Genomic DNA, 57,515 nt, shown 5'->3' with positions numbered 1-57,515 from the left:
ATCGTATCTTTGCGTCGAAATACATTCATACCGATCCAAACAATCCAGGTCAATTTGTCTGGGATTTCATTCGTGAAGCCTATCGTTCTGTGGCAAATTTGACGATCGTATCTTTATCGGATTACTTGGTCAAAGGTAAAGAAGCGCGAATCAATACCCCAGGTACATCGCAAGGCAATTGGCAATGGCGTTTGGTTCCCCATTTCTTATCGGATGAATTGGCCTATAGTATTCGCGATTTAACTGAAACCTATGGACGATTACAATAAGTGTTGGTTTTCCAACGCTTATTTTTTTATGGCCATGATAGGATACAACCATTGGAGGACAAAACAATGTACGCGATTGATTTAATGATGAATGAACATATACAAATACGAGACATGTTGGAAGTCATGCGGGCCATGGCCAAACAACTAAAAGAAGGTAAAGATGTACCTATCGAAGATTTTGAGACAACGGTGGATTTTGCCCGTAACTATGGCGATAAACACCATCATATGAAAGAAGAAGATATTTTATTTCCCGAATTGATGGATCAAGTATGGATGACGATGGATATCATTCAAGGGGTCATGTTACCAGAACATCAAGAAGGAAGAGATCATATTTCTCGTTTGGCCGATGCCTTAGAACAATGCAAAGAACAAGTCAGTGAAGAAGCGGTTTCTCAAGCTATTTTTGAAATAGATGCATATACGATGTTGTTGAAGGAACATACCGAAAAAGAAGATCAGGTGTTATACCAGATTGCTTTGATGCATCTACCCAAAGAATCCAAAGAAAAAGTGGATCATTTATGCAAGGTCAAAGAAGAAAAAGAACCTGTTGATAACTATCTACAAATGTTAGAATCGTTGAAGGCAAAATACCTTTAATAAATATTGAAATTATTATATATGATTGTAGCTTTATGTTTTTTGGGCGAAAGCGTATAATAAAAATATGAAAAGGAGACTTACGGTATGAAAAAAGTATTATTACCTATTGATGGTACACGGCGTAGTCTACAAACAGTTGATTGGCTAAAAGACAACTACAAACCCGATGAAGTGGAAATTACCATGTTTATGGTCACCGATTCCGTAGGTGAAATGGAGTTGAAAGCCAAATATACATCCGCGCAAGAATATATGATGTCTGTCATGAAACATAGTTCTGATGATGAACTGGTGGATCTAGGCTACAAAGTGGATTATGAAACGGCATATGGAAATCCGGGAGAAGAAATCGTAAAATATGCCAAAAAAGAAAAATTTGATGCGATCATTATGACCAAATCAACAAAAGATGGTTGGTTTAGTACCATTGGTTCGGTTACGACCTATTGTGTCAAATATGCCGATACCGTTGTCATGATCATTCCTGAAAAGCATTCATAATAAAAAAGGAGCTGCGGCTCCTTTTTTATTGGTAGAGATAGTTTACGTTTTCGATTAGATCTTTCATTTGTTGGACAACTTCATCTGGTTTAATGATTTTGACTTGATCACCCAAAGCAATGATCCAACCAAAAAATTGTTGACTGATTGCCACATAGACCGTGGTTTGAATATGATCTGGATCCACAATTTCAATATCGATATCTTTGCCAAATCGATCAATCAAAATACCAACCATTTCATTTTTGGCACGAATGGTCACATGACATTCTTTGCCACCAAACATTCCGAATAAACTCTTGGTGTAGTTTGGCAAACGGAATTTTTTGAATTGGTCTTTCCCTTGGCGACTCTGTTGCATGATTTCAATATATTCCATCTTATCGACTCGATAGTGCTTGATTTTTTGATCTGGGGCATCAAAGCCAACGAGATAATAATTTTCATCATCCCACATCAAAGCCCATGGACTAACATGGTATTTTTCTTCTTTCTTTTTTTTCATTTCCTTATGAATCGTCCATTGGTAGTAATAAAAAGCAATCTGTTTGTCGGCATTGATGGCTTCATGGATCTGATCCACATTATAATAAATCTTCTCATTCATGGTCTTGATTCGACCGGCAATGATGACTTGTCGATTCAATTTTTTCGCTTCGGCATGGCTGGCCAACGATTCTAGCTTTCCAATCAATTCTTTGGATTTTTTATCCGTAATGAATTTAGCCGATTGAACCGAATCCACTAATAATTTTAATTCCGCCAGTTCAAACAAACGATTTCCTACACTGTAGGTCCATTGTTTTCCGGTGCGATTCATCGTAATGTCCAAGCCATAGTCTTGTAGTTCTTGAAAATCTTGATACAACGTTTTGCGATTGGCATTGACACCATAAGCAGCCAATTTTTCAATGATTTGATTCATGGTCAACTGATGGGTATCGTCGGTTTCTTCATTGAAGATTTTCATCAAATACAACATCTTTAATTTTTGATGTTCACCCTTCCGAATATTTGCCATAAAAAGCCTCCATTACTAACAGTATAACGTAAATGTGGTATGATAGTGGAACAAGAAGAGGGAATATTTATGATTTGGATTATTTGGGGAATTGTCATGTTGGTGTTGTTTTTGCGTGCTCGCATCAACAATCAGAAGATACATGCACTCTTTTTTAAAGTGGCAACTTCGCTGGGCTTTTTTGGATGGGCCTGCTGGCTAGCTTTTAAACAACCTTCGGACACGGCCATTATGATTTTGATTGCTTTATTCTTTGGTGTATTTGGCGATATGTGGTTAGGTATGAAATGGACCTACCCTAAACAGGATCATCCCTATACATTTGCTGGCTTTATCTTTTTTGCCCTGGAACATTTCTTTTTGATTTGTTTCTTATTGTCTCGATATGGCCATCCGATGCTTCTATTGGTGATTTTATTGGTAGCCATGGGCATCAGTTATGCGATCGTGGGTATGGAAAAACAGATGCATCTGAAATATGGCATCTTTAAAGGAATTTCTATGATCTATGGCACGGTCTTGTTTGCGGTTCCTTTGTTTAGTTTGACCTTGATGGTCGGCTATCAAAGTGATCGGGTATTGACTCTATTATTGTTGGGAACGATTTGTTTTGTGTTAAGTGATCTGATCTTAAGTCGCACGTATTTTGGCGATAAGAATCGTCCCATTGATATCATTGTGAATCATGTTCTTTATTATTTGGCACAGTTTTTGATCGCAGCGATCCTGCTTTGATCAGCTGTGCCTTTTCTTGTCGCGATAATTGTTTGATCGCATATTCACGTGCCATGGCTTCGGATTTTGTCGCATAGGTTTCATAGTAGACCAACTGCACAGGTCGACGACTTTTGGTGTATTTGGCCCCTTTTCCCGCATTGTGGGCTTCGATGCGTTTTTTTAGATCATTGGTTCATCCGGTATAATACGTGGCATCCGCACACTGAACGATATATACATAATTATTCATATTTTCTATGATATACTATTTCCATGAGATGGATTTGTCTTTTGATTGGATATTTTTGTGGCTCTTTTTTAACAGCGGATGTGGTCAGTTATCATTATACGGGACATTCGGCAGCTACTTTAGGAACTTCTCACAATCCAGGGATGGCCAATGTCATGCGAACTTTGGGATTCAAACCCGGCATCCTGGTTCTCTTTGGTGATCTATGTAAATGTGCTATTGCGATGGCCATTGCCCATGCGCTATTTCCAACACACGATGCGATATTGTATGCCGGTTTGGGTACGATTCTTGGTCATGATTTTCCTTTTTGGCGTCATTTTCATGGTGGCAAAGGCGTGGCTTGTACCTGTGCCTTGTTGGTGATGTATCAACCTCTATGGGGATGTATCGCCTTAGTAGTTGGTGGTTTGATCGTAGTGTTGACCAAAAAATTATGGTTAGGAGGTATTGTGATGCCTCTACTTTGTATCATTCCTTGGATGATGCAAAGTCTAGAAGCCGGATTGGTTGGTATCCTTGTGAGTGGCTTGAGCTTGTATTCCTTTCGAAAAGACATCGGAAAGAGGTAAAACATGTCAAAAGAAAGAACCTATGTGATGTTGAAACCCGATGCGCTTCAACGTGGCTTAGCCGGTGAAATCATTCGTCGTATCGAAGCCAAAGGCTATCGTTTGGTACAAGCCAAAACGATTGTGTTGGATGAACCAATTTTACGAGAACACTATGCCCATATTGCCGATAAACCGTTTTTCCCAGAAACCGTAGAGTATATGACATCTGGCCCTGTTTTGGCAATGATCTGGGAAGGTGAAAATGCGATTGCGGGGATTCGTCAATTGATGGGAGCCACCAAATTTGCTGATGCCAAAGCCGGTACCATTCGTGGTGATTTTGCTTCATCGACCACATTTAATTTGATTCATGGATCGGATAGTCCAGAAGCAGCAGAAATTGAAATCAAACGCTTTTTTGAATAGACTTTGTTGGAAAAACAACGAAGTCTATTTTTGCATTCTCTATAATAAGAATCAGGAGGTGGAACATGAAACTCTATGATGAAAACATTCCTGTTCCAGGATGTACGATATCCAATCAAGAAATAGAAAATATCACCCATTTTTCTTTAGCGAAACATACATCGATTTCAAAAGAGAAATATCCCTGTGATGTGCTTTATATCGTCGATACTGGCCAAGTAAAAATGAATGAACATACGCTACAAGCCAATGATTGCTTGTTTGTGAAAGCCAATACCCTATGTGGCCAAGAAGCCATTACAGATACAGTCTATACCGAAATATTGATCAAGGAGGATACAAAAATGAATGAAGTATTAAAAAATATAGATGTGTTTCAATTGAAAGATTTGATTCCCTATCAAAAGGGAAAGATCGTCAATATGGATCTCTTATCCAATGATAAGATGAAATTTGTGATCATGGCCTTTGATGATGGCTGTGCCTTAGCGGAACATGCTGCACCAGGGAATGCTTTGATTTTTGCACTGGATGGACAAGCCACTATTACCTATGAAGGAAAAGACTATGCGATTCAAGCTGGTGAAAACTTCCGCTTTGAAAAAAATGGCAAACACGCTGTACGTGCCAATGGCCCATTTAAAATGGCCTTGTTGCTGGAATTGGAGGGATAGTAGATGATCAATGTTCGAAAAGTAGCCATGATTGGTTGTGGCTTTGTTGGTTCTGCTTCTTGTTTTGCCCTGATGCAAAGTGGCTTGTTTTCGGAAATGGTTTTGATCGATGCCAATCGCGAAAAAGCCGAAGGCGAAGCCTTAGATATCAGTCATGGTTTGCCATTTGCTTCTCCAATGCAAATCTATGCTGGTGATTATGATGATATAATCGATGCTGCCATCATTATCATTTCGGCAGGAGCTGGTCAAAAACCCGGTGAAACACGCTTAGACTTAGTGAAGAAGAATGTCGGTATTTTCCAATCCATTCTTCCTGAAATTGCCAAACGCAATGTGCAAGGTATCTTGTTGGTTGTTGCCAATCCAGTGGATATTTTAACGTATGTGGCACAAAAAATGAGTGGCTTACCCGAAAATCGCGTATTTGGATCGGGTACGGTGTTGGATACAGCACGTCTACAATATATGTTGGGACAACATCTAGCCGTGGATCCACGTAATGTCGATGCGATGATTATCGGCGAACATGGCGATAGTGAAATTGCGGCATGGAGCTGTGTGCGCGTATCCGGTGTCCCATTGAATGATTTTTGTGAAATGCGTGGCCATTTCCAACATGAACAAGCCATGCATGAAATTGCCGAGAATGTAAAAAACAGTGCATATGAAATCATTGAAAAGAAAAAAGCGACATATTATGGTATTGCGATGAGTGTCAAACGCATTTGTGAAGCCATCATTCGCGATGAAAAATCCGTTTTGCCCGTATCCAGTGCGATGCATGGTGAATATGGTTTAAACGATGTTACCTTAAGCATGCCTGCCATTGTGGGTAAGGATGGTATCGAAACTTTGGTACCGATGGAATTGGATGAAAAGGAACAAACTGAACTGCAACATTCTTCCGTTGTATTGAAAGATGTGATCAAACAAGCCTACCAAGCATGATATACTATAGGTATGGTAAGAAAACATATTTGGTTTACAGGACAAGTACAAGGTGTTGGTTTTCGTTGGACCGCACGACAATTAGCCCAACAGATGCATTTGACCGGATGGTGTCGCAATGATATGGATGGACGAGTGGAAATGGAAATTCAAGGAGATAGTACTACCATTTCTCGTTATTTGAATGAATTAGGTTCTTTTGGTTCCATTCGTGTTGATCATATGGATATCCATTCGATCCCTGTTGTCGCCAATGAACCAGATTTTGAAGTGAAATTTTGGTGGTAACATGAAGTATCTCTTATTTGATTTGGATGGCACCCTTTCAGAGTCTGCACCGGGCATTACCCAGTCAGTGCAATATGCTTTATCGACCATTGGCATTGAAGAACCAGATCTAAAGACTTTGGAACATTTTGTGGGACCACCCTTGAATACGGAATTCAAAAAGACGTATGGTGTGGATGATCAAACGGCTATTGATTTGGTCCAAGCCTATCGAACGTTTTATAACGAAACTGGTATATTCGCTTGTTCGATGTATGCAGGTATTGAATCATTGATTCCACAGTTGCATAAACAAGGGAAGAAATTGGGCATTTGTTCCAGCAAGCCCAAGGTATATGTCGAACAAATTCTTGCGAATTTTGGGATTTTCGATTGTTTTTCATTGATCAATGCACCCGATTTGCAGGATGAACTCCAAAAGAAAAACCAATCCGATAAAGCAACTTTGATTCAACAGGCTTTAGATCATTGGCAAGTCGATCCGAATCAAGTAGCCATGGTTGGTGATCGATACATGGATATTTGTGGTGCTAAAGCCAATGGCGTATTGGCAATTGGCGTTACCTATGGTTATGGGAGTTATGAAGAATTAAAAGATGCCGATATCCTTGTGAATTCGGTCTCTCAATTAGCGCAAGTTCTGTTATAATATGGCTATGAAACAAGTTGATTTTGCCCAAGGATCCATTACGAAAAATATCTTTCAAACGGCCATGCCTATGTTGGTGGCTCAAATTTTGAATCTACTATACAATATCGTCGACCGAATCTATATTGGCCGCATTCCCAACATTGGAACGCTGGCTTTAGGTTCGGTCGGCCTTTGTTTTCCCATCATCACCATCATTATGGCATTTGCGAATCTGTATTCCAGTGGTGGTGCCCCTTTATTTGCGATTGATCGAGGAAAACAAGATACGAACCATGCTCAAAAAATCATGAATACATCGTTTGTGATGTTGGTGTATACAGGCATTCTGTTGACAGTGATTTTGTTTATTTTTGCTCGACCCATCTTAATTGCTTTTGGTGCATCCAAACAAACCCTTATCTATAGCTTACCGTATATGCGCATTTATTTGATTGGCACCATTGCTTCGATGATCTCGACCGGCATGAATGCATTTATCAATGCCGAAGGCTATCCCAAAGCGGGTATGATGACCGTTTTGATCGGGGCGGTTGCCAATATCATTCTAGATCCACTCTTTATCTTTGTGTTTGGCCTCAATGTGGAAGGAGCGGCCATTGCCACGGTTATCTCACAAATCTTATCCGCTCTGTTTGTGGTACGTTTCTTAACGCGCTCCAACATTGAAATTACGTTGCATTGGATCCAACCATCGGCTTTTTATCGTGCCAAAGATATCCTTTCTTTAGGTCTGGCTGGTTTTATCATGCAGCTAACCAATGGATTGGTACAAATTGCGTGCAATCATATGCTCAGTCTAACTGGTGGAGATTTATATGTATCAGTCATGACAATCGTATCCAGTGTACGACAGATGTTGGAAATTCCCATCTGGGCCATTACGGATGGTTCCAGCCCAATCTTATCGTTTAATTATGGAGCTAAAGCCTATTCCCGAGTGAAACAAGCCTTTTGGGTCATGCTTGGCTTGACCATTGTCTATGCTGGTTTGATTTGGTTGTTGATTGAAAAGATTCCGCTATTTTTTATTTCCATCTTTTCCAATGATCCTGTTTTACAAGCCCCGTCCCGACAAGCTTTACACCTATATTTTTTTGCGTTTATCTTTATGGTCTTTCAATATACCGGACAGACCATGTTTAAATCTTTGAATCGGAAAGGATTTGCGATTTTCTTTTCCTTATTACGAAAAGTCATCATCGTTATTCCTTTGACGATATTGTTGCCGCATTGGTTAGGAGCCAATGGTGTCTTTATTGCCGAACCCATATCCAATGTAGTAGGTGGATTGGCTTGTTTTATCACGATGTTTTGTACATTGTGGAAAGAATTAACGTATGATGATACACATAGAGGAGAATCAAAATGACAAGTTATCGTATAGAACATGATTCGATGGGTGAAATGAAAGTGCCACAAGATGCCTTGTGGGGTGCGCAGACCCAACGAAGTAAACAGAATTTTAAGATTGGTCAAGAAAAGATGCCACAAGGCATTATTGAAGCGTTTGCGATCTTGAAAAAAGGAGCAGCACTCACCAATAAAAAATTGGGTAAATTGGATAGTACGAAGTGTCAATTGATCCAAACCGTTTGTGATGAAATTTTAGCCGGAAAATGGAATGATCAATTTCCATTGGTGGTCTGGCAAACGGGAAGCGGTACCCAATCCAATATGAATGTGAATGAAGTCATTGCCAATCGTGGCAATCAGATTGCCAATGAAAAACTTTTACATCCCAATGATACGATCAATATGTCGCAATCATCCAATGATACCTTTCCAACAGCTTTGCATATTGCGGCGGTTCGTGCCATTACCTATCAGTTGTTTCCTGCCATGGATCATATGATCCAAGTGTTGGATCGATTGGAAAAAGAAAATCGCAATATGATCAAAAGTGGACGTACCCATCTACAAGATGCGGTTCCAGTTGGTTTTGATCAAGAAATCAGTGGTTGGAAAACGATGATCATCCAATCTAAGGCATATATTCAATCCACTTTGCCGTATCTTTCGCAATTGGCTTTGGGCGGAACGGCTGTTGGTACGGGATTGAATGCACCAAAGGAATTTGGGGAAGAAGTGGCCAAAATCATCAGTCAATTAACGGGTCTTTCCTTTACTTCGGAGCCCAATAAATTTCATGCCTTATCGAGTAAAGATGCGATTGCCTTTAGCCATGGGGCTTTGAAAGCGTTGGCAGCCGATTTGATGAAGATTGCCAATGATGTACGTTGGATGGCTTCTGGTCCTCGATTGGGTTTAGGTGAAATCACCATCCCTGCCAATGAACCAGGCTCTTCCATCATGCCAGGAAAAGTCAATCCAACCCAATGTGAAGCCGTGACCATGGTGGCGGTACAGGTGATGGGCAATGATACGACCATTGGTGTAGCGGCCAGTCAAGGCAACTTTGAATTGAATGTGTTCATGCCTGTGATTGCGTATAATTTCTTACAGTCGGTTGGTTTATTAGCGGATTGTATGAAATCATTTACCGATAACTGTTTAGTGGGTATCAAGGCCAATAAAGAAAAGATGGATTATAACTTGAAGCATTCCTTGATGTTGGTGACGGCATTAAATCCATATATTGGATATGAAAAAGCGGCACAAACATCGAACTTGGCCTTTAAGGAAAACATTTCATTAAAAGAAGCGGTGGTCAAGTTGGGATATATGACAGCCGATGAATTTGATGCGGCGGTACAACCAGAAAAAATGATATAGGGAGGATAGTATGGATTACGCAAAGGAATCATTAAAAAAACATGCCGAATGGAAAGGAAAGATCGAAGTCGTTTCACGCGCTAAAGTAAGAAATGCGGATGATTTATCGATTGCGTACACACCTGGTGTCGCACAGCCTTGTTTAGAAATTGAAAAAGATCCTTCAAAGAGTTATACGTTGACTCGTCGATGGAATATGGCAGCCGTTATTACGGATGGCTCTGCTGTATTGGGCTTAGGAAACATTGGTCCTGAAGCTGCTATGCCTGTCATGGAAGGAAAATGTGTCTTATTTAAGGAGTTTGCGGATGTGGATGCGTTCCCATTGTGTGTCGATTCCAATGATGTCGATACCATTGTGGAAACGATAAAAAATATTTCGAAATCGTTTGGTGGTATCAATTTGGAAGATATCAGTGCACCACGTTGTTTTGAGATTGAACGACGCTTAAAAGAAGTGTGTGACATTCCGATTTTCCATGATGATCAACATGGTACAGCCATCATCACCTTGGCTGGTTTGACCAATGCCTTAAAAGTTGTTGGCAAGAAAAAAGAAGAAGTCAAAGTTGTTACATCGGGTGCTGGTGCCGCTGCGATTTCAATCGTGAAGTTATTATTGTCGGCTGGTTTTAAAGATATCATCATGACCGATCGTCGTGGAGCAATTTATGAAGGTCGTGATCATTTGAATTGGATCAAAGAAGAAATGGCACAGGTAACCAATTTAGAGAAGAAACAAGGTAGTTTGGCCGATGTGATCCAAGGTGCGGATGTCTTTATTGGTGTATCGGCACCTGGTTTGGTCAGTCAAGATATGGTACGAAGCATGAATAAAGATGCGATCATCTTTGCGTGTGCCAATCCAACGCCAGAAATTTTCCCGGATGATGCTAAAGCAGCCGGTGCTGCCGTCATTTCAACGGGTCGTAGTGATTTTCCTAATCAAATCAATAACGTCTTAGCGTTCCCAGGTGTATTCCGTGGTGCTTTTGATGTACGTGCTTCCGATATCAATGAAGAAATGAAGATGGCAGCTGCCCAGGCCTTAGCCAATTTAATTCCTGACGATGAATTATCAGCAGAGTATATCATCCCAAAAGCTTTTGATCCAAAAGTAGGACCAGCTGTTGCCAAAGCGGTTGCGCAAGCGGCTCGTAATAGTGGGGTTGCACGAATCTAAAATCGTTACAGGCGACAAGTGAATAGACTTTTGTTAAAATAGAGACAAGAGGTGAATTTTATGAATGAATTAGAATTCAATGAAGTCGAAGAAGTTGTTGAACTGGTCATGAACGACTATAATCAAAAGCGCGAATTGGACGTTATGACCATGTTTCATCAACCGGATAAAACAAAGGTCGTCGAGATCGTCAATAAATTATTGCGCATTATTTTTCCTGGCTTCTATCGGGATGAAGTATATAAGATCTTCAACATGCGTCATTCCTTATCGGCATTGGTCGAAGATGTCATGTATAATATGCAGAAACAAATTGTGATTGCGTTGAAGAATGATCCCAAATATGAAAGCATGAATGAAGGGGAGTTGCGTAAAGTGGCCAAAGATATTACGTTGCAGTTTTTTACCCAGATCCCACGCATTCGTAGTTTTATTGATACGGATATTCAGGCCACATTTGATGGCGATCCAGCCGCTACCAGCAAGAATGAAATTGTTTTGAGCTATCCGGGTATCCTGGCTTCTACAGTGCATCGAATTTCTCATGTTCTGTGGGAATTGAATGTTCCTTTGATTCCGCGTATGATGTCGGAATATGTGCATTCCGAAACGGGAATTGATATTCATCCAGCCGCAACAATTGGTAAATATTTCTTTATCGATCATGGTACCGGTATCGTCGTGGGTTCGACGACCAATATTGGCGAGCATGTCAAGATCTATCAAGGGGTAACTTTAGGGGCTTTGTCGACCAGTGCCGGTCAACGTTTACATGGTGTCAAGCGCCATCCAACCATTGAAGATAATGTGACGATTTATTCGGGAGCTTCCGTTTTGGGTGGAAAAACCGTGATTGGTCATGATTCGATCATTGGTGCGAATGCGTTTGTGACCAGTTCAATTAAACCGGAATCGCGTGTCACAATTCAAAATCAAGAATTACATATGGGTAAGGATAAGATTGAAAAAGAAGAGTTACCGCAAGACGACACGTGGTTTTATGTCATTTAATCAAAAAAGGAATTGCTGGCTTTCCAAAGTTAACCGGGGTATTTCCAAACAGTTTGGGGTCCTTAACCGGGGTCGCTAACTGGGGTCTGTGATTTATCCAAAGTTAACTGGGGCCGTTAATTGGGGTCTGTACATAAAATGAAACCTCTGGATCATATCATGATTTCCAGAGGTTTTCATTTGCCCGAATCAATATTCTTTTCTTGTATTCTTATTTTTCCGTATTCTATTTAGTTTAATATTTATTCGTTTTTCTTTTTGTAAGTGCTTCTTTTTCTCCCCTCTGTTTGAATTTGTTTTATTGTATATGGAACAGCTTTTATAGATGCATCGTCACGTACTGCCCATAGGATACGGTTTCTTGTATATTGAAAATTCTGTACTCCGTGTGACTGTGAACGTAATCCCGAAGGTATGTTGTTGAAAGATTCAAGAGGCCCGTTGGATAGACGCCTTAAAGCGGCACCGGATATATTTTGTGCAGCTACATATGTAAAGGAATTTACAATACTGTCATGATATCTTTTGAGCAGAGATGAAAAATCATTGAACAACTGGATATTGGAATTATCATAGATTTCAATCAATTCATCGAGCCGTTTGGAGGCACCTTCCAGATTGTTGACAAACTTTTCATTGAAATCCTCGTAAAGGTCCTTTAGATTCCGTATCGTTTGAAAGTTTTCGTCCAATGCAAGAAATTCCGATTCCCAGCTGTATGTATCCATGGGTTTCTGTAGTTTATAATTATAGTGAGGCGGATGGTATTCCCATTTATTAGGATTGAGAAGGAGGACCCAGTTCGCCTTTTTTAAAATATAGACTTCCTTTGAATCCTTTACGGATTTCTGGTCACTTTTAATATATTCGTTCTTTTCCTTCAGAAGTTTGCGGTCGCGTGCCTGGTATCTCTTTTTGACCGAGTTGATATAGTTGCGAATAAGACGTAAAAGCCACTGAAGGACATGAAAAGAATCAGTGACAGCCACCGCATTGTGAAAATATTTGGTCGTGTAGTTAATATAGGGATCATACATATCACAACAGATGGCTTTGACCTGATCTCTTTCCGTTTTGGGAATGGAAAGGAAATAGGATTCCGTATATTGTTGACGACGGCTCTGAATGATGTCCAAAATGACACCGCTGAGGAAATCCATAATAACGAGAGCATATTTACAATAAGGGTCTAAGTTAAGATAGACCTCATCGATACAAATGAACTCTGTCAACTTTTTGCGGGGCAGATCGATATAACGCATGAATAATTGATGAACATAGGTATCCGAAACATGGAATTTTTGAGCAATCTGTGAACAAGACATGTTAATATCTTTAAAAGCCATAAGAATCTGAAAGACGATAATTTTGGAAGTCCTTTTTCGTTTTTCCAGGAAATCGAATTGATCCGTAGCGGTGTAGGCACATTTCGGGTTGGAACATTTCCAGCGCCTTCCGATAACGGTCAAATCAACAGAATAACCGTCCTGAAGGATTTGGTTATTAGGATGACGGGAGAAGCGACCTTTGGAATGAAGCCTGGAGCCGCAGATAGGGCATATGGGATTGACGGGAATATTTTTAGAAACCGTAATATATTTTATGTTTCCGTTGATCTGGATATCCGTTATTGTTGAATCAGAGTCTGCGAGATCGAGGACATCTTCTAGTGAGTAATGTTTCATTTAAAACCTTCTTTCTTGTAGATTCGGACAAGAATAAGGATAAACGAAAAAGGAATCGAAAAATGAGAAACCAACTCAGGAAACGATTCCTTTTGCTTATAGATTAGACCCCGTTTAAGGACCCCGGATAAGTTTGGTAAGTAATAAGTTTCATTTAACTGACCCCAGTTAAGGACCCCAGTTAACTAGACCCCATTAAAGTTTGGTTATCCGAATTGCTTATAAATCCAGCAATTCCTTTTTCTTTTTGTCATATTCTTCTTGGGTGATCGCATCCATATCTAATAATTCCTTCAACTCTTTGATTTGTTGGTAGGGATCCAGATCGGTCGGCTGTTTCTTTTCTTTGTTTGTTTGTAATAGGCGCCATTCTTTGATGGCATGTTTGACCACTTTTAGACGATGTCGATTAAAGGGGACCGAATCTACACCACCATCGTATTTGACTTTCAAGATCGCATAGGGACTGAAAGCCGCGGAGTTGGTGATGTATAGATCTTTGATTTGGTCATAGGGATAGGTTTTCCGTTCGGTGACCAATTGATCATCTTCAAAAGACATGGGTGGAATCGTACCAATTCCTTCGATTTCATAAAACATATAGTTTCACCTCTAAGCTTTCGTATCAAATACTTGCAGGGCTAAACAGCCGAGTCCCGTATGTACGCCAACGGCACTGACTAGATCAATCACATGGACGTGTACGCCTTCAATTTCTGTTTCAATTTTCTTTGCGAATGCTTCGGCATTCTTTTGGGCATCAACATGGGCCAAGAATACGGTATCTTCATGAATCGTTGTTCGGGCTTTTAAGCGTTCAATCACCACGCTTTGGGCTTTGGACAAAGTTCTTGGTTTGGCCATCACATCGACTTTTCCTTGGGTGGAAATATTTAAATGTAAGACCGGTTTAATACGCAATAAACCACCAAGTAAAGCCGCTGCCGGGGTCAATCGGCCGCCACGGCGCATATGTTGCAGATCTTCAAAGATGAGGATGGTATCGCCCGTTTCGATGATGGCTTGTAGCTTGGCAACGATAATATCCATGCTTACTCCTTTATCATAGAGTTGTTTGGCTAGGCGGATACATGTGGCTTGAAGAACGGCCGTGACATAACAATCAATCCCGATGAATTCCAAGCCAACTTGTCGAGCCATCATTTCCATGGCATCCATCGCACCAGATAGACCGCGGCAAATCGGAACACAAAATACCGTATCATATCCTTGGTCTTTGATGGCTTGAAAACAATCTTCGATATGTCCTAATTTGGGCAAAGATGTTTTCATGATCTTTTTCTGGTGTAAATTTTGAATGAATTGATGATAGTTCATCGTTTCCAATTCATCATAGGAAATGCCATCACATTCAATTTGTAAAGGAAAGCAATAGATGCCCTCTTGTTTCCATTGTTCGGGACTCATGCCGGTTCCTGTATCGGTCACAAATGCTACTTTCATAGTTAATCTCCTACTCCTTATGGTAGCATTTTGAAATTCGGGACACAACAAAATTTGCATCGTGCTATAATAGGTCCATGGTTTTTAAGGAGCGATGGAATCTTTATATATTGATTGGATTGGTATTGGCTTTGGGATTATCGATGGTTTTTTCATCATCCAAACAAGCCAAACCAGCCGGTCTTCAATATATTGAAAAACAAGAAAAATTGCCAACCAAACAACTGGCTCTTCAATTTTCCGAAGAAAAGGAAGGCAATACGACTTCGGAAGATGTCTTTGCCCGCTTTCATGATTATGTCTTTTTAGGGGATTCACGGGTAGTCGGTTTTCAATCGTATGGCTTTTTAGAATCGAGTCGGGTTTTGGCCGATACGGGTGATTCAATCGTAAAGATCGAGGATCATTTGGATGCAATCAAGAAAATGAGTCCAACTTCGGTTTATATTTCCTATGGTTTGAATGATCTAGGAAGAAATTATGCAGGTGGTTATGTAGCCAAAGTGCAAGAAGAGGTAAAAAAGGTCCAAGATGTTGTGCCGCATGCGAAAATCTATATTTGTGCGATTATTCCTGTCAATCAGGCATTGACTCAAAAAGATGCACGTTGGCAACAGATTCCAACCATCAATCGGGATTTAAAGAAAATGTGTAAGAAACAAAAATGGATCTATGTTGCTGATGATACATTGGCGAATGAATCCATTTATGCGCAGGATGGCATGCATTTTCAACCTTCGTTTTATCAAACGTGGGCAGAAACAATCCTGGATACAACAAAATAGGGAAAGGGAATGCTATGACACTTCAACAAATCTATTATATGATCGTGACGGCAGAAGTGGGTTCGATGAATAAGGCAGCGGAAAAGTTATTTATTTCGCAGCCCACTTTGACCAGTGCCATCAAAGAATTGGAATCCGAATTGGGCATTACCATTTTTGAACGAACCAATCGCGGTGTTCTTTTGACCGATGAAGGCAATGATTTTTTGATGAGTGCACGACAAATCTATCAACAATATGAATTATTAAAAGAAAAATATGGACCCCAAGGTTCCATCAAACATAAATTTTCGGTATCTTGTCAACATTATTCATTTGCCGTCAAAGCCTTTGTGGAAACGGTCAAACAATTTGATACGTTGAAATATGAATTTCGTATCAAAGAATGTCAAACCATGGAAGTTATCAAAGATGTGGGCAACTCCAAAAGTGAGATTGGCATTTTATATATGAGTGACTACAATCGCAAATACATTCAACGACTTATGGATGAAAATGGCTTGGGATTTGAACCCATCATTACGTGTGATGCGTATGTTTATTTGTATAAAGATCATCCGTTAGCGAAGGAAAAAAGCATTCGTTTAAATCAGTTGCAGGATTATCCATATTTATCGTTTGATCAAGGGGATGATGGGGCCTTTTATTTAGCGGAAGAAATCTTATCCGAAAATGAATATGCTCGTCAGATCAAATTGAATGATCGTGCTACGGCTTTGAATTTAATGATTGGTTTAAATGGGTATATGTTGTGTAGTGGTATCATATCCGAAGAGTTAAATGGTGATGACTATGTGGTCATTCCGTATGAGGCCGATGATGATAACCCCAATAGTTCGATGACAATCGGCTATATCTATAAGCGACATAGTGTCTTATCACCCATTGCGAAAACGTATGTAGAGGAGCTTTCGGATTATTTTAAATAGGTATAAAAACTATTTATCACAAATATTATTTTTACCAATTATACAAATAACGAAAGATGGCATATTGTATGACCATACAAACAAAGAATAAACATTCTAGGAGGAAATACAATATGTCAGAACAAAAATATCATTTCGAAACTTTAGCTTTACATGTCGGACAAGAAGAAGCCGATCCGGCTACGGATTCCCGTCAAGTTCCAATTTATTTGACTTCATCCTATGTATTTAAAAACTCACAACATGCTGCCGATCGTTTTGGTTTGGCCGATCCAGGAAATATCTATGGTCGATTGACCAATTCTACTCAAGATGTATTTGAAAAACGAATTGCAGCTTTAGAGGGTGGTAGTGCTGCCATTGCGACTGCTTCGGGTGCAGCAGCGGTCACTTATGCGATTCAAGCCTTGGCAAAGGCTGGTGAAAATATCGTTGCAGCCAAAACCATTTATGGAGGTACCTATAACTTATTGGCACACACATTGCCTCTATATGGAATTACAGCTAAATTTGCAGATCCTTATGATTTAAATGAAGTCGAAGCGGAAATTGATGAAAACACCAAAGGATTGTGGATCGAAACTCTAGGAAATCCATTAGGAAATATCGTAGATATTGAAGCATGGGCCAAGGTAGCTCATAAACATCATATTCCATTGGTTGTAGATAATACATTTGCGACACCTTATTTGGTTCGTCCGTTTGAATATGGTGCAGATATCGTCGTGCACAGTGCAACAAAGTTCATTGGTGGTCATGGTGCTACTCTAGGTGGTGTCGTGGTTGAAAGCGGTAAATATGAATGGGATCAAACGGATGCGTATCCATGGTTGACCGAACCAAATCCTTCGTATCATGGCATTCGTTTCTATGAAGCAACGAAACCAGCAGCTTTTGTAACATATATTCGTGCTATCTTATTACGTGATGAGGGAGCTACACTTTCGCCAGTGAATGCATGGGCTTTCATTCAAGGCTTGGAAACATTATCGTTGCGCGTGGAGCGTCATGTGGAAAATGCATTAAAGGTCGTGAAATATTTGAATGCACATCCACAAGTGGAAGCGGTTCATCATCCTTCTATTGAAGAACCCGAATTGTATAAGAAATATTTCCCAAATGGTGGTGGTTCTATCTTTACTTTTGAAGTAAAGGGTGATGCACAAACGGCTCGTAATTGGATCGATCATTTGCCAATCTTCTCGCTATTGGCCAATGTAGCCGATGTGAAATCGTTGGTCATTCATCCTGCGAGTACAACGCATTCACAATTGACGGAAGCCGAAGCGGCTGATCAGGGTATTTATCCAAATACAATTCGTTTATCCATTGGTACAGAACATATCGATGATATCTTAGCAGCTTTGGATACAGCATTTAAAGCCATTGCGTAAGTTTAGGGGTCTTGTTCAAAAACAAGGCCTTTTTTTATTGGATGGTTGAGAAAAATGAGGTAGAATGAGGGTATTAGAGAGAAGGAGTGTAAGATTTATCTTGCACTCTTTTTTTCTAAATTGAACATTTGTATAAGTTAAAATTCTAACAATATTATTTATACATATGTTCAAAATATAATCTATTGACTACAAAAAGTATCGTGTTAATATAAAACCATAAAGGAAAACGGTTACATGAAGAAAATTGTAGATGATCCTCGTCTGATATATAAATGTTGTTACTTATATTATAAGGATGGCTTCTCTCAAGTGGAGATCTGTGATCAATTGGGTATTTCTCGTGCTACGGTTTCACGTTTATTGAAAGCTGGTCGAGAAAGAAATATTGTTCGCATTGAATTGGATAATCCGGACAGTGTCATGTATGGAGAGCTAGAACGAAAGTTAGAAGCTGTCTTCGATTTAAAAGAAATCGTAATAGTCGATGAACTGGAAATTGGCAATCGATATGAGCACTTACAAAAAGTATATGAAGAGGCGATTTCATATTTTGCCCGTACGTTTCAGGATCAAGAATATATTGGTGTTTCGATGGGTCATACGTTGTATGATCTTGCCAATGTCAATATTTCGGTGGAGTCAGTTGATTGTACGTTTGTTCCTGTAGTTGGTGGTGTTGGTATCAAGCAATTGGGTACACAAAACTATCATTCTAATGAAATTGCGAGTTCGTTTGCGAAAAAATTCGGGGGTAGTGCTGTACAATTTTTTGCACCCGCTATTTTCCGTAATATTGATGTCATGGATGGCTTGAAGAAAGAAAAGCCAGTGGAGGAGGTTACTTCTTTATTTCCTCTGTTGCATGCAGTGATCATGGGTGTTGGCTCGACGGAGGCTTCACATTCTACATTGGTTGATTCGGGGTATATAACGCCGGAACAGTATGCCCATTATAAAGAATTAGGTGCTGTCGGCGATGTGATGCTTCGTTTCTTTGATGAAAATGGCAATGAAGGTCCATTTAAAGAGTTTAATGATCGTGTCATGGCAATCAGTGAAGAGTGTTTAGCACAGGTCGATACACGAATTGCGATTGCGGTGGGTGAAGAAAAAGCCAAAGCAATCTTAGGTGCATTACGAGGAAAACGGATCAATGTTTTGATTACCGATATTAGTTGTGTCAATAAGATGCTGTCGATTATGGAGGAAGAAAAAATCAATGTCTAGAGATTTAATGATTTTGTTTGCGATTGCGATGGCTTTAATGGTCATGCAGATGATTGGTGGTTTTTTACAGATTCGTCGTTATCGGAATGCGGTAAGTCGTGTACATAAATTAGGAAATGTTGGTATGGGACAAAAGCGTGGTTGGTTTTTTAATAGCTATGTTGTCATCATTGCCTGTGATTCGAAACATATCATTACAGGGGGTGAAGCGATGACAGGCTCAACCATTTTTGCACAGTTTCATCCAATTACAGAATTATTAGGAAAGCCAATGATCGGGCGTTCTATCGATGACTATTTATTAGAATTTCGGGAAATGCCAGATCGTAAACAAAAATTCTATCGAGGCTATATTAATGCGTTAGAGGCATTGGAGATGCGCTTTGAAAGAGAAGAGCATCCAGAAACGATAGAAGAGGACTAAGGTTTTAAAATGTTTTTGGCCGAACATTTTATGTATAAAATTTGGAAGGAGGAACAAAATGAAATTCCAAGTTAAAATTACCGGTTGGGGAAACGATGCCCTAGAGTTTTTGAATCCAGTATGTAACTTCATTATTATGTTTAATGAAGATGCACCACCTGAATTAGCTGACATTAGTATTCTACACACAAAATGTGAATTAAAAGAGGATCCAGCTCCAGGTGATACCATGACGATTTGTGGAAAAAAATACAAAGTCACGGCTGTTGGATGGGAAGCCATCAATACGTTACGTGATTTAGGACATTGTACCGTTGCTTTTAATGGTAAGACTGAAGTTGACCGTCCAGGTATGATGGAACTAGAAGGTCCAGAATTCACTGCAGAAGACTTAAAAGTCGGTGGTGAAATTACAATTGAATAAGCATTGAAAAAAAGTATACATTCACTATTGACAAGCAAATGTATTAGAATTAATATAACATTATAAAAAGTCGAGTGGATATACATAAAGGAGGAAAAGTTAAGTTATGTATAACATGAACAGAAAATTGGCTCAATTAGAAGCCGAAGGAAAACCTATCCAAGTTGGTGTTGTTGGTGCCGGACAAATGGGACGTGGAATGGTCACTGAATTGGTTATGATCAAAGGTGAACGCCCAACAATTTGTGCCGATATTAATATTGATTTAGCTGTCCATGCATTTGAATATGGTGGAGTTAAACCAGAGGACATCGTTAAAACAACCGATGTTGAAGAAGCAAGCAAAGCAATTAAAGAAGGAAAATATGTTGCAACCAATGATTCTTCATTAGTAACAAAAACACCTGAAATTGATGTTGTTGTTGATGTTACAGGTGTTCCTGATGTTGGTGCTCGTATTGCCTTGGATGCGATTGCAGCAAAGAAACATATCATCATGATGAACGTTGAATCTGACGTTGTTATCGGACCATACTTAAATAAATTAGCGCAAGAAGCTGGTGTTGTTTACACAGGTACAAACGGTGACGAACCAGGTGCCGTTATGGAATTGTATGATTTCGCAACAGCTATTGGTTTGAATGTCGAAGTTATCGGTAAAGGTAAGAACAACCGTCTAGATCGTGCTTGCAACCCAGATACTGTATTAGAAGAAGCTACACGTCGTAAGATGAGTCCAAGAATGTTATGTGCATTCAAAGATGGTACAAAGACAATGGTTGAAATGACAGCTATGTCAAACGCAACGGGATTGGTTCCTGATGTTATCGGTGGTCATGGTATCGCTTGTGATGTTAAGGGATTGAATGATATGTATCGTTTGAAAGAAGACGATGGTATCTTGAATAAACATGGTGTTGTTGAATACGTTCGTGGTATCGCACCAGGTGTATTCGTAACTGTATCAACAGATAATGAGGAAATCTCTTATCAGATGCAATATCATAGCATGGGTCCAGGACCATTATGGACATTGTATCGTCCATATCACTTATGTAACTTGGAAACTCCATTAACAATTGGTCGTGCCGTTATCTACCATGAAGGCGTAATCGTACCAAAGGGTGGATTGGTATCTGAAGTTATCACAGTAGCTAAGAAAGACATGAAAGCTGGAGAACATTTGGATGGTATCGGTGGATACACTACATATGGTTCTATTGATACACACGAACATGCTAAAGAAGCTGGATTCGTTCCATTTGGATTGATCAACAAGAATGCTGTATTGAAGAAGGATGTTAAGAAGGGTCAATTATTGACTTACGATGATGTTGAAATCGATACAAATACATTGATCTATCAAATCCGTCAAAAACAAGACGAAATCTTCGGATAAATCATATATTGTCTTAGACTGTTGACAAAATACAAAGTCAACAGTCTTTTTTATAGACCAGGCTTGCACACATCTTGGAGACCAAAGTGATGCGCAAGATAACCATTCACGAGTATCGAAGAGACATTGTAGAGCTATTTCTTTTTTAGGGATAAGCTCTATTTTTTTTATGTATTTTGAGTGGATGTTTTTCTGAAATAAAAATGGGAGATAGAACAGTAAGATATGGCCAAACGCACATAAAAACTAAGCAACGTATGTATCCACTTTTTTAAAATTACGATCGCATATAAGGAAAGAATAAAAAAATAAATGAATGGGCTATATTCAATTCGATTTCATAGGATAGGAATCATAGAGCGGATGAATAGAAACGTAAATCTCTGTAGTCATGTTTACTCCCATAGAAGGTAGAAAGATACATTATCTAGTATTGGACTTCTATGTTTTTGTATACAAAATAAGAACAGATTAAATCCACATTTTGGTAGCATTTGAAAGCAAATTCTATGCTTTGAACAGTTTATACAACCCGTAGATATCTATCAGAGGATCTGCCTATTTTTTGATGATATATTGGAAAATCGAAAGGAAGTCATGTCACACATCTGATCAAAAAAATGATAACGCTTACATTGAAAAAAGCTTTATGTATCGAATAAATGACATATGAAATAATATTGAACAATCGTATTAATAAAATTTCAAAAAAGTGAACTTATACATAATTTCAATATAAAGATATTGACTACATAAAGATGAAATAGTATCAATATACATGTACATGAAACCGATTTCAATCGATTTCGCCTGTATGGTCAACATGTACAGGCATAAAGTGCAAGGCCAAAAGTTTTAGAAAAAAGGAGAGAAATTTATGAATACGATTGCTAGTGTAGCCCAGGGATTTATTGGGCTGTTTACAGCTGGTGGTCAAACCTTTACGGGTTGGGTCACTGGTATCATTCCACAAGTTGTTTGTTTGCTTACTTTCATGAACTCGATCATTAAATTGGTTGGTGATGAAAAGGTAGAAAGATTTGCGAAAAAGTTAACAGGAAATGCGATTCTACGTTATACCTTGTTCCCATTGATTGCCGATATGTTCTTAGGAAACCCAATGTGTTATTCATTTGGACGCTTTGTCGATGAAGAATATAAACCAGCATTTTATGATTCAGCTGTTTCGTTTTTACACCCTATCACAGGTTTATTCCCACATGCCAATGCCGGTGAATTGTTTGTATTCATGGGTATTGCCGAAGGTGTCAAGAAAGTCGCTGGTAACTATTCGGATTTAGCGGTACGTTATTTTATCGTTGGTCTAATTGTTATCTTCATTCGTGGTTTCTTAACGGAAAAGATCTACTTCCGTTTAGCAGGCATTAAGAAATAGGGGGAAACGAATCATGGCATATAAGAATATCAAGATCACAAAAGGTTCTGCTGGATTTGGTGGACCATTGATCATTGAACCCAATGAACATAAAAATAAAGTATTGTGTGTCACAGGACAACAAATCAGTCCTGTCGCAAAGAAAATTGCTGAAATGACCGGTTGTGAATTGGTGGATGGTTTCAAAACAACCGTTCCCGATGATGAAGTAGCCGTTGCGGTTGTCAACTGTGGTGGTACTGCTCGTTGTGGTGTCTATCCAAAGAAACGCATCATGACCGTCAATGTAGAACCCGTTGGTGCTGTAGGTCCATTAGCGATGTATATCACACCAGATATCTATGTATCCGATGTCAAGGAAAGCAATCTTTCTTATACCGATGAAACGAATGCTTCGACAGCTAAGACAGCCGAAGAAGAATTGGCAGCGGCTGATGGTCCAAAGACCAAAGAACAAGCCAAAGCAGAAATTGCAGCCGCACAGGAGGAAAACAAACCAGGTGTCATCACGCGTATTGGTATTGGTGTAGGACATGTAGTCAACAAGTTCTTCGCCGCTGGTCGTGATTCGATCGATATGATCATTCGTAATGTATTGCCATTCATGGCATTTACATCGACTTTATTGGGTATCATTTCCGCCAGTGGATTGGGAAATGTCATTGCGCATACGATCAGTCCAATGTGTTCCACATTGCCAGGATTGTTGGTTATCTCTATTGTTTGTGGTATTCCATTCTTATCGCCAATCTTGGGTCCAGGAGCCGTCATTGCTCAGACCGTTGGTGTATTGCTAGGACAACAATTTGCGCAAAGAGCGATCCCGCTTCAATATGCATTGCCAGCTTTGTTTGCGATTGATGCGCAGGTTGGATGTGACTTCATTCCTGTTGGTTTGTCATTGGGAGAAGCTGAACCAGAAACGATCGAATATGGTGTACCTGCTGTATTGTATTCACGATTGATCACCGGTCCAATTGCGGTAATCATCGCGTTCATCTTCAGTATTGGTATGTATCCAGGTCTATAAGATGTGCAAGAGGTCAAATGACCTCTTTTTTTATAGAAACAATCAAAAATGTGAAGAATAATCACGTATGTCGCATAAAAGTGAACAAATGCGTAAATGAAAAAGATGGATTTTTTAACTTATACATATGTACAATGAATATCATTTGACTGCTAGCGATAATGTGGTACGATTGAAATATAAATTGAAAGCGCTTACTAAAACCGCTTTCATAGTGTAGATTGCTTGATAGGGTATCTACATATATAGAATGTCGGCCAACATTTTATTACTACACAATTCATAAGATGAGAAGAGGAGAGAATATTATGAATGCGATTGCTAGTGTAGCCCAGGGCTTCATTGGGCTATTTACAGCTGGTGGTACAACCTTCACAGGTTGGGTCACTGGTATCATTCCACAAGTTGTTTGTTTGCTTACATTTATGAACTCGATCATTAAATTGGTCGGTGAAGAGAAAGTTGAACGCTTCGCAAGAAAGTTGACAAGTATTGCCATCTTGCGTTACACCTTGTTCCCATTGATTGCGGATATGTTCTTAGGAAATCCAATGGCCTATTCGTTTGGACGTTTCCTGGATGAAAAATATAAACCATCTTTCTATGATTCAGCTGTTTCCTTCTGCCATCCTATCACAGGTTTATTCCCACATGCCAATGCCGGTGAATTGTTTGTATTCATGGGTATTGCTGAAGGTGTCAAGAAAGTTGCTGGCAGTTATTCCGATTTAGCAGTCCGCTATTTCATCGTTGGTCTGATCGTGATTGGTATTCGTGGTATCGTAACGGAAAAGATCTACTTCCGTTTAGCAGGCATTAAGAAATAGGGGGAACGAATTATGGCATATAAGAATATCAAGATCACAAAAGGTTCTGCTGGATTTGGTGGACCATTGATCATCGAACCCAATAAACATAAAAATAAAGTATTGTGTGTCACAGGACAACAAATCAGTCCAGTTGCACAAAAAATTGCTGAAATGACCGGTTGTGAATTGGTGGATGGTTTCAAAACAACCGTTCCCGATGATGAAGTAGCCGTTGCGGTTGTCAACTGTGGTGGTACTGCTCGTTGTGGTGTCTATCCAAAGAAACGCATCATGACCGTCAATGTAGAACCCGTTGGTGCTGTAGGTCCATTAGCGATGTATATCACACCAGATATCTATGTATCCGATGTCAAGGAAAGCAATCTTTCTTATACCAATGAAACGAATGCTTCGACAGCTAAGACAGCCGAAGAAGAATTGGCAGCGGCTGATGGTCCAAAGACCAAAGAACAAGCCAAAGCAGAAATTGCAGCCGCGCAGGAAGAAAACAAACCAGGTGTCATCACGCGTATTGGTATTGGTGTAGGACATGTAGTCAACAAGTTCTTCGCCGCTGGTCGTGATTCGATCGATATGATCATTCGTAATGTATTGCCATTCATGGCATTTACATCGACTTTATTGGGTATCATTTCCGCCAGTGGATTGGGAAATGTCATTGCGCATACGATCAGTCCAATGTGTTCCACATTGCCAGGATTGTTGGTTATCTCTATTGTTTGTGGTATTCCATTCTTATCGCCAATCTTGGGTCCAGGAGCCGTCATTGCTCAGACCGTTGGTGTATTGCTAGGACAACAATTTGCGCAAAGAGCGATTCCACTTCAATATGCATTGCCAGCTTTGTTTGCGATTGATGCGCAGGTTGGATGTGACTTCATTCCTGTTGGTTTGTCATTGGGAGAAGCCGAACCAGAAACGATCGAATATGGTGTACCTGCAGTATTGTATTCACGATTGATCACCGGTCCAATTGCGGTAATCATCGCGTTCATCTTCAGTATTGGTATGTATCCAGGTCTATAAGATGTGCAAGAGGTCAAATGACCTCTTTTTTTGTGGTAATATATGAGTATGAGTCAAGAAATGAAATATTGTATGGAATGTGGGACCAAATTAGAAATACGTCCACTCAAAGATGAAGGGTTGGTTCCTTATTGTCCACATTGTAAAATGTATCGTTTTCCAATATTTAATGTAGCTGTATCGATGATCGTTACAAATGAGAAAGAAGATCAAATCTTATTGATCAAACAATACGGTAGAAATACTTATATTTTAGTGGCTGGATATGTGAATAAAGGAGAAGATGCAGAACAGGCTGTCGTGCGTGAAGTCAAAGAGGAAATGAATTTAGATGTTCATCACGTTCGTTTCAATCATTCGCATTATTTCGCAAAATCGAATACGTTGATGTTGAATTTTACAGCTATTGTGGATGGTCATGTTCGACCCAATTGGGAGATTGATTCCTATCATTGGTTTTCACGGGAAGAGGCACGAAAAAATATTCGCCCCAATTCATTAGCGGAAGCTTTTTTAGTGGGTTATTTAGATGGAGCCTATCATTTCTAGATTGCTTGACTTAGCCAATGTTACAAGTGGCAGATGGTATATGAATCTATGAATAGGTGTAGATCTTTAAAAGTGAAGATCTAGATGTTCAAATACAGTGGAAGGAGTTGCGTTTATGAATATTGCCGTCTATTTAGGATCCAATATGGGAAAGGATCCAACCATAAAACAAATGACTGAGGAAGTAGGAAAGTGGTTGGCTGAAAATAATCATACATTGGTATATGGTGGTGCGAAAAATGGCTTAATGGGTGTCGTTGCGGATAGTGTATTATCCAATGGTGGGCATGCCATTGGTGTGATTCCTCAATTTTTAGAGCTAAAAGAGCAAGCGCATGCAGATCTGGATGAACTGCATATTGTGGATACCATGGCTCAACGAAAAACAATGATGATTGAATTAGCTGATGCTTTTATCACGATGCCAGGGGGACCGGGCACCTTAGAAGAGGTGTCGGAAATTATTTCCAAAATTCGTTTACATCAATTAGTGGGTCCATGTGTATTGTTCGATTTGCATCATTACTATGATCCATTAAAAGCCCAAATCAACAACATGATCGAATATGGATATGTAGATACATCCATTTACGATTCTATTTTCTTTCTATCTACGATCGACGAATTAAATGAAATTATTAAATAAATACGATTGAATATGTTATACTTATACTTTGGAAAGAAAAAGGAGAATTTATAACATATGGAAGATAATTCGAATCGAAGTAGTTTTTCAAATCGTTTGGGATTTGTGATGGCTGCTGCCGGTTCTGCTGTCGGATTGGGAAATATTTGGCGATTTCCTTATCTAGCTGCAAAATATGGCGGTGGCATTTTTTTGTTGGTGTATCTTGTTTTAGTTGCTACCTTTGGTTATACCATGATCATGTCCGAAACCGCTTTAGGACGCATGACAAAAAAGAGTCCAGTAGGTGCTTTTGCTTACTTTGGGGATCGTTTTTCATTGCGTTTTGGCGGATGGATCAATGCCATCATTCCAATGCTGATCGTACCCTATTATAGTGTAATTGGTGGCTGGGTCTGTAAATATTTATTTGCTTATATGCAAGGACATGTTAAACAATTGGCATCGGATACCTATTTTACCAGTTTTATACAAAATGGTATTTCCGTAGAACTTTTCTTTTTATTGTTTATTTTTTTGACATTGCTGATCATTTATATGGGCGTACAAAATGGAATCGAAAAAGTATCTAAGATCATGATGCCTATATTGGTTGTGTTGGCTTTTATCATTGCTGGTTATTCTGTGACGCGTCCTGGTGCCATGGCTGGTGTAAAATACTTTTTAATACCGAATTTTAAAGATTTCTCATGGATGACTGTCGTGACGGCTTTGGGGCAAATGTTTTATTCCTTGTCCATAGCGATGGGCATTTTGATCACATTTGGATCATATATGAAAAAGGATGTAGATATTGAAAAAAGTACATCGCAAGTCGAGATTTTTGATACGTTGATTGCCATCTTGGCTGGTTTAATGATCATTCCAGCAGTATTTGCTTTTAGTGGTGGGGATGCGGCCAGTCTTGGTAAGGGTCCTTCCTTGATGTTTATCACTTTGCCCAAGGTATTTGCCTCTATGGGGATGGGAACCTTTGCCGGTATCTTGTTTTTCTTGTTGGTTTTATTGGCAGCTTTGACTTCATCGATTGCATTGGCAGAAAGTGCAGTCTCCACATTTGAGGACGAATTGGGATGGAATCGTAAGAAAAGTACGCTATTGATGGCCGCAATCATGATTGTATTGGGAACCTTGTCTTCTCTAGGATTTGGACCACTCTCTTCGATTCATATTTTAGGCATGGACTTTTTGGATTTCTTTGATTTCTTAACAAATTCTGTCATGATGCCAGTTGCCGCGATTGCGATTTGTCTTTTGATCTTGAAAAATGTGACCATTGAGAAGATGATAGCAGAAGTGAAAAGTACATCTAAATTCAAACGCAAGAAAATTTATGTATTTATCTTAAAATATCTAGCCATCCCTTTTGTGGCCATTATCTTAATTAGTTCGGTCTTGGATGTTTTTGGCATTATTCACATGTAGTGTAGGATTTCCTACACTATTTTTTTTAATTCTACTTAGGAATTGAGTTTGGCTTTCTAATTTTATGGTAAAATACTACCAATGACGAAGAGGAGAGAATCATGATCAATCAAACAAGTATATGGATCACAGGCGCCGAAGGCCGATTGGGTCAAGCTTTGTGTAAAGAGTATGCCAACAATACGGATTTTCGATTGGTGACTAGCGATACTGATGTGCCAGTCGAAGATCTAGATGAAGTCTTGCGCTTTGCGAATGTGGCAAAGCCAGATGTCATCATCAATTGTGCAGGTTTGACGGATACTGTCAAATGTGAAGAGGATCCCGATATGGCTTATACTGTCAATGCTTTGGGAGCACGAAATTTAGCTATTGCAGCGCGTCGATTGGATGTGAAATTGATTCAGTTATCAACCGATGATGTATTTGGTGGACAAGGGACTCATGCATTGAACGAATTTGATATTCCTACACCTACTACCATTTATGGAAAAAGCAAGTATGCTGGAGAAAAATTGGTTGAATCGTTGACAGATAAACATGTCATTGTTCGTAGTTCTTGGAACTATGGTGTAGCCAGCAAAGATTTTGTCGATAGGATATTAGATCTTGCAAAAGCAAGACAATCCGTAGAATTGCCATTTGATGCGTTTTCAACACCTACATCGGCCAATGCTCTGGCTGGGTTTGTTGAAAAATTAGTTGTATCCGATGAATATGGCATTTTTCATGCCAGTTGTGAAGGTGGTTGTTCTCGTGCTGATTGGGCTCGAGAAATTTTGCGCACTTGTGGCTATGCAGATATTGCGGTGCATACCCAAGTCGGTGAGACGCAGCAACCACGTTTTACCTTACTAGATAACATGATGATGCGCATTACGGGTGTGTACGCAATGCCAGAATGGAAAATGGAATTGCACACCTATTTGAAGGAGAACGGATATGTCAAGGAATAAGGGAAAGAAAAAATTGGGCTTGACCACAATGATCTTTATTGCCTTGATTTGTGGGGCAATTGTAGGTGCAGTCATTAATAATTGGTTCATGGATATTGCGATAATAAAGAATGTAATGGTAGAAGGCATATTTTATGTGATTGGCCAAGGTTTCATTTCTTTGATGAAGATGTTGGTCGTACCACTGGTTTTCTTTTCAATCATCTGTGGTGCTGCTGCCATTGGGGATACAAAGACATTGGGTAATGTCGGCATTCGTACAATTTGTTTTTATTTGGCAACAACTATGATTGCTGTGGCCGTTGCTTTGGGAATTGCGAAATTGATCAATCCCGGAATTGGGTTGGATATGAGTGCGGTTGAAAATGTCAAAACAACTTTGAATGGTGCTTCAACAAAAACAGATATGACGTTGACAGAGACCATCTTAAATATCATTCCAACCAATCCGGTGGCCTCTTTGGCCAATGGGGAAATGTTGCAAATCATTGTATTTGCGCTATTAGTAGGAGTAATCCTGGCAAAATTAAAGGAAAAAGCGCAATTGGTAACTAATTTTTGTACGCAATGTAATGACATCATGATGGAAATGACCATGATGATCATGAAGATTGCACCGATTGGTGTCTTCTGTTTAATTGCACGAACATTTAGTGAATTGGGGTTCACGGCGATGGTCCCTATGTTCAAATATATGATCACGGTTGTATGTGGACTGGGTATACAGTGTTTTGTTGTGTACATGGTGTTCCTAAAAGTGTTTACTGGCTTGAATCCATTTAAATTTGCGAAGAAATTTTTTCCTGTCCAGGCTTTTGCTTTTAGTACCGCCACGTCCAATGCTACGATTCCACTAAATATTGATACCTTGGAAGAGAAAATGGGGGTTTCTCGCAAAATCTCGAGTTTTACGATTCCTCTAGGTGCTACCATCAATATGGATGGTACATCCATCATGCAAGGTGTAGCCGTGGTTTTTGTTGCTCAAGCCTTTGGAATACATTTGACACCGGCGGATTATGCCACCGTCATCGTAACAGCTACCTTAGCTTCCGTTGGAACAGCTGGCGTACCAAGTGTTGGTTTGATCACATTGGCAATGGTCTTTGATTCGGTTGGTTTACCCGTATCCGGTATTGGCTTGATCATGGGAATTGATCGTATCTTGGATATGTTACGAACCGCCGTCAATATTACAGGAGATGCTGTCTGTACGACTATTGTGGCCAAACAAAATGGGGCATTAGATACCACCGTTTTTAATAAGGAATAGAGCCCTAAATCAGGGCTTTTTTAGGGAAAGAGGAGAGATATGGTAGGAATATTAATTGCGAGCCATGGTGATTTTGCGAAAGGAATCAAAATGTCCGCCGAAATGATTTTTGGACAACAAGACAATGTAGCTGCTGTGACGCTGCAACCAACTGAAGGACCAGATGATATTCGCAAAAAAATGGAAGTTGCGATTGCCACATTTGAGGATCCCGAACAAGTATTGATCTTATGTGATCTGTTCGGTGGTACACCATTTAATCAGGCCAATGGCTTGATTCATGGTCACGAAGATACATGGGCGATTTTGACCGGTATGAATCTTCCTATGTTGATTGAGGCTTTGGCGTCCCGTTTTTCGATTGAGACTGCCCATGCCATTGCGACACATGTGATCACTACAGCTAAAGAAGGGGTGCAAGCGCGTCCTGCATCTTTACAACCAAAAGAAACCCAAGCCGTTGTTGAAACCTCCAAACCAACAGGTCCCATTCCAGAAGGGACTGTTTTGGGCGATGGACACATTCACTTCGTCTTGGCTCGTATTGATTCTCGTTTGTTGCATGGTCAAGTCGCAACGGGCTGGACAAAGACCACAAAGCCCAACCGAATCATCGTGGCTAGTGATACAGTTGCCCATGATGCCTTGCGCAAACAAATAATCATGGAGGCAGCCCCTCCTGGTGTCCCTGCCAATGTGGTGCCTTTATATAAGTTGGTAGAAGTATCCAAAGACCCTCGTTTTGGTCTGACGCAAGCCTTGGTCTTATTTGAAAATCCACAAGATGCGTTACAGGTCATTGCCTCTGGTGTGGATATCAAAACGTTGAACATTGGTTCGATGGCACATAAAGAAGGAAAGTGTGCGGTAAATCAAGCCATTTCTTTAGATAGGGAGGATGTCCGTACCTTTGAAAAATTAAAAGCTTTGGGTGTGCAATTTGATGTGCGAAAAGTACCATCGGATCCACCTGGAAATATGGATGCGTTAATCGCCCAAGCACGAAAGGAGTTGGCATAAGATGACATGGATATGGATCATATTAATTGCGTTTTTAGCTGGTGTAGAAGGTATATTGGATGAATTTCAATTTCATCAACCGTTAATTGCTTGTACGCTCATTGGGTTGGCTACGAATCAATTACCAGTCTGTTTGGTCTTAGGTGGAACCTTACAAATGATGGCTTTGGGATGGGCTAATATTGGTGCAAGCGTAGCGCCAGATGCTGCCTTGGCTTCGATTGCCAGTTCGATATTATTGGTAAAAAGTGGTTTTGGCATGGATGGCGTAGCCATTGCGATTGCTTGTTCCATTCCCTTGGCTGTAGCGGGGTTATTTTTGACCATGTTGATTCGTACGCTAGCCGTTGGCATGGTTCATCGTATGGATGAAGCCGCCAATCAGGCTGATTTTCATGCGATTGATCGCATCCAACGCATGGCTTTGGGACTCCAAGGATTGCGTGTAGTGATTCCTGCCATTTTGTTGTGGGCTATCCCGAATGAAGCTGTGTATGTATTTATGCAAAGTATGCCCACATGGTTAGTCATGGGATTGGATATTGGTTGTAGTTTGGTGATTGCGGTGGGATATGCCTTGGTCATCAATATGATCGCAACCAAAGACGCATGGCCATTCTTTGCTTTAGGTTTTGTATTCGCAATGATCCAACAATTTACGCTTTTAGCTCTTTTTGCGATTGGCTTTTCCCTTGCTTTTCTGACGATTCATTTTCTTTCTTCGAAACAAACGACATCTTCCAATGATCCATTGGGGGATATTTTGGATGACTATGAATAGGAGGATCTGACCATGTTAGATAAGAAGACACGAAAAAAAGTCATGTGGCGTTCGACTTTCTTACAAGGTTCGTGGAATTACGAACGCATGCAAAATGGAGGATGGGCCTATGCGATGGTTCCTGCTTTAAAGAAGTTATATGCTAAAAAAGAAGATCAAGTAGATGCTTTGCACCGCAACTTAGAATTCTTTAATACCCATCCCTATGTGGTTTCACCAATATTGGGTGTGGCTTTGGCTCAAGAGGAACAACGCGCGCAAGGAAAAGACGTATCCCAAGATGTAAAAGTGGGAATGATGGGGCCTTTAGCTGGTGTGGCTGATCCGGTATTTTGGTTTACGGCTCGTCCCTTGCTTGGTGCGTTGGGTGCATCCTTAGCCATGGAAGGAAGTATTTTAGGGCCTATCTTATTTTTTGTGGGTTGGAATTTCATGCGAATTGGTTTCATGTGGAAAACACAAGAAGTGGGATATGAAAAAGGCGAACAGATCAGTGAAAATATGTCGGGTGGTCTTCTTCAAAAAGCAACACGTACAGCCAGTATCGTAGGTATGTTTGTGATGGGGGCTTTGGTACAACGATATGTACAGATTGAAATACCGGTGATCCAAGATACATTGAATGGTTTGGTGCCAGGTCTTTTAGGTCTGGGCATGACCTTTATTTGTATGAAGGCCTTGAAGAAAAATGTGTCGTTGATCGTACTCATTTTGGCGATGTTTATCATTGGTGTAGCCGGATACTGCATTGGTTTACTATGATCCAATCATTCAATAGCCAAGTGGATCTGCGCATAGATGGTGAAAGATTTGGAGGATGGATCCAATATGGTCAAATTTTGATTGGCAATCATGCCTTTGAATTTTATAACGAACGGAATGTACAAGATTATGTGCAAATTCCTTGGCAACACATACGATATGTCAAAGTGTATCTTCTTTATCAACATATTTTGCGTTTTACGATTGAAACAGCGACTCAAAATTTTATGTTTACGACCAAAGATAATAAAGAAGCGTTACGTTGGATTCGTTCTTACATTGGCGCCAATCGTATGGGCATAGGAAAAGGAGGCTAATAAGCCTCCTGCATCCAAGCAATCAAATCATCATAGACTTGTTTGTAGTTGAGTTCATTCAAAATTTCATGGCGATCATTTTCGTAGAGTTTGCACTCTACGTTTTTTATTTGGGCATCGACAAACAGATGATAGACTTTTTGTACACCTTTTCCAAAGTCTCCCACGGGATCATCAGCACCGGATGCGAATAAGACCGGTAAGTCTTTTGGAATCTGATCGATGTGGGTATCGGCATCTTGTATGCCTTTAAACATTTCATCAAACGCATTGGTCGTAAATTGGAAATTATCAAGTGGTTCATGGACATAGGTATCCACAATCTGTGTATCTTTGGTCAGCCAATCCGAAGGGGTCCTAGCGGGTTCAAAATGTTTATTATTGGATCCCAATGTCATTTTCGTCAAGAGGGGACTTCGATACATCCAACCTTTTTGATCTGCAATCTTTTCACATAAGAAACGAGCCATCTTTAAAGATGTCTGACTTTGATAGCCTGTACCCATGAGGATCACACCCGATAGATCAGCACCATAGCGGGTGATATATTGTCGAGCTAAGAACGATCCCATGCTGTGGCCTAATAGAAAATAAGGAACATTTGGATACATCTTATGTATTTTTTCATAGAGGGTGTGCAGATCGGTAATCACATGTTCATTTCCATTTTCGCCAAAATAACCCAAACGGGCCTTGCCAGTTATACTTTGGCCATGGCCTAGATGATCATTGCCACAAACCAAAATGCCTTGTTTGGCACAATAAGTACCAAAACGATCGTATCGATCGATAAATTCGACCATGCCATGGGCAATTTGCAGGATGGCTTGAACCTTACCATCGGGCATCCACATCTCGGCATGGATCATTGTGACTCCATCACTGGATGGATAAGAAAGATTTGTTTTCATAAAATCATTTAGCGGCGGAAACCCACTTGCTTCATCAGGTGGGAGGAGCCGCTTTCTCCTTTCTTAGCCTTGTTCGGCTATATACTTTTCAATGGTTGCCGATGATACTTCTCCAACACTACAGGCAAAGTATCCATCTGACCAGAAAATGTGTTTCTTCCAGTATTGTTTAGTTAATATATTTCTGTAGCGTATCCAGAGCCATCGTGTTGTTCTCTGTTTGATGATGCTGATGATGTCGCAGAAGCGTTCTGTGGCATCGTATTCCAGCAATATGTGAAGGTGGTCTTTGTCTGTCTCCATAGCGATAATTGTCCAGTCGTTTTGATCTGCAAGATAGCTTATGGCACGTTTCACAAAGTCATCGATACCATCCTGCAACAACGCTTTCCTATACTTTGTCTCAAGTACGACATGCACTTTAAGATTGTATTTGCGTCTATTCCTGCGATTGTAGCGATTTTGCATAAATTTTGTTCCTCCCGTTGTGTATTCACTAAATCTATGCTATACAGATATATAGTGAAACACAATGAAGGGAGATGTTACTGATGCAAATCACTACTATTGCAAAGATTCAGGTCCAAGCCACACCCGAACAGCGTGAGATGTTGAATGCTACCATGAGCACGTATCGCAGTGCGTGCAACTTTGTGTCAAATTACATCTTCCAGACGCATGATTTAAAGCAGTTTTCACTTAATAAGGCATTGTATTATGATCTCCGTAAGCGCTATGGCTTAAAATCCCAGATGGCACAATCCGTTTTTAAGACGGTCATTGCAAGATACAAAACCATCTTAGAAAACCAACATGAATGGATTAAGCCAAACTTCTCCAAGCCTCAATACGACCTTGTATGGAATAGAGACTATTCTCTTACACAGAACTTGTTCTCTGTAAATACACTTAGCGGTCGTGTGAAGTTGCCATACTATTCTGACGGCATGGAAAAATACTTTGACCACGACACCTACTCTTTTGGCACCGCCAAATTTGTGAAAAAACATGGCAAGTATTTTCTGCATATCCCAGTTACCAGAGATATCCTTGAAGCCTTGGATTGTGACGTTTGTAATGTAGTCGGCGTTGACAGGGGCATCAACTTTGTTGTTGCAACCTATGACAGCAAGCATAAGTCTGATTTTGTTAGCGGCAAGGCTATTAAGCAAAAGCGTGCCAAGTACAAACAGCTTCGCAAGGAACTTCAGCAAAGACAGACCCCTTCTGCAAGACGAAGGCTCAAAGCTATCGGTCAGCGAGAAAACCGTTGGATGCAGGATGTAAACCATCAGGTATCGAAGGCACTCGTTGAATCCAACCCGAAGCATACGCTCTTTGTCTTGGAAGACTTGTCTGGGATCCGTTCCGTTACCGAAAGGGTGCGTCGTAAGGATCGTTATGTATCTGTGTCCTGGTCGTTTTACGATTTGGAGCAGAAGCTAAAGTACAAGGCGGCTCTCAACGAGAGTTCGGTAATCACTGTTGATCCTCGTTATACGAGCCAGACCTGTCCTGTTTGCGGACACACGGAAAAGTCCAACCGTGACAAGAAGAGACATGTCTTTTGCTGTAAGTCTTGCGGTTATACATCCAATGATGACCGTATCGGAGCAATGAATCTGTATCGCATGGGAATCAGCTATCTTGCAAAGGATAGTCAAGTACCGGATACAGTATCACCTCAGCATGTCTGAGATGATAAGGGTGCAGTCAATCACCCTGCGATGTAACCCCACTATCTGAGTAATCGGATAAGCCAAAGGTAGGAGTCGTAAGACGATAGCACTACTGGGGAGTTACAAGCCCACTCACTTTAGTGGGTGGGTAGTTGACGTATTCACCTCATATCCCTATTCTATCACGAAAGTGCTATAATGTAAGCGGTTGTAAGGAGAGTTTTATGGAAAAATATGTAATGGCATTGGATGCAGGTACGACTTCCAATCGATGCATTCTATTCAATAAGAAAGGAAAAATTTGTTCGGTCGCCCAACGGGAATTTCCTCAATATTATCCTCGTCCCGGATGGGTGGAGCATGATGCCAATCAAATTTGGGCCACGCAAATCAGTGTAGCGGTCGAAGCCATGCAAAAGATCAATGCGGAAGCTTCCCAAATTGTCTCGATTGGCATCACCAATCAAAGAGAAACGACCTTGGTTTGGGATAAGGAAACGGGGGAACCCATTTATCATGCCATTGTTTGGCAATGTCGTCGAACAGCTGAATATTGTGACTCTCTAAAAGCCCAAGGTCTTTTGGAGATGATTCGTGAAAAAACGGGGTTATTGATTGATCCGTATTTTTCGGGTACAAAATTGAAATGGATCTTAGACCATGTATCGGATGCGCGCCAAAAAGCCGAAGCCGGTCAACTTTTATTCGGAACGGTGGAAACGTGGCTAATCTGGAAATTGACCAAAGGCCGTGTGCATGTGACCGATTATTCCAATGCTTCCCGTACAATGATGTTCAATATTCATACTTTGAAATGGGATACCGATCTCTTAAAGCTATTGGATATACCGGAACAAATGTTGCCAACGCCAAAACCTTCCAGTTGTATCTATGGATACACGGATGCTTCGTTTTTAGGGGCACAAATTCCGATTGCCGGTGCCGCAGGAGACCAACAATGTGCTTTGTTTGGACAAGCTTGTTTTGATATTGGTGATGTGAAAAATACCTACGGAACGGGTGGTTTTTTATTGATGAATACGGGAAACCATCCTGTTGTAAGCCAAAATGGTTTGGTTACAACCATTGCGTGGGGATTGCATGATGAAATCACCTATGCGTTGGAAGGATCCATTTTTGTGGCTGGAGCAGCCATTCAATGGCTTCGCGATGAAATGCGGTTGATTGAATCCAGTGTGGATAGTGAATACTATGCCAAAAAAGTACATGATACCAATGGTTGTTATGTGGTACCCGCCTTTACTGGGTTGGGTGCACCATATTGGGATCCTTATGCGCGTGGTATGATCATTGGCCTGACGCGGGGTGTAAATAAGAACCATATCATTCGGGCTACGTTGGAATCCATGGCCTATCAGGTTAATGATGTCATTCGGGCTATGGAAGCCGATGCAAATGTGTCTTTGGGACAATTAAAAGTGGATGGGGGCGCTTGCGCCAATAATCTATTATGTCAAATGCAGACTGATATCTGTCGAGCACCCGTTTTGCGTCCAAAATGTGTTGAAACAACAGCAATGGGGGCTGCTTATTTAGCAGGTTTAGCGACTGGATATTGGCAAGATCAAGAAGAAATACGTGCCAATTGGCAATTGGATAAATTATTCACACCGGTCATGACTTTAGATCAGTCCAAGAAACAAATTGCGGGTTGGAAAAAAGCGGTTGCTCGTTGTCGAAATTGGGCAAAAGAATAAGGTTCCGTCTTTGAGCGGAACCTTTTTAATGGGTATAGAGCCAATACGAATAGACACAAGGAATGATTATGGTGAGAATCAATACAGCAAATAGGAAATAGAAGGAATGAAAATGGAGTAGTGCACTTATCAAAATCACGATTCCACCCATGACCCATACAAAACCGGCCAAGCGATGGGTCCGATTCCAGTTTTCTTCATTATCCAAGGTCCATGGAAGCTTGATCCCAATGGTATAGTTTTGTTTTGTCTTGGGTAGATAATTTCCTAGGATAAGCAACAAAAGGCCAATGAGGATTTCCGAGCTGATCTCGATTGGGATGGAATAGCCCAAGTTATAGGCATATACCGATAAACCGGTGATCAAGGAAATGATGGGAATGATCCAAAGGATGAGCGTAAAGATCTTGGAACTGATATTTTGTTTCCGGGGATCAGCAAAGGTGATGAAAATACAAAACCATTGGATGCCCAATAAGAAAAGCGGTAGAAAGAAAATCGCAAAGGGTTTGGAACTGTAGCCATTAGCCATACCATGGATATCAAAATGGGTGGCCATAGGATCGGGTAGTTGATTCCATGCATAGAGGCCGATACCTAAGGGAAGTAAAGTCAGCAAGCTAGTCAGGATCAGGGTCCGTTTATTTGTTTTGAGCATGTGTACCTCCTTCTAAATTTGCAATCCAAAGGAAAAGCTCTTCCAAGACGGATGTGTTCAATTGATAATAGATAAAATTTTTTTCGTGGGATTCAAAAATCAGATCGGCTTGTTTCAATATTTTCAAATGATAGGAAACAGTTGCCGGAGTCAGTTCAAAACGAGAACTGATATCCCCTGCACGCATGGGTCCGTGTTTCAACAATTCTAAAATTTTTCTTCGGACCGGATCAGCGAGGGCTTTGAATGTGTTTGTTTTCAACATATCTACATATATTATCGTTACTTAAAGAATGGTTGTCAATATCTATTTAGATAAATATCTAAATAGATGATTGTACCAAAGATAGAGATATCGATGTATCTGCGTTATAATAAGAACCAATGGGGAGATGTAGTATGTACAAAGCGAAAAAAATGAATGAATTCGGTACGTCGATCTTTACCGAATTGAAGATCATGAAACAAGAATATACCGAAAAAACCGGGAAAGATACGATTGATTTTTCGATTGGGTCACCGAATATTCCACCAGTGGATTCTATCGTTGAAGAGATGGTGACGCAAATCCAACGACCCGCCAATTTTAAATATGCGATCAGTGAATTACCAGAGATGTTGACCACGGTGCAAAAGTGGTATCACAATCGATATGGCGTTGATCTCGATACGGATCAAATCATTTGTACATCGGGTTCGCAAGAAGCGTTGAGTACGATTTGTCTGGCATTATGTGATCCAGGGGATTTGGTCTTGGTGCCCGATCCTTGTTATCCAATCTTTCAAGATGGACCTAAAATTGCCTCTTGCAAGGTATCTTATATGCCCTTAAAAGCCGAAAATGACTTTGTGTTGGATCTGAAAGATATCGATCCCGAGGTGGCCAAACAAGCAAAACTATTGATCATTTCGTATCCGAATAATCCAACTTGTGCGATTGCACCGGATTCTTTTTATGAAGAATTGATCGATTTTGCGAAACAATATGATCTGATGGTCATCCATGATAATGCCTATAGTGAATTGGTCTTCGATGGCAAAGTTGGAAAAAGTTTCTTATCGTTCGATGGGGCCATGGATGTGGGCATTGAATTGAATTCCTTATCGAAGACCTTCGGTTTAGCAGGCGCTCGTCTTGGCTTTGTTGTTGGTAATAAAGAAATGGTCAGTTTGTATCGGAAATTAAAATCCAATATGGATTATGGTGTTTTCTTGCCGGTCCAATATGCCGGTATCGAAGCCTTAGATCACTGTCAAGAGGCCATCCAAGCAACGCGACAAGCTTATGAAGATCGACGCAATGCGTTGGTGAAATATTTTGGTCAAGCTGGTTGGACCATTCCTGCCTCAGCAGGCACCATGTTTGCGTGGGCTCCGATTCCGGATGTGTATGCAGATTCCAATGCGTTTGTGAAAGATCTTTTAAAGAAGACCGGTATTGTGGTGACACCTGGTCAATCATTTGGTGCTCAAGGCATGCGCTATGTGCGTTTGGCTTTGGTCGAAGATATCAATCGCATTCAAGAAGCAGGAAAACGCTTGGCAGTTTCAGGAATTTGGAGGCAATGATGGAAGAACTATTAAAAGAAAATATATCAATAGAAACGGAACCCAAATCAAAAACGGTCATCATCCAGGAATTAGGAAATCGGTTATGTCAAAGTGGCTATACCGATCAAGCATATACAGATGCTATGTTGGCAACCGAAAAGATGTATGAAACTGTCGTTGGTTTTGGCTTGGCCATTCCGCATGGACAGTCAGATACCGTTCATCATTCTGGAATGGCTATCATGGCGTTTCCACAGGGAACTATCTGGGATGATCAAATCGTAAAGATGGTCATTGCCTTAGCAGCCAAAGAGAGAGATCATTTGCGTATGTTGACTGATATTGCCATAGTTTGTTCCGGTCAAGAAGAGGTCAATCAGTTGGCTTGCAGCTCGATCGATACGATCGCACAAGCATTTACGGCAAAAGAATGATATCATAAGCGTATGAAAGCGTATCCAAGTTGGCAAGCTTTTCAAGATCATTTGCCTCTACGGAATCGAATGACTTCGGATATCCATTGCCAAGAAGAGTATATTTATTATCATGATGTCCATATGCATGTGGATATTTACCAACCCCGCTACTTTAAAGGAACGATCATTATCCTCCATGGCTTGATTGCGAATGGCCGGATGTTGTCTTTTTTAGCGATACCTTTTTATCGCCTGGGATATCGGGTGATTTGTCCGGATCTACCTTTTTTTGGTCAGTCCAATGTCAAACAAGCGACTTATGAAGACTGGTTGGCTTGTTGTCAAAAATTGATCGAACAGACAGAAATTGAAAATACCTTTTTGATGGGATTGGGTTTGTCCGGCATGTTGGCGTATCAATTGGGGGCACTTTGTCCGCAAATTCGAGGTGTCATCGTGACCCATTTGTTAGATCTCAATGATAAAAATGTAGGGAACGATGTTTGGACCGATCCGGTTTTTGAAAAGCATGCACGCTTGTTGCGACGACATGCTTTGAAGATCAAACGCGTAATTGATACGAGCACGATATCCAACAATCCCACGGTTTGTCAGTTGCTGAGTGAAGATGAACAATCCGCAGGCGCAAGAGTCACGCATGAATTCTTACATACCTTGGCTCATCCTACATTGTGTCCACCCGAAGAATATCGAGTGCCAATCCTATTGGCACAGCCAGAAAGGGATCAATGGATCGATTTGGCGGATTCCATGTCTTTTTTTGAGCGGATTGGTGCCGATAAATATCGAGTTCTTTTAGAAGGCGCTGGCCATTTGCCCATCGAGGTCATTGGTTTGAATCAACTTCAAAAGATGGTTGTCTTATTTATTCGAAAGTATAGGTTATAAAATGGAAATACGAAAATTTAAAAAAGCAGATACAAAAGCAGTCGTAGACATATGGAATGAAGTCGTCAAACAAGGCGTGGCCTTTCCCCAAAAAGATCTCTTGGATGAAAAAGAGGGCTATACTTTCTTTTCATCGCAAAGCTATACCGGTGTAGCCGTTGATGATGGCCAAATTGTCGGTATGTATATTTTGCATCCGAATAATGTTGGGCGGTGTGGTCATATTTGTAACGCATCGTATGCGGTCAAGACAGATCAGCGAGGAAAACATATTGGGAAGCAATTGGTCCAAGATTGTATGCACCAAGCCAAGCGACTGGGCTTTCGCATTTTACAGTTCAATGCTGTTGTTGCTACAAATGCGGCTGCATTGCATCTCTATCAGGAATTAGGCTTTGTTCAATTGGGTACGATACCAAATGGGTTTGCATTGGATGATGGGACCTATGAAGACATCATCGTCCACTATAAAACGTTATAGAAAAGAGGTAGACATGATCATTAATACGGGCAATCGCACCGACATTCCGGCATTCTATGCGTCTTGGTTTTATCATCGTATTGAGGCTGGCTATGTTTTGAGTCGTAGTCCCTATGATCCTCATAAAATTTATCGATATGACCTTCATCCCGAAGTGGTCGATCTGCTTTGTTTCTGTACCAAGAATCCGCGTCCCATGTTCCAACAGTTTGAAAAATTATCATCGTATCGCATGTATTGGATGGTGACTTTGACCCCTTATGGGAAAGAGATTGAACCGAATATTCAAAATAAACGATGGGTCTTACAATCGATGCGCGAATTATCGGATAGGATTGGAAGCGAGCATATGGCTTGGCGCTATGATCCCATCTTGTTGAATGAAACCTATACGGTGGAATTCCATATTCGAGCGTTTGCACAATTGTGTAAAGCCTTGTCGGGCTATACCCATCATGTGATCATTAGTTTTATTGATCTCTATGCGAAGACCAAACGCAATTTTCCCAATATTCAGGAAGTATCTCTGGATGATCAAAAAAGGATCAGCCAAGCTTTTGTATCCATCGCTTCCTCATACGATATGAAAGTATATGCTTGTATGGAAAAGGGATTATCGAAGTATGGCATTGATACATCCGGATGTATGAGTCAGGCTGTATTGGAAGATGCTTTTCACATTCGTTTAAAACCACCAACAACCTATGCACGGAAAGGCTGTCGGTGTTTGCTTCAAAATGATATCGGTGCCTATAATACATGTGGACATGGTTGTTTGTATTGTTATGCGAATGAAAATCAAACGTTAGTCAAACAAAATCAAGCTTTCCATGATCCGTATTCACCGTTATTGATTGGGCATGTACAGCCCAATGATACGATCATTGAGGTGGAACCTCATTCGATCATTTCCAATCAGTTGCGTTTGTTTTGAAAAGGAAAGGTATGAAAGAATACAGTAAAGCCAAAAAAATGGGTGAAAAAAATCTAAAACAAGGCCAATTGCTTGTTTTAGATGAAACCATAGATGCCATCGATCGATTGGATCGGTCCTATTTGGGTTGTATCGATATTCCAACCAATCGAATCGTCGGTACGAAAACACGAGGTCGTGTGTCCGCGTTTGCGCCAGGCTTTATGCCCCTTTTGGACGAAGATAGCGAATTTGCGATGAAGTGGGAAAATCTCTATGATTCCCAATTGGCAGAAGGCATTCGTGATCCGATTCAGGTGTTCGAATATCGTCGTCTTTTTTATGTCCAGGAAGGAAATAAACGCGTCTCGATTGCAAAATATGTGGGGATGCCATCCATGCGTGCCCATGTGACTCGTATCTTGCCGGAAAAGAAAGATGAAACTCAAATTGATCATGAATATGTTGATTTTTACGCTGTCACCCAGATCAATGATCTCTATTTTACTCAGGTTGGTAGTTATATCGCTTTTGCCAAGTGTTTGAATAAAGATCTTACACATCCATGGGATGGCGAAACCATTGACCATGTGCGTAGTGCATTTCATCTCTTTTGTTCCTTGTATCCAGCTAGCTATGATGTGCAATCCGATGTCTTTTTATTGGCTTGTCAACTTTATGGTCTGGATGGGGCCAAAGACAAAGAAAAGATCCAGCGACTACTGGATGGACACCAAGTCCAGCCAGAATGGATCAATAAACCGGAAATGTATCGAAAAGTCTCTTTATTTAATAAAAAGTATAGTGTGAGCTATCCATTACGGATTGCTTTTATTGCCGATTCGTCGATGGAATCATCCACTTGGATCCATGATCATGAATTGGGTCGATTGTATATGGAAACCTATTTTGGGGGCGTGGTCAAGACCCACATGTATGATGGAAGGATGGAAGATATTGTACCTACGATTGCCAAACAAATCGATATCGTGATCAGTATCAGTCCGCGGCAATTGTTAGCGACATATAAGCTTTCTTTGGAGTATCTATCGATTCATTTTATGAATTGTTCTGTTTTGCTCCAAAAGACCAATGTGCATACTTTCTATTCTCGCTTGTATGAAGCCAAGTTCTTATTGGGCATGATTGCGGCTTCGATGTCCCAGACCCATTGTATTCTCTATCAATCGGAATATCCGATATATGGCGATATTCCAAACATCAATGCGTTTGCGATTGGAGCGGGCATGATCGATCCTCAAGTCAAAGTGTATTTGGATTGGAGCTATGCATCGAAGGATGTATTGGCGGATGTGATTTCGGGGCCAGATTCCATTTGTTGGGACAATACATCCCGGGAATTTGGTATCTATCAAAAGCAAGGCGATACGATCGTCAATTTGGCAATGCCAATCGTGCATTGGGGCAAATATTATGTTTTATTGATCCAACATATCTTGGATCGGGGTGAAAAAGCGGTGCGTGGCCACAACAATTGGTGGGGCATGGACAGTGGTATCATCGATTTGATCATTTCGGAGCATGTGCCATATCCTACGCAAAATCTCATTTATGATTTGAAACAAGCGATGATCAAAGGAAATATTCATCCATTTGATGGAGAAATCCATAGTCAAAAGGGCTTGATTCGTCATCGACAAGATGCGCGATGGAGTCAAGATGAAATCATTCAAATGCGTTGGCTCAATGAAAATGTGATCGGAGGGATTCCTCAATGACTCGTATTTTAGTGATTTCGGATATCGAGTCACCTGCCTTATGGAATGCTACATCCTTTCGTCAAATGCATCCGATTGATCTGATTCTTTCTTGTGGGGATCTGCATGCTTCCTATTTGGAATATTTGGTCACGATGTTTTCACGTCCGTTGTATTATGTACATGGCAACCATGATCTCGGAAAAGAACCAGAAGGTTGTATCTGTTTGGATGATGACATCATTCAAACACATGGTTTACGAATTGCAGGATTGGGTGGTGCTTTTGGTTTGTATGAACAGGCTTGGTTGTTTGATGAAAAGGAAATGGAAAAGCGAATCAAAAAGCTGCGTCGAAAGATTCGTAAACAAAAGGGCATCGATATCTTTGTGAGTCATGCGCCTTGTATGGGCTATGGCGATTTGGAAGATATGATGCATCAAGGTTTTGCGTGTTTTAATGATTTTTTAGATCAATATCATCCGGCCTATATGTTTTATGGACATTGTCATCTGGAATATGGTTCTTTTGAACGGGTTCGACATCATCCATCGGGAACGACATTGATCAATGGATATGGATATACGATCGTAGAAATTTAATTTTCTACGATTTTTTTTATTTTCTTATTGATTTTTGGAAACGTTTACAATACTATAGAGATAGAAAATGTAAACGTTAACGGAAACGATTACAGAAACGTAGAGAGTATGAGGAGGAAGATCATGAAAAACGTATTGAAAAAGTTTATGTGTGGAGCTCTTTCCGTTGCTATGTTTGCGGGTGCAAGTGCTGGAGTTTCAACGCCAGTACAAGCCAAATCATCTTCAAAAGGAGAAGTTTATTATTTGAACTTCAAACCGGAAGCTGATAAGCAGTGGAAAGAATTAGCGAAGTTGTACACCAAAAAGACAGGTGTCAAAGTAACGGTATTAACGGCAGCGAGTGGTCAGTATGAATCAACATTGAAATCAGAAATGGCTAAAAAGAAGATGCCAACGTTATTCCAAGTCAATGGTCCAGTGGGATTAGCAAGTTGGAAAGATTATTGTTACGACTTGAGCGGATCCAAGATCGCAAAACAATTGACGAGTAAAGATTATGCTTTGATGGATGGCGATAAGATGGCCGGTATCGGTTATGTAACCGAATCGTATGGTTTGATCGTCAATAAGAAATTGTTGAAAAAAGCAGGGTATTCAGTTAGTGATATCAAGAGTTATGACTCTTTGAAAAAAGTAGCTGAAGATATCACAAAACATAAAAAGAAATTGGGATTCAGCGCCTTTACTTCCGCTGGTATGGATAAATCGAGTGATTGGCGTTTCAAGACACATTTAGCTAATTTACCTATTTACTATGAATATAAACAAGATGGTATTTCCAATACAGATGCCATTAAGGGTACATATTTAGATAACTATCGTAATTTGTGGGATCTTTACATTAATAATGCCACTTGCAAGCCAACACAATTGTCAAGCAAGACGGGTGATGATGCCACGGCTGAATTCGTAACCAATAAAGCTGTATTCTATCAAAATGGTACTTGGGCTTATAACGATATCAAAGATATCGGGGATGAGAACTTAGCGATGATTCCTATTTACTTTGATGTTGATGATAAGAACGAAGGATTATGTACAGGAACAGAAAACTACTGGTGTGTAAATAGTAAAGCAAGTCAAGAAGATATCGATGCAACTTTGGATTTCATGAATTGGTGTGTTACTTCTAAGACTGGTTTGAATGCATTATGTGGTGGCGATAAAGCAATGCCAAGTGGAAAAGATGGCATGGGATTCAATATTCCATTCAAGAAGAACTTAAAATCTTCGAATTACTTGGTAAACTGTGCAGCTAAATATGACAAGAAAGGTAAAGCACCGGTCACTTGGAACTTTACGACAATGCCTAGTGAAGAATGGAAAAATGGCGTTGGTTCTGCTTTGACAACATATGCTGCTAAGCAAACGGATGAAAATTGGAACAAAGTTGTTTCTGCATTCGTTGATGGATGGAAGACAGAAGCTGCAGCTACAAAGGATAGCGAATAATAACACGATAGCGGTAAGTGATGTTCAATCGCTTGCCGCTTTTTAAAAAGAAAGGAGACACTATGGGAAGAAACATTAAAAAGTATTGGCCGATCTTTGTGTTACCGACCATGGCTGCTTTTGCGATTGGATTTGTGATTCCATTTATCATGGGTATCTATTTATCTTTTTGTAAGTTTACAACGGTGACAGATGCTAGATTCATTGGTTTGAGCAATTATGCAAAGGCATTTGGTGATAAGATCTTTCAACATTCCTTCTGGTTGACTTGTGCATTCGCCATTGTAACGTTGGTCATCATCAATGTGGTTGCTTTTGCGTTGGCCATGGCTTTGACTCAGAAATTAAAAGGAACCAATATTTTCCGTACGATATTTTTTATGCCAAACCTGATTGGTGGTATTGTTTTGGGTTATATTTGGCAATTGATTTTTGCAGGTATTTTATCGAAATATGATATGGCTTTGAATTTGGATGCACGTCTAGGCTTCTGGGGCTTGGTCATCTTGGTATGTTGGCAACAAATTGGATATATGATGATCATCTATATTGCTGGTTTGCAGTCGATTCCAGGGGATGTCTTGGAAGCCGCTGAAATTGATGGAGCCACCAATCGACAAAAATTGTTTAAGGTCACCATCCCGATGATGATGCCATCCATTACGATTTGTACGTTCTTATCGATCACCAATGGTTTCAAATTGTTTGATCAAAACTTAGCTTTGACAGCTGGTGAACCCGGCAAGATGAGTGAATTAATGGCTTTGAACATCTTCAATACATTCTATGGACGAAGTGGATTCGAAGGTGTAGGTCAAGCCAAAGCTGTGATCTTCTTTATCATTGTGGTTGGTATTGGTTTGATCCAATTGCGTGCAACCCGCAGCAAGGAGGTGCAACAATAATATGAGCAAGAAAGCCAAAAGTTATTTAGGTACGGGTATTCTTACTTTCATTTCGATTTGGTGGGTGATGCCTGTATTGATTGTTTTATTTAACTCATTCAAGAGTAAAGTATGGATCTCACAGGAACCATTTACACTACCAAATGTGGATAACTTTATCGGTTTGGAAAACTATCAAGAAGCCATTACATCCTATGACTTACTCAAAGCTGTCGGTTGGACCGTGTTTATCACCGTAGGCAGTGTTCTTGTGATCCTGATTTGTACAAGTATGTGTGCTTGGTTCATTACGCGTGTAACCAATCGCATCACAAAATCTATTTATATCTTATGTGTGTTCTCTATGGTCGTCCCTTTCCAAATGGTCATGTTTACATTAAGTAAAATTGCCAATATCTTAGGCTTGGTTACACCTTGGGGCATCATCATTATATATTTAGGTTTTGGCGCCGGTTTGGCTGTCTTTATGTTCTGTGGATTTGTCAAATCCATACCAATCGAGATCGAAGAAGCAGCGATGATTGATGGATGCACGCCACTACAGACCTTCTTTAAGATCGTATTGCCAATCATGAAACCAACGTATATTTCGGTTGGTATCTTGGAAACGATGTGGATCTGGAATGACTTCCTATTGCCATATTTGGTTTTGGATCTGAATCGATTCAAAACATTATCGATTGCGATTCAGTATATGAAGGGAAGTTATGGTCGAGTCGACATGGGAGCCATCATGGCCTCCTTGATATTAGCTGTTATTCCTGTCATCGTATTCTATCTCAGTGCGCAAAAATACATTATCAAGGGCGTTGCAGCCGGTGCTGTGAAAGGTTAGAATTATATTTAGTCGTTTTGAGGAGGCAGGTATATGGCGACAATCAAAGATATTGCGAAATTAAGTGGTTACAGTATTGGTACGGTTTCTCGTGTGATCAATCACCATCCGGATGTTTCAGATAAAGCGAAAGATGCGATTCAAAAGGTGATCGAACAAGAAAACTATCAACCCAATACGAACGCAAAATTAATGAAATTAAAATCGAGCAATATCATTGCCATCATCATTAAAGGATATGCCAATATGTTCTTTTCAGAACTATTGGAACAACTGCAAGCCAGTTTAGCTGCTGCCGAACAAGAAGTATCCATCTATTATTTAGATGAAAATGATGACGAAGTCGAAACTGCCTATCGAGTGTATATAGAAAAAAAGCCAAAAGGATTCATCTTTTTAGGAGGTAGTTTGGAGCATTATGATCAATATTTTAAAGATGCCGATGTTCCTTCGGTCTTATTGACCAATGATGCCAAACATGTTCAAAATCCTTATGTTTCTTCATATACAACCGATAATTTGCGCGCAGGTGCCTTTGCAATCCAATATTTGATCGATCATGGCCACACCCAGATTGGTGTGATTGGTGGAAATCCAAATTCGCATACGGCCAATGACCGATTGGCAGGTGCTGCTAAGCAAATGCAGAAACAAAACATTTATTTTGATGAAACGTTCTATGAACCGGGGCGGTATTCGTTTGATGGTGGCTATACAGCCATGAACACTTTATTGACCCGTCATCCAGATATCACGGCCGTCTTTGCCTTGGCAGATACCATTGCGATTGGGGCTTTGCGATGCATCAAAGACCATCAATTGGATGTGCCAAAAGATATTTCGGTCATTGGTTTTGATGGTATTGATTTGGGTCAATATTGTATTCCCCGATTAACAACTATTTATCAAGATATCGAAAAAATGTCGAAAAATGCGGCAGAAAATATTTTATTACGAATGAACTATCATAAAGCAGCTGAACATGAATGTATTCCCTTTGAGATCATTCAAGGAAAAACAGTTGCGAATCGAAAATAAACTTTCGTTAGAAAGGGGTGCTTATGAAACGAAGTGCTGGAATTTTATGTCCGATCTTCTCTTTACCTAGTCCTTATGGAATTGGTACTTTAGGACAAGCAGCCAGAGACTTCATTGATTTTTTAGAACAAACCAAACAATCCTATTGGCAAATCTTACCAATCGGACCTACAAGTTATGGAGATTCTCCTTATCAATCCTTTTCTTCTTATGCAGGCAATCCTTATTTCATCGATTTGGATACGTTGAAAGATCAGGGACTTTTGCTGCAAGAGGAATATGATTCGTTGGATTGGGGAAAAGATCCACAGCGAATAGAATATGCTAAATTATTTAATCATCGTTTTGAAGTTTTAAAAAAAGCCGTAGCGCGATTGGATGATCCGGCCTTTGATGTTTTCTGCCAAGCCGAAGCGGCTTGGTTGGATGATTATGCCTTATTCATGACAATCAAAGAATTACATGCGGGTCAATCTTTTTTGACATGGCCAGCCAAGCTGCGTAATCGAGAGCCACAAGCGTTAGAACAAATCCAGAAAGAGCATACATCGGCCATTCGTACTTGGAAAGGAATTCAATATTTCTTTTTTCAACAATATGCCACAATGAAAGCCTATGCCAATCTGCATCATGTGCAGATCATTGGGGATATTCCGATTTATGTGTCAATGGATAGTGTCGATGTTTGGAGCCATCCGGAACAGTTCTTGTTGAATGAAACTGGCAAGCCCGATTTTGTTGCCGGCTGTCCACCCGATGCTTTTAGTGAAGATGGACAATTATGGGGTAACCCATTATTTGATTGGGAGCGAATGAAAAAAGATGGCTATCAATGGTGGATCGATCGCATTGCGCATCAAATGCGTTTTGTGGATGTCTTGCGCATTGATCATTTCCGTGGTTTTGCGGGCTATTATGCGATTCCCGCAAAGGATCAGACTGCACGCAATGGCCATTGGGAAAAAGGACCAGGGATTGGTTTATTTGATGCCATTCATGATGTGTTAGGTAATCTAAATATCATTGCCGAAGACCTCGGCTTTTTGACACCGGATGTGTATGAACTGGTCCAACAAGTGGGATATCCAGGCATGAAGATCTTGCAGTTTGCGTTTGATGATCGCGATACAGGAAATGGATATTACCCTCATTCTTATACAAGGCATTGTGTTGTCTATCCGGGCACACACGATAATGATACCGTGCTGGGTTGGATGCATTCAGCAAGTCCAGAAAATGTGCAACAAGCCATTGATTATCTCCATTTGGATGAAAAGGAAGGCTACAATTGGGGCATGATTCGTGGTTGTTTTGGAAGCGTAGCGGATTGGGCCATCATTCCCATGGCCGATATTTTAGGATTGGATAATCAAGGCCGAATCAATGTACCGAGTACATTGGGAAACAATTGGGTATGGCGGTTTGAAGAAAAAGAACTCAATGAATCTATTATAAAGAAGTTGAAAAAAATGACCAACTTATATGGTCGAAATAGAAAGTGGAAGGAAGAGTCACATGTCGACAGTGAATTTAAAACATATTGAAAAAGTATATCCTGCTGGAAAGAAGAGTAAGAAAAAACATAATTTAAAAGTGACCGATGAAGGGGTATTTGCGGTACAAGATTTTAACTTAGATATTGATGATCAAGAATTCATCGTTTTGGTTGGTCCTTCGGGATGTGGTAAATCTACGACCTTACGTATGGTTGCCGGTTTGGAAGAAATTACTCGTGGTGATTTATTTATCGATGGAAAACGTATGAATGATGTAGCTCCAAATGAACGTGATATTGCGATGGTGTTCCAAAGTTATGCGCTCTATCCTCATATGACAGTTCGTCAAAATCTAGAGTTTCCGTTAAAGATGCGTAAAATGGATCAAGCAAGCATCGATAAAAAAGTTAATGAAACGGCGGAGATCTTAGATATCACTCAATTTTTGGATCGGAAGCCCAAAGCTTTATCGGGTGGACAAAGACAGCGTGTAGCGATTGGTCGTGCCATTGTCCGTGAGCCAAAGGTCTTATTGATGGATGAACCATTAAGTAATTTGGATGCGAAATTACGTAATCAAATGCGTGCAGAAATCATCAAATTAAGAAAACGAATCAAGACAACCTTTATTTATGTCACCCATGATCAAACGGAAGCCATGACTTTAGGTGATCGCATTGTCATCATGAAAGATGGAGTCATTCAACAAGTGGGTCGACCACAGGAAGTCTATGATAATCCATACAATTTATTTGTAGCTGGTTTTATTGGTGTTCCAGCCATGAATCAATACAACGGAAAGCTACTTTGTGATAAAGAAACATACAGTGTGCAAGTGGGGGATGTCATCATGCCATTATCGAAAGAGAAATCAGCGAATTTGGCACGTAACCATGTAACCGAACAAGATGTGATCGTTGGTGTTCGTCCGGAACATATCACTTTAGAAGGAGACCCAGCCAAAATGATCCATGGAACGGTGGATGTTTCGGAGATGATGGGAAGTGCAATCCATTTACATGTCAATGCATTGGGAAAAGACAGTGTGATCATTGTGCCAACGATTGATTTGCAGGCAGGCAATGACTATAGTATGGGCAGTGACATTCAATTCACATTCTCAAGCCATGCGATCCATGTCTTTGATCCTGTCTCTACTTTAAATTTGGAATATAATAAATAATTACGATTACCTTCCACGGGCTCAGATAAGTCAATGCTTATCTGGGCTTTTTTACGCTTTCTCGTTCAATGATCGAGAAGGGAACAATGATCTTGGTTGCCACCAGAAAGGGATTATCAATATGTTTGATCAATTGATTGGCGGCTTCCATTCCCAATTGTTGGGCATGGATATCGATCGTGGTTAAAGGCGGAATGGATTGATTGCCAATTAATGAGTGATTGAAAGCAATCACAGATATATCTTTCGGAATTTGAAGGTGACATGTATGACAGAGATGCTCTAATTTTAAGGCAATCAAATCATCGCAACATACCCATGCGGTTGGATGTTCTGGATTTTTCATCAAAGCAAGAAGCGCCTCTTCTTGGAAGGTATCAAAGATATATTCGGGACGGGATTCGATTTGTTCCTGCAATAAAGCTTGCATATATCCTACTTTGCGTTCAATCGAAAAGATGGCTTCACTGCCTGCACCAATAAACCCAATTCGTTTGTGGTGATATTTTAATAGATATTGAGTGGCTACCTTTCCCGCTTCTACATTGTCGGTATCGACATACAAGGAGCTATTGTTGGAGTGACTAGGTTTGCCAATGATCACAAAAGGAGTCTTATGTTTTTGCATCGTTGTAATAAGATGCTTACTATTTTCTGAATACAGAAAGATGTAACCTTGGGCATGGGAAATGTTAATGGCAGCTTCTAATTCGGCATCGTTCGATCCGGTGATGAGATGGATCCGAAAGTTTTGTTGGAGACAGATCTTGCCAATGCCTTGCACACTTTCTAGATAAAAGGGGTTTTCTAAAGAGTCTTGGCTTGTCTTTGGAAAAATGACACCAATGGATCGGACTTCGAGACGATTGGCATCGGTATAGCCCATTTCTTCCATCACTTTGCGTACTTTTTGCTTGGTTTGTTCACTGATCGAGTAATGATCATGCAGTGTCCGGGAAACGGTAGAAACGGATACACCGGCTTTTTGGGCAATGTCTTTTAAGGTATAACTCATATCTATACGATACTGTCTTATGCAAGGAAATGCAAACTTTTGCATACAAGTTTCTTTATTTTTGAGTAGAAAGGGCGGAAATAAAGGTATAATAAAGTTGCAAATGGAAACGTTTACAGGAGGAACGTATGCAAGTATCCGAACAATTAGAACATATTGTGGCTGCCCAATTTGAAAAGACATTGGATCAATGTTCCAATGAAGAAATTTATGGGGCCTTATTACAATTAACCAAAGAGCGAATTTGTCATTGTTCCCATCCGCAATCGCAACGTAAGCTCTATTATATTTCAGCGGAATTCTTGATTGGCAAATTGTTGTCGAATAACTTGATCAATTTAGGCATCTATGAGGATGTTAAAACGTGTCTATCCAGCATAGGGAAACAATTAAGTGATATCGAAGAATTGGAATACGAACCATCGTTAGGCAATGGTGGTCTGGGTCGTTTGGCGGCATGCTTCATGGATAGTTTAGCGACTTTGGGCCTGAATGGAGATGGCATTGGCTTGAACTATCATTTTGGTTTATTTCACCAATTATTTAAAAATCTCAAGCAATATGAAACCAAAGATCCATGGTTGAAAAAACCGTCTTGGCTAGAAGATACCGGTATTTCTTTTTCGGTTGAGTTTGGGCATAGCCGTGTGACTTCCCATCTCTATGATCTGGATGTCGTGGGGTATGAAAGTGGTGTGAATACCTTGCATTTATTTGATCTCGATGGTGTGGATGAAAGCTTGGTCAAAGAAGGCATTGACTTTGATGAGAGCCTAGTTGATCGCAATTTGACGCTATTCTTATATCCGGATGATAGTACCGAGGCTGGACGTAGACTACGTGTCTATCAAGAATATTTTATGGTATCCAATGCTGCTCAATATATATTATGGGAACAAAAGAAGTTAGGGCATGATCTTCATCATTTGGATCAATATGTATGTATCCAGATCAATGATACCCATCCTTCCATGATCATTCCGGAATTGATTCGGCGTTTGATGTTTGAAGGTGTGCGTCTAAAAGAAGCCATCAAAATTGTGTCTCATACGTGTGCGTATACCAATCATACGATTTTGGCGGAAGCCTTGGAAACATGGCCGTATGATACGTTGGCAGATATTGTGCCGCAATTGATGCCAATCATTGAAGTCTTGCATATGCTTGCACCGCCAAAAGCAGGTACCGAGATCATCGACGATCAACAAAATGTCCATATGGCAAGCATGGATATTCATTATGGATACAGTATTAATGGTGTTGCGGCTTTACATACAGAAATCTTAAAGACAAGTGAGTTGAAAAATTTTTATGAATTATATCCTGATAAATTTAACAATAAGACCAATGGCATCACGTTCCGTCGTTGGCTTCTATATACCAACCCTGACTTATCCGCATGGATCGAAAAACGTATTGGTCCTGGCTTTAAAAAGAATGCCGATGAATTAACCAAGCTGGTAGCTTTTGATCAAACCGAAGATCTAACCGAATTGAAAGCCATCAAAGATGCCAATAAACAAAGATTGTGTGCCTATATCGAAAAGACACAAGACATTCATATGGATCCGAATAGTATCTTTGATATTCAGATCAAGCGGTTGCATGAATACAAACGCCAACAAATGAATCTTTTGTATATTATTTGGTTGATCGAGCAGATTCGTAAAGGTTATCGTCCAAACCACAAGGTCACATTCATTTTTGGAGCTAAGGCAGCACCTGCCTATATTTTAGCCAAAGATATCATTCATGCGATCTTATGTGTAGAAACTATTATTGAACAGGATGACCTATTGAAGCAATATATCCAAGTGGTCATGGTAGAAAATTATAATGTCACAAAAGCCGAAAAATTGATCCCGGCTGCGGATATTTCTGAACAAATTTCTTTGGCATCCAAAGAAGCAAGTGGTACTGGCAACATGAAATTGATGTTAAATGGTGCTGTTACGCTTGGTACGATGGATGGAGCCAATGTAGAAATTGCGAATTTAGTTGGCAAAGATAATATCTATATTTTTGGTCAATCCAGTGAAACGGTCATTGCGCATTATGCGCATGCGGATTATCATCCACAAGATTATATTGATGCAGAAGTAAAAGCGGTATTAGATTTCTTGATTTCCGATGAAATGGTAACGATTGGCGATGCAACATGTCTGCAACGGTTGTATCAAGATTTGAATCATAAAGATTGGTTCATGGCCCTGTTGGATCTGAAATCCTATATTGCGACCAAGAATCAGATGATCAAGGATTATCAAGATACGGAAAGTTGGATGAAAAAATCGCTTGTGAATATTTCCATGGCTGGTTTTTTCTCCAGTGATCGTACGATCGAGCAATACAATCACGATATTTGGAAATTGGATTAGTGGCATCTCTTTCTCCTATTTCATTCACAAACTAATTCAATCCCATATAAGAAATATACAGGCGGTTGCCTGTATATTTTTAACAAGTAAGAAAATAAAAAAGGGTTCTTTAGATCATCTTTTAAAAGAGCGTGGTATCATCTGATCAGAACGTGCAAAGAATAATAGATCATCTAAAATGCAGTCTAATGTTTTGTGTATACACTTCGAGAAGAAAAAGCATTGTGTTCAATACATGTCAAAGACAGCTCATCATGAAAGAATACTTATCGGACTGTGCAAGCACAAAAGGCTTTTTTCTGGGTGCAGATTCGAGGATATGCTTAGAACTACATAAGATCTGTGGGATTGATTCATAAGGCATGCAGTCCATCTAATTTTTGGTATAATAAAACAAGAGACAGAAAGAGGAACAGTATGAAAAAATTTTTTAAGATCATCGGAATACTGCTTCTTTTGTGCATCGTCGTTGTACTAGGTTATTTTATTTATGTTTATGCAACGTATTATCGTGTGGCAGATCATCAACAATTATCCATTAGTCAGTTCGCAACAACCAAAACGCTGAAGACCGATACACAATATCGTATTTCGAGTGCCAATATTGGTTTTGGTGCGTATAGTGATGATTATTCGTTCTTTATGGATGGGGGAAAGTATAGTCGCGCTCGTTCCAAAGAAGAAGTCAAGACCAATGTACAAGGTGAGATTGCTACGATTCAATCGTTAAAACCAGATTTTGCGATGTTTCAAGAAGTAGATGTCGATGGAACACGAAGTTATCATGTGAATGAATATCAAATGTTGGAGGTTGGGCTAAAAGACTATACGTCAGTTTTTGCTCAGAATTATGATAGTCCATATTTGTTGTATCCTTTGAATTCACCGCATGGAAAAAATAAAGCGGGCATGGCAACTTTTTCAGATGTGCAGTCAACGATGGCTACAAGACGTTCATTACCCATTGAAACTGGATTTAGTAAATTTATGGATTTGGATCGTTGTTACATCAAACAAGTATTTGAAGTGGACAATGGGAAACGTTTTATTGTTTATAATGTTCATCTGTCAGCGTATACCACCAAAGGGGATACGGCGACAAAACAGTTAAAGATGTTATTTACGGATATGGATCAAGAAGTACAAAAAGGATCGTATGTGATTGCTGGTGGTGATTTCAACAAGGATCTATTAAAAGATTCGTATGCCATTTTTAAACAAGGTGATAAAAATGTGGGGGATTGGGCCAAACCGATCGATACCTCTTTGATGCCAAGTTCGTTAGAATTGGTGGCCCCTTTTGATAAAACGAATCCGGTGCCTTCGTGTCGCAATGCGGATCGACCGTATTCAAAAGATGATTTTGTCTTGACCGTCGATGGTTTTATCGTATCGAAGAATGTCCAGGTCAAAGAAGCAAAGGTCGTGGATGCCAAATTCAAACATAGTGATCATAATCCAGTTTATTTGGATTTTTCATTGAATCAATAAGGGAGGAATGTCTATGTCAATCAAACAAGTTGTGATTCATTCGGATCTTCGTCGTCCGGATCAAATTTATCAAGCCAGTGATGAGGTGGAACAAAAATTGACGATTCAAAGAGATGGAACCGTACGATTGGATGCCATTAGTCATGAAGGCTATCCTTGTTGGAAAGAGGAAAAAGAAATTGGTGAAGAACTGGCCATCGAGATCTTGGATCTGTTGGAGCAATATGCCAAACAACCCGCTGAGCTTTCGCAGGCGGATGCCAGTGAATGGGAAATGCATATCGTTTATGATGATGATTCCCAACAAAAACTCAAAGGTCCTATGATTGGTAAGGTCTATGCAGGAGATGTTGATCTGACCGATTTTATTCGCAATCATCTGCCCTTCATGTCCTTGGGTGTCTTTGACAGAACCGATTCTCTATGATATAAAGGTCCATTTATATGAGTGGACCTTTTTAATATGTTTTTACTTATTTTTTTGAGTATTTAAGATTTTGGGTGGGATTTCACTAATTTGTGGATTCCACTCTTTTTTTGTATTTAAGATTTTAGGTGGTTTTATTTAAGAAATAG

The 57,515-nt window shown here is 40.1% G+C and carries 61 protein-coding genes and 1 pseudogene (1 of these 62 running past the window's edge); 52 read left to right on the top strand and 10 right to left on the bottom strand.

Annotated elements, in window-relative coordinates:
• The 3 genes from malQ (EDX97_RS09910) to EDX97_RS09900 form a co-directional block, all read left to right on the top strand.
• Positions 1–269, top strand: partial view of a 4-alpha-glucanotransferase gene (gene malQ, locus EDX97_RS09910; protein WP_338076166.1) — the 3' portion only. Its footprint begins 1,366 nt before the window's first position; 269 of the gene's 1,635 nt are visible here — the last part of the coding sequence; its start codon lies beyond the left edge, outside the window; its stop codon occupies positions 267–269.
• A 66-nt stretch (positions 270–335) separates the two neighbouring features.
• A complete protein-coding gene (locus EDX97_RS09905) occupies positions 336–878 on the top strand; it encodes a hemerythrin domain-containing protein (RefSeq protein ID WP_128521005.1) in 543 nt (180 codons plus the stop codon).
• 87 nt (positions 879–965) lie between these two features.
• A complete protein-coding gene (locus EDX97_RS09900) occupies positions 966–1,382 on the top strand; it encodes a universal stress protein (protein WP_128521004.1) in 417 nt (138 codons plus the stop codon).
• A gap of 25 nt (positions 1,383–1,407) precedes the next feature.
• Here the strand turns inward: EDX97_RS09900 and EDX97_RS09895 are convergent, their stop codons facing one another.
• Positions 1,408–2,403, bottom strand: coding sequence for a helix-turn-helix transcriptional regulator (locus EDX97_RS09895; protein ID WP_128521003.1), 996 nt, complete (start codon positions 2,401–2,403; stop codon positions 1,408–1,410).
• Between the two features lie 69 nt (positions 2,404–2,472).
• Here EDX97_RS09895 and EDX97_RS09890 point away from each other — a divergent pair, with 69 nt between their 5' ends.
• Positions 2,473–3,138: a lysoplasmalogenase family protein gene (locus EDX97_RS09890; RefSeq protein WP_183164340.1), complete on the top strand. Its 666-nt coding sequence runs from the start codon at positions 2,473–2,475 to the stop codon at positions 3,136–3,138.
• Here the strand turns inward: EDX97_RS09890 and EDX97_RS09885 are convergent.
• Positions 3,077–3,301 (bottom strand): annotated as a pseudogene (locus EDX97_RS09885) (GIY-YIG nuclease family protein); the annotation flags it as partial. The gene EDX97_RS09890 and the pseudogene EDX97_RS09885 overlap by 62 nt on opposite strands.
• A gap of 92 nt (positions 3,302–3,393) precedes the next feature.
• On the opposite strand from EDX97_RS09885, the gene EDX97_RS09880 reads away from it, so the two are divergent.
• The 10 genes from EDX97_RS09880 (at position 3,394) to epsC (ending at position 11,842) form a co-directional block, all read left to right on the top strand.
• Positions 3,394–3,942: a glycerol-3-phosphate acyltransferase gene (locus EDX97_RS09880; protein WP_128521001.1), complete on the top strand. Its 549-nt coding sequence runs from the start codon at positions 3,394–3,396 to the stop codon at positions 3,940–3,942.
• Positions 3,943–3,945: 3 nt separating this feature from the next.
• The gene (gene ndk, locus EDX97_RS09875) at positions 3,946–4,350 is read left to right on the top strand and encodes a nucleoside-diphosphate kinase (RefSeq protein WP_128521000.1); all 405 of its coding nucleotides are present in this window, start codon (positions 3,946–3,948) and stop codon (positions 4,348–4,350) included.
• Positions 4,351–4,415: 65 nt separating this feature from the next.
• Positions 4,416–5,024, top strand: coding sequence for a cupin domain-containing protein (locus tag EDX97_RS09870; RefSeq protein ID WP_128520999.1), 609 nt, complete (start codon positions 4,416–4,418; stop codon positions 5,022–5,024).
• Between the two features lie 3 nt (positions 5,025–5,027).
• On the top strand, positions 5,028–5,975 hold the full coding sequence (locus EDX97_RS09865) for an L-lactate dehydrogenase (RefSeq protein WP_173446372.1): 948 nt from the start codon (positions 5,028–5,030) through the stop codon (positions 5,973–5,975).
• A gap of 12 nt (positions 5,976–5,987) precedes the next feature.
• Positions 5,988–6,263: an acylphosphatase gene (locus EDX97_RS09860; RefSeq protein ID WP_128520998.1), complete on the top strand. Its 276-nt coding sequence runs from the start codon at positions 5,988–5,990 to the stop codon at positions 6,261–6,263.
• A 1-nt stretch (position 6,264) separates the two neighbouring features.
• The gene (locus tag EDX97_RS09855) at positions 6,265–6,912 is read left to right on the top strand and encodes an HAD hydrolase-like protein (RefSeq protein WP_128520997.1); all 648 of its coding nucleotides are present in this window, start codon (positions 6,265–6,267) and stop codon (positions 6,910–6,912) included.
• Positions 6,913–6,919: 7 nt separating this feature from the next.
• Positions 6,920–8,284, top strand: a complete 1,365-nt coding sequence (locus tag EDX97_RS09850) for an MATE family efflux transporter (protein ID WP_128520996.1) — start codon at positions 6,920–6,922, stop codon at positions 8,282–8,284.
• Complete coding sequence (gene fumC, locus EDX97_RS09845) at positions 8,281–9,648, top strand: class II fumarate hydratase (protein ID WP_128520995.1); 1,368 nt, start codon at positions 8,281–8,283, stop codon at positions 9,646–9,648. Before EDX97_RS09850 ends, fumC begins: the two co-directional genes overlap by 4 nt.
• Positions 9,649–9,658: 10 nt before the next feature.
• Positions 9,659–10,831 (top strand): NAD(P)-dependent malic enzyme, encoded by a 1,173-nt coding sequence (locus EDX97_RS09840; protein ID WP_128520994.1) that lies wholly within the window; start codon positions 9,659–9,661, stop codon positions 10,829–10,831.
• A 60-nt stretch (positions 10,832–10,891) separates the two neighbouring features.
• Positions 10,892–11,842 carry a serine O-acetyltransferase EpsC gene (gene epsC, locus EDX97_RS09835; RefSeq protein ID WP_128520993.1) on the top strand — a complete coding sequence of 317 codons (951 nt, stop codon included), beginning with the start codon at positions 10,892–10,894 and terminating at the stop codon, positions 11,840–11,842.
• Positions 11,843–12,084: 242 nt separating this feature from the next.
• On the opposite strand, the gene EDX97_RS09830 is transcribed toward epsC, so the two are convergent.
• From EDX97_RS09830 to EDX97_RS09820, 3 genes are all read right to left on the bottom strand, one after another.
• Positions 12,085–13,527, bottom strand: coding sequence for a transposase (locus EDX97_RS09830; RefSeq protein ID WP_128520992.1), 1,443 nt, complete (start codon positions 13,525–13,527; stop codon positions 12,085–12,087).
• Positions 13,528–13,746: 219 nt separating this feature from the next.
• A complete protein-coding gene (locus tag EDX97_RS09825; RefSeq protein WP_128520991.1) occupies positions 13,747–14,127 on the bottom strand; it encodes an SHOCT domain-containing protein in 381 nt (126 codons plus the stop codon).
• Positions 14,128–14,139: 12 nt separating this feature from the next.
• Positions 14,140–14,991, bottom strand: a complete 852-nt coding sequence (locus EDX97_RS09820; protein WP_128520990.1) for a DegV family protein — start codon at positions 14,989–14,991, stop codon at positions 14,140–14,142.
• A gap of 77 nt (positions 14,992–15,068) precedes the next feature.
• On the opposite strand from EDX97_RS09820, the gene EDX97_RS09815 reads away from it, so the two are divergent.
• The 20 genes from EDX97_RS09815 to EDX97_RS09720 all read left to right on the top strand — a co-directional run bounded on the left by EDX97_RS09815 (position 15,069) and on the right by EDX97_RS09720 (position 33,587).
• On the top strand, positions 15,069–15,776 hold the full coding sequence (locus EDX97_RS09815; RefSeq protein WP_128520989.1) for an SGNH/GDSL hydrolase family protein: 708 nt from the start codon (positions 15,069–15,071) through the stop codon (positions 15,774–15,776).
• A 14-nt stretch (positions 15,777–15,790) separates the two neighbouring features.
• On the top strand, positions 15,791–16,705 hold the full coding sequence (locus EDX97_RS09810) for a LysR family transcriptional regulator (protein ID WP_128520988.1): 915 nt from the start codon (positions 15,791–15,793) through the stop codon (positions 16,703–16,705).
• A gap of 113 nt (positions 16,706–16,818) precedes the next feature.
• Complete coding sequence (locus tag EDX97_RS09805) at positions 16,819–18,099, top strand: O-acetylhomoserine aminocarboxypropyltransferase/cysteine synthase family protein (protein WP_128520987.1); 1,281 nt, start codon at positions 16,819–16,821, stop codon at positions 18,097–18,099.
• Positions 18,100–18,336: 237 nt separating this feature from the next.
• Positions 18,337–19,329 (top strand): sugar-binding transcriptional regulator, encoded by a 993-nt coding sequence (locus EDX97_RS09800; RefSeq protein ID WP_128520986.1) that lies wholly within the window; start codon positions 18,337–18,339, stop codon positions 19,327–19,329.
• Positions 19,322–19,753 carry a transcriptional regulator GutM gene (locus EDX97_RS09795; protein WP_128520985.1) on the top strand — a complete coding sequence of 144 codons (432 nt, stop codon included), beginning with the start codon at positions 19,322–19,324 and terminating at the stop codon, positions 19,751–19,753. The genes EDX97_RS09800 and EDX97_RS09795 overlap by 8 nt, the downstream gene beginning before the upstream one ends.
• Positions 19,754–19,811: 58 nt before the next feature.
• Complete coding sequence (locus EDX97_RS09790; protein WP_128520984.1) at positions 19,812–20,177, top strand: PTS glucitol/sorbitol transporter subunit IIA; 366 nt, start codon at positions 19,812–19,814, stop codon at positions 20,175–20,177.
• A gap of 106 nt (positions 20,178–20,283) precedes the next feature.
• Positions 20,284–21,576 (top strand): NAD(P)H-dependent oxidoreductase, encoded by a 1,293-nt coding sequence (locus EDX97_RS09785; protein WP_128520983.1) that lies wholly within the window; start codon positions 20,284–20,286, stop codon positions 21,574–21,576.
• Positions 21,577–22,453: 877 nt separating this feature from the next.
• A complete protein-coding gene (gene srlA, locus EDX97_RS09780; RefSeq protein ID WP_128520982.1) occupies positions 22,454–22,972 on the top strand; it encodes a PTS glucitol/sorbitol transporter subunit IIC in 519 nt (172 codons plus the stop codon).
• Positions 22,973–22,985: 13 nt separating this feature from the next.
• The gene (srlE, locus tag EDX97_RS09775; RefSeq protein ID WP_128520981.1) at positions 22,986–24,002 is read left to right on the top strand and encodes a PTS glucitol/sorbitol transporter subunit IIB; all 1,017 of its coding nucleotides are present in this window, start codon (positions 22,986–22,988) and stop codon (positions 24,000–24,002) included.
• Positions 24,003–24,310: 308 nt separating this feature from the next.
• Entirely contained in the window at positions 24,311–24,829 is a 519-nt protein-coding gene (gene srlA, locus EDX97_RS12065; RefSeq protein WP_128520980.1) for a PTS glucitol/sorbitol transporter subunit IIC, read from the top strand.
• 12 nt (positions 24,830–24,841) lie between these two features.
• Positions 24,842–25,858, top strand: a complete 1,017-nt coding sequence (gene srlE, locus EDX97_RS09765; RefSeq protein WP_128520979.1) for a PTS glucitol/sorbitol transporter subunit IIB — start codon at positions 24,842–24,844, stop codon at positions 25,856–25,858.
• A 48-nt stretch (positions 25,859–25,906) separates the two neighbouring features.
• Positions 25,907–26,407, top strand: a complete 501-nt coding sequence (locus EDX97_RS09760; RefSeq protein ID WP_245978051.1) for an NAD(+) diphosphatase — start codon at positions 25,907–25,909, stop codon at positions 26,405–26,407.
• A 115-nt stretch (positions 26,408–26,522) separates the two neighbouring features.
• Positions 26,523–27,053, top strand: a complete 531-nt coding sequence (locus tag EDX97_RS09755) for an LOG family protein (RefSeq protein ID WP_128520977.1) — start codon at positions 26,523–26,525, stop codon at positions 27,051–27,053.
• Between the two features lie 57 nt (positions 27,054–27,110).
• The gene (locus tag EDX97_RS09750) at positions 27,111–28,478 is read left to right on the top strand and encodes a sodium-dependent transporter (RefSeq protein WP_128520976.1); all 1,368 of its coding nucleotides are present in this window, start codon (positions 27,111–27,113) and stop codon (positions 28,476–28,478) included.
• Between the two features lie 101 nt (positions 28,479–28,579).
• Positions 28,580–29,434: an SDR family oxidoreductase gene (locus EDX97_RS09745; protein WP_221175936.1), complete on the top strand. Its 855-nt coding sequence runs from the start codon at positions 28,580–28,582 to the stop codon at positions 29,432–29,434.
• Complete coding sequence (locus EDX97_RS09740) at positions 29,421–30,707, top strand: dicarboxylate/amino acid:cation symporter (RefSeq protein WP_128520975.1); 1,287 nt, start codon at positions 29,421–29,423, stop codon at positions 30,705–30,707. Before EDX97_RS09745 ends, EDX97_RS09740 begins: the two co-directional genes overlap by 14 nt.
• Before the next feature lie 39 nt (positions 30,708–30,746).
• Positions 30,747–31,727 (top strand): PTS sugar transporter subunit IIB, encoded by a 981-nt coding sequence (locus tag EDX97_RS09735; RefSeq protein WP_128520974.1) that lies wholly within the window; start codon positions 30,747–30,749, stop codon positions 31,725–31,727.
• A gap of 1 nt (position 31,728) precedes the next feature.
• Positions 31,729–32,508: a PTS mannose/fructose/sorbose transporter subunit IIC gene (locus tag EDX97_RS09730; protein WP_128520973.1), complete on the top strand. Its 780-nt coding sequence runs from the start codon at positions 31,729–31,731 to the stop codon at positions 32,506–32,508.
• A gap of 12 nt (positions 32,509–32,520) precedes the next feature.
• Complete coding sequence (locus EDX97_RS09725; protein ID WP_128520972.1) at positions 32,521–33,270, top strand: PTS system mannose/fructose/sorbose family transporter subunit IID; 750 nt, start codon at positions 32,521–32,523, stop codon at positions 33,268–33,270.
• Positions 33,267–33,587, top strand: coding sequence for a DUF956 family protein (locus tag EDX97_RS09720; protein ID WP_128520971.1), 321 nt, complete (start codon positions 33,267–33,269; stop codon positions 33,585–33,587). Before EDX97_RS09725 ends, EDX97_RS09720 begins: the two co-directional genes overlap by 4 nt.
• Here the strand turns inward: EDX97_RS09720 and EDX97_RS09715 are convergent.
• Positions 33,584–34,498 carry an alpha/beta fold hydrolase gene (locus tag EDX97_RS09715; protein ID WP_128520970.1) on the bottom strand — a complete coding sequence of 305 codons (915 nt, stop codon included), beginning with the start codon at positions 34,496–34,498 and terminating at the stop codon, positions 33,584–33,586. The two genes, EDX97_RS09720 and EDX97_RS09715, sit on opposite strands and share 4 nt — an antisense overlap.
• Before the next feature lie 63 nt (positions 34,499–34,561).
• On the bottom strand, positions 34,562–34,966 hold the full coding sequence (gene tnpA, locus EDX97_RS09710; RefSeq protein WP_128520969.1) for an IS200/IS605 family transposase: 405 nt from the start codon (positions 34,964–34,966) through the stop codon (positions 34,562–34,564).
• A gap of 83 nt (positions 34,967–35,049) precedes the next feature.
• Here tnpA and EDX97_RS09705 point away from each other — a divergent pair, with 83 nt between their 5' ends.
• Both EDX97_RS09705 and glpK read left to right on the top strand, forming a co-directional pair.
• A complete protein-coding gene (locus tag EDX97_RS09705; protein WP_245978050.1) occupies positions 35,050–36,195 on the top strand; it encodes an RNA-guided endonuclease InsQ/TnpB family protein in 1,146 nt (381 codons plus the stop codon).
• A 206-nt stretch (positions 36,196–36,401) separates the two neighbouring features.
• Entirely contained in the window at positions 36,402–37,895 is a 1,494-nt protein-coding gene (glpK, locus tag EDX97_RS09700; RefSeq protein ID WP_128520968.1) for a glycerol kinase GlpK, read from the top strand.
• 25 nt (positions 37,896–37,920) lie between these two features.
• Here glpK and EDX97_RS09695 read toward each other — a convergent pair whose 3' ends face one another.
• Together EDX97_RS09695 and EDX97_RS09690 are read right to left on the bottom strand one after the other, a co-directional pair.
• Positions 37,921–38,553: an SdpI family protein gene (locus tag EDX97_RS09695; protein ID WP_128520967.1), complete on the bottom strand. Its 633-nt coding sequence runs from the start codon at positions 38,551–38,553 to the stop codon at positions 37,921–37,923.
• Complete coding sequence (locus tag EDX97_RS09690; RefSeq protein WP_128520966.1) at positions 38,537–38,818, bottom strand: autorepressor SdpR family transcription factor; 282 nt, start codon at positions 38,816–38,818, stop codon at positions 38,537–38,539. Before EDX97_RS09690 ends, EDX97_RS09695 begins: the two co-directional genes overlap by 17 nt.
• A gap of 134 nt (positions 38,819–38,952) precedes the next feature.
• On the opposite strand from EDX97_RS09690, the gene EDX97_RS09685 reads away from it, so the two are divergent.
• From EDX97_RS09685 to EDX97_RS09625, 13 genes are all read left to right on the top strand, one after another.
• On the top strand, positions 38,953–40,122 hold the full coding sequence (locus EDX97_RS09685) for a pyridoxal phosphate-dependent aminotransferase (RefSeq protein WP_128520965.1): 1,170 nt from the start codon (positions 38,953–38,955) through the stop codon (positions 40,120–40,122).
• Positions 40,122–40,538 carry a PTS mannitol transporter subunit IIA gene (locus EDX97_RS09680; protein WP_183164339.1) on the top strand — a complete coding sequence of 139 codons (417 nt, stop codon included), beginning with the start codon at positions 40,122–40,124 and terminating at the stop codon, positions 40,536–40,538. Before EDX97_RS09685 ends, EDX97_RS09680 begins: the two co-directional genes overlap by 1 nt.
• Positions 40,539–40,550: 12 nt before the next feature.
• Positions 40,551–41,429 carry an alpha/beta fold hydrolase gene (locus EDX97_RS09675; RefSeq protein ID WP_128520963.1) on the top strand — a complete coding sequence of 293 codons (879 nt, stop codon included), beginning with the start codon at positions 40,551–40,553 and terminating at the stop codon, positions 41,427–41,429.
• A 1-nt stretch (position 41,430) separates the two neighbouring features.
• Positions 41,431–41,910, top strand: coding sequence for a GNAT family N-acetyltransferase (locus tag EDX97_RS09670; protein ID WP_128520962.1), 480 nt, complete (start codon positions 41,431–41,433; stop codon positions 41,908–41,910).
• A 13-nt stretch (positions 41,911–41,923) separates the two neighbouring features.
• Entirely contained in the window at positions 41,924–42,844 is a 921-nt protein-coding gene (locus tag EDX97_RS09665; protein WP_128520961.1) for a DUF1848 domain-containing protein, read from the top strand.
• An 11-nt stretch (positions 42,845–42,855) separates the two neighbouring features.
• Complete coding sequence (locus EDX97_RS09660; RefSeq protein ID WP_128520960.1) at positions 42,856–44,562, top strand: BMP family ABC transporter substrate-binding protein; 1,707 nt, start codon at positions 42,856–42,858, stop codon at positions 44,560–44,562.
• Complete coding sequence (locus tag EDX97_RS09655) at positions 44,559–45,143, top strand: metallophosphoesterase family protein (protein WP_128520959.1); 585 nt, start codon at positions 44,559–44,561, stop codon at positions 45,141–45,143. Before EDX97_RS09660 ends, EDX97_RS09655 begins: the two co-directional genes overlap by 4 nt.
• Positions 45,144–45,266: 123 nt before the next feature.
• Entirely contained in the window at positions 45,267–46,598 is a 1,332-nt protein-coding gene (locus EDX97_RS09650) for an ABC transporter substrate-binding protein (protein ID WP_128520958.1), read from the top strand.
• A 62-nt stretch (positions 46,599–46,660) separates the two neighbouring features.
• The gene (locus EDX97_RS09645) at positions 46,661–47,503 is read left to right on the top strand and encodes a carbohydrate ABC transporter permease (RefSeq protein ID WP_128520957.1); all 843 of its coding nucleotides are present in this window, start codon (positions 46,661–46,663) and stop codon (positions 47,501–47,503) included.
• Between the two features lies 1 nt (position 47,504).
• Positions 47,505–48,338 carry a carbohydrate ABC transporter permease gene (locus EDX97_RS09640; RefSeq protein ID WP_128520956.1) on the top strand — a complete coding sequence of 278 codons (834 nt, stop codon included), beginning with the start codon at positions 47,505–47,507 and terminating at the stop codon, positions 48,336–48,338.
• Positions 48,339–48,371: 33 nt separating this feature from the next.
• Positions 48,372–49,376: a LacI family DNA-binding transcriptional regulator gene (locus EDX97_RS09635; protein WP_128520955.1), complete on the top strand. Its 1,005-nt coding sequence runs from the start codon at positions 48,372–48,374 to the stop codon at positions 49,374–49,376.
• 23 nt (positions 49,377–49,399) lie between these two features.
• On the top strand, positions 49,400–50,920 hold the full coding sequence (gene malQ / locus EDX97_RS09630) for a 4-alpha-glucanotransferase (RefSeq protein ID WP_128520954.1): 1,521 nt from the start codon (positions 49,400–49,402) through the stop codon (positions 50,918–50,920).
• Complete coding sequence (locus EDX97_RS09625) at positions 50,892–52,055, top strand: ABC transporter ATP-binding protein (RefSeq protein WP_128520953.1); 1,164 nt, start codon at positions 50,892–50,894, stop codon at positions 52,053–52,055. The genes malQ (EDX97_RS09630) and EDX97_RS09625 overlap by 29 nt, the downstream gene beginning before the upstream one ends.
• A gap of 37 nt (positions 52,056–52,092) precedes the next feature.
• Here the strand turns inward: EDX97_RS09625 and EDX97_RS09620 are convergent, their stop codons facing one another.
• Positions 52,093–53,070 (bottom strand): LacI family DNA-binding transcriptional regulator, encoded by a 978-nt coding sequence (locus EDX97_RS09620; protein ID WP_183164338.1) that lies wholly within the window; start codon positions 53,068–53,070, stop codon positions 52,093–52,095.
• Between the two features lie 128 nt (positions 53,071–53,198).
• On the opposite strand from EDX97_RS09620, the gene EDX97_RS09615 reads away from it, so the two are divergent.
• The 3 genes from EDX97_RS09615 (at position 53,199) to EDX97_RS09605 (ending at position 57,366) form a co-directional block, all read left to right on the top strand.
• Positions 53,199–55,448 (top strand): glycogen/starch/alpha-glucan phosphorylase, encoded by a 2,250-nt coding sequence (locus EDX97_RS09615; RefSeq protein WP_128520951.1) that lies wholly within the window; start codon positions 53,199–53,201, stop codon positions 55,446–55,448.
• A 417-nt stretch (positions 55,449–55,865) separates the two neighbouring features.
• A complete protein-coding gene (locus tag EDX97_RS09610) occupies positions 55,866–56,939 on the top strand; it encodes an endonuclease/exonuclease/phosphatase family protein (protein ID WP_128520950.1) in 1,074 nt (357 codons plus the stop codon).
• A 13-nt stretch (positions 56,940–56,952) separates the two neighbouring features.
• Positions 56,953–57,366, top strand: coding sequence for a hypothetical protein (locus tag EDX97_RS09605; RefSeq protein WP_128520949.1), 414 nt, complete (start codon positions 56,953–56,955; stop codon positions 57,364–57,366).
• The last annotated feature ends 149 nt before the right edge of the window (positions 57,367–57,515 follow it).

This window comes from Absicoccus porci (assembly GCF_003725415.1).
In the GTDB taxonomy this organism is placed as follows: domain Bacteria; phylum Bacillota_I; class Bacilli_A; order Erysipelotrichales; family Erysipelotrichaceae; genus Absicoccus; species Absicoccus porci.
This window is presented reverse-complemented; position numbering and strand designations above follow the sequence as displayed.

Coding starts and splice junctions, on each gene's coding strand:
- EDX97_RS09750 (WP_128520976.1), top strand. CDS start 27,111: ATGGAAGATAATTCGAATCGAAGTAGTTTTTCAAATCGTTTGGGATTT.
- srlE (WP_128520979.1), top strand. CDS start 24,842: ATGGCATATAAGAATATCAAGATCACAAAAGGTTCTGCTGGATTTGGT.
- EDX97_RS09655 (WP_128520959.1), top strand. CDS start 44,559: ATGACTCGTATTTTAGTGATTTCGGATATCGAGTCACCTGCCTTATGG.
- EDX97_RS09740 (WP_128520975.1), top strand. CDS start 29,421: ATGTCAAGGAATAAGGGAAAGAAAAAATTGGGCTTGACCACAATGATC.
- srlA (WP_128520982.1), top strand. CDS start 22,454: ATGAATACGATTGCTAGTGTAGCCCAGGGATTTATTGGGCTGTTTACA.
- EDX97_RS09685 (WP_128520965.1), top strand. CDS start 38,953: ATGTACAAAGCGAAAAAAATGAATGAATTCGGTACGTCGATCTTTACC.
- EDX97_RS09670 (WP_128520962.1), top strand. CDS start 41,431: ATGGAAATACGAAAATTTAAAAAAGCAGATACAAAAGCAGTCGTAGAC.
- EDX97_RS09615 (WP_128520951.1), top strand. CDS start 53,199: ATGCAAGTATCCGAACAATTAGAACATATTGTGGCTGCCCAATTTGAA.
- EDX97_RS09705 (WP_245978050.1), top strand. CDS start 35,050: ATGCAAATCACTACTATTGCAAAGATTCAGGTCCAAGCCACACCCGAA.
- EDX97_RS09720 (WP_128520971.1), top strand. CDS start 33,267: ATGATCCAATCATTCAATAGCCAAGTGGATCTGCGCATAGATGGTGAA.
- EDX97_RS09650 (WP_128520958.1), top strand. CDS start 45,267: ATGAAAAACGTATTGAAAAAGTTTATGTGTGGAGCTCTTTCCGTTGCT.
- EDX97_RS09785 (WP_128520983.1), top strand. CDS start 20,284: ATGTATAACATGAACAGAAAATTGGCTCAATTAGAAGCCGAAGGAAAA.
- EDX97_RS09755 (WP_128520977.1), top strand. CDS start 26,523: ATGAATATTGCCGTCTATTTAGGATCCAATATGGGAAAGGATCCAACC.
- EDX97_RS09640 (WP_128520956.1), top strand. CDS start 47,505: ATGAGCAAGAAAGCCAAAAGTTATTTAGGTACGGGTATTCTTACTTTC.
- EDX97_RS09790 (WP_128520984.1), top strand. CDS start 19,812: ATGAAATTCCAAGTTAAAATTACCGGTTGGGGAAACGATGCCCTAGAG.
- EDX97_RS09825 (WP_128520991.1), bottom strand. CDS start 14,127: ATGTTTTATGAAATCGAAGGAATTGGTACGATTCCACCCATGTCTTTT.
- EDX97_RS09605 (WP_128520949.1), top strand. CDS start 56,953: ATGTCAATCAAACAAGTTGTGATTCATTCGGATCTTCGTCGTCCGGAT.
- EDX97_RS09900 (WP_128521004.1), top strand. CDS start 966: ATGAAAAAAGTATTATTACCTATTGATGGTACACGGCGTAGTCTACAA.
- EDX97_RS09625 (WP_128520953.1), top strand. CDS start 50,892: ATGTCGACAGTGAATTTAAAACATATTGAAAAAGTATATCCTGCTGGA.
- EDX97_RS09680 (WP_183164339.1), top strand. CDS start 40,122: ATGGAAGAACTATTAAAAGAAAATATATCAATAGAAACGGAACCCAAA.
- EDX97_RS09855 (WP_128520997.1), top strand. CDS start 6,265: ATGAAGTATCTCTTATTTGATTTGGATGGCACCCTTTCAGAGTCTGCA.
- EDX97_RS09665 (WP_128520961.1), top strand. CDS start 41,924: ATGATCATTAATACGGGCAATCGCACCGACATTCCGGCATTCTATGCG.
- EDX97_RS09760 (WP_245978051.1), top strand. CDS start 25,907: ATGAGTCAAGAAATGAAATATTGTATGGAATGTGGGACCAAATTAGAA.
- EDX97_RS09830 (WP_128520992.1), bottom strand. CDS start 13,527: ATGAAACATTACTCACTAGAAGATGTCCTCGATCTCGCAGACTCTGAT.
- ndk (WP_128521000.1), top strand. CDS start 3,946: ATGTCAAAAGAAAGAACCTATGTGATGTTGAAACCCGATGCGCTTCAA.
- EDX97_RS09800 (WP_128520986.1), top strand. CDS start 18,337: ATGAAGAAAATTGTAGATGATCCTCGTCTGATATATAAATGTTGTTAC.
- EDX97_RS09610 (WP_128520950.1), top strand. CDS start 55,866: ATGAAAAAATTTTTTAAGATCATCGGAATACTGCTTCTTTTGTGCATC.
- EDX97_RS09905 (WP_128521005.1), top strand. CDS start 336: ATGTACGCGATTGATTTAATGATGAATGAACATATACAAATACGAGAC.
- EDX97_RS09635 (WP_128520955.1), top strand. CDS start 48,372: ATGGCGACAATCAAAGATATTGCGAAATTAAGTGGTTACAGTATTGGT.
- EDX97_RS09675 (WP_128520963.1), top strand. CDS start 40,551: ATGAAAGCGTATCCAAGTTGGCAAGCTTTTCAAGATCATTTGCCTCTA.
- EDX97_RS09865 (WP_173446372.1), top strand. CDS start 5,028: ATGATCAATGTTCGAAAAGTAGCCATGATTGGTTGTGGCTTTGTTGGT.
- EDX97_RS09645 (WP_128520957.1), top strand. CDS start 46,661: ATGGGAAGAAACATTAAAAAGTATTGGCCGATCTTTGTGTTACCGACC.
- EDX97_RS09725 (WP_128520972.1), top strand. CDS start 32,521: ATGTTAGATAAGAAGACACGAAAAAAAGTCATGTGGCGTTCGACTTTC.
- EDX97_RS09745 (WP_221175936.1), top strand. CDS start 28,580: ATGATCAATCAAACAAGTATATGGATCACAGGCGCCGAAGGCCGATTG.
- EDX97_RS09690 (WP_128520966.1), bottom strand. CDS start 38,818: ATGTTGAAAACAAACACATTCAAAGCCCTCGCTGATCCGGTCCGAAGA.
- EDX97_RS09795 (WP_128520985.1), top strand. CDS start 19,322: ATGTCTAGAGATTTAATGATTTTGTTTGCGATTGCGATGGCTTTAATG.
- EDX97_RS09735 (WP_128520974.1), top strand. CDS start 30,747: ATGGTAGGAATATTAATTGCGAGCCATGGTGATTTTGCGAAAGGAATC.
- epsC (WP_128520993.1), top strand. CDS start 10,892: ATGAATGAATTAGAATTCAATGAAGTCGAAGAAGTTGTTGAACTGGTC.
- EDX97_RS09815 (WP_128520989.1), top strand. CDS start 15,069: ATGGTTTTTAAGGAGCGATGGAATCTTTATATATTGATTGGATTGGTA.
- EDX97_RS09810 (WP_128520988.1), top strand. CDS start 15,791: ATGACACTTCAACAAATCTATTATATGATCGTGACGGCAGAAGTGGGT.
- EDX97_RS09850 (WP_128520996.1), top strand. CDS start 6,920: ATGAAACAAGTTGATTTTGCCCAAGGATCCATTACGAAAAATATCTTT.
- fumC (WP_128520995.1), top strand. CDS start 8,281: ATGACAAGTTATCGTATAGAACATGATTCGATGGGTGAAATGAAAGTG.
- EDX97_RS09880 (WP_128521001.1), top strand. CDS start 3,394: ATGAGATGGATTTGTCTTTTGATTGGATATTTTTGTGGCTCTTTTTTA.
- EDX97_RS09870 (WP_128520999.1), top strand. CDS start 4,416: ATGAAACTCTATGATGAAAACATTCCTGTTCCAGGATGTACGATATCC.
- EDX97_RS09860 (WP_128520998.1), top strand. CDS start 5,988: ATGGTAAGAAAACATATTTGGTTTACAGGACAAGTACAAGGTGTTGGT.
- tnpA (WP_128520969.1), bottom strand. CDS start 34,966: ATGCAAAATCGCTACAATCGCAGGAATAGACGCAAATACAATCTTAAA.
- glpK (WP_128520968.1), top strand. CDS start 36,402: ATGGAAAAATATGTAATGGCATTGGATGCAGGTACGACTTCCAATCGA.
- EDX97_RS09620 (WP_183164338.1), bottom strand. CDS start 53,070: ATGAGTTATACCTTAAAAGACATTGCCCAAAAAGCCGGTGTATCCGTT.
- EDX97_RS09805 (WP_128520987.1), top strand. CDS start 16,819: ATGTCAGAACAAAAATATCATTTCGAAACTTTAGCTTTACATGTCGGA.
- srlE (WP_128520981.1), top strand. CDS start 22,986: ATGGCATATAAGAATATCAAGATCACAAAAGGTTCTGCTGGATTTGGT.
- EDX97_RS09895 (WP_128521003.1), bottom strand. CDS start 2,403: ATGGCAAATATTCGGAAGGGTGAACATCAAAAATTAAAGATGTTGTAT.
- EDX97_RS09660 (WP_128520960.1), top strand. CDS start 42,856: ATGAAAGAATACAGTAAAGCCAAAAAAATGGGTGAAAAAAATCTAAAA.
- srlA (WP_128520980.1), top strand. CDS start 24,311: ATGAATGCGATTGCTAGTGTAGCCCAGGGCTTCATTGGGCTATTTACA.
- EDX97_RS09715 (WP_128520970.1), bottom strand. CDS start 34,498: ATGAAAACAAATCTTTCTTATCCATCCAGTGATGGAGTCACAATGATC.
- malQ (WP_128520954.1), top strand. CDS start 49,400: ATGAAACGAAGTGCTGGAATTTTATGTCCGATCTTCTCTTTACCTAGT.
- EDX97_RS09840 (WP_128520994.1), top strand. CDS start 9,659: ATGGATTACGCAAAGGAATCATTAAAAAAACATGCCGAATGGAAAGGA.
- EDX97_RS09730 (WP_128520973.1), top strand. CDS start 31,729: ATGACATGGATATGGATCATATTAATTGCGTTTTTAGCTGGTGTAGAA.
- EDX97_RS09695 (WP_128520967.1), bottom strand. CDS start 38,553: ATGCTCAAAACAAATAAACGGACCCTGATCCTGACTAGCTTGCTGACT.
- EDX97_RS09890 (WP_183164340.1), top strand. CDS start 2,473: ATGATTTGGATTATTTGGGGAATTGTCATGTTGGTGTTGTTTTTGCGT.
- EDX97_RS09820 (WP_128520990.1), bottom strand. CDS start 14,991: ATGAAAGTAGCATTTGTGACCGATACAGGAACCGGCATGAGTCCCGAA.